This is a genomic window from Thiospirillum jenense (genome assembly GCF_014145225.1).
In the GTDB taxonomy this organism is placed as follows: domain Bacteria; phylum Pseudomonadota; class Gammaproteobacteria; order Chromatiales; family Chromatiaceae; genus Thiospirillum; species Thiospirillum jenense.
The window spans coordinates 1-57,671 of record NZ_JABVCQ010000013.1 but is presented as its reverse complement, the minus strand read 5'-3'; the positions used below and the strand labels follow the sequence as shown (position 1 = coordinate 57,671).

Here is a 57,671-nt window from a genome sequence, read left to right as displayed (position 1 = left end):
CATAAACGCATTGACCAACACCAAATCACCAATGCGCATCTGCCCTGACACCACGCCCTGTGCGGCAAAGAACATCATTGCCGTGACGCCAATGGCAATAATGCTGCCCTGTCCAATGTTTAATACCGACATGGAGGTCTGGCTGCGCACGGCGAATTCTTCCCATTGCGCGAGGGTCGCGTCATAGCGCGCCAATTCCCGCGTTTCATTGCCGAAGTATTTGACGGTTTCATAATTCAACAAACTATCAAAGGCTTGCGTATTCGCTTGCGAATCAAGCCGATTCATGGCATGACGGGCGTCCATGCGCCATTCGGTAATGGCAAAGGTAAAGATCATGTAAATCAAGACGGTGCTAAAGGTAATCAGGGTAAAAATCAGCGCATATTTGGTTAATAATACAATGGCGACTAATAATAATTCCACGACAATGGGAATGACGCTGAAGACCAGATAATTGAGAATGGTGGCAACAGAACGGGTGCCGCGTTCTAAATCACGGCTAATGGCGCCGCTTTGGCGTTCTAAATGATAACGTAATGATAAGCGGTGCAGATGTTCTAATACACGGGTGGATAAACGCCGCATGGCGCGAAAACGGACGCGGGCAAATACGACATCGCGCAATTCATTAAACAATGAACTGGATAGTTTGAGACTGCCATACACCAGTAATAAACTGAGCGGGAGAATTAAGAGCGGCTCGGTGTGGTTTTCAAACGCATCAATGATGTCTTTGAATACCAGTGGGACGCCAACATTGGCAAATTTGGCTAATAACAAGCAGCCTAATGCTAATAAAGCACGGCCGCGAAATTCCCATAGATACGGCAACATGGCGCGTAAATTGTGCCAATCATGGCGGTTGCTATGAACCCGCTCAGTGGCAATAATCCGCCCCGGGTTTAGCATGGCAGCAGTTTAATCATTAACTGAATTGAAACTCAATGAACAAGTGATAAGAATTGCATGAACGCGGCGAATGATTAACGCGATAATCGCGCAATACGCACCACTGACGGAATTTGGCGCAATCGCCGCATAATCCGCGCTAAATGCCCCCGATCGCGCACATTTAGGCGAAAATCGAGCGTTGAGGTCGTGCCGTCTTGGCTGTGGATGCGCACGTCTTCGATATTCGCGCCCTGACCGGCGATGGCGGCGGCGATGACGGCTAAAACACCGCGCCGGTCGCCAACTTCGATGCGCACGTCGGTGGCGAATTCGATTTCCGGCACCGCCGCCCATTCGACTTCGCACCAGCGCCCGTGTTGGGTTTGGTAGTCGCCTAAGTTGTGGCATTTGGCGCGGTGGACGACGATGCCGGTGCCTGGATGAAATAACCCAACAATTGGATCGCCCGGGATGGGGCGGCAGCAGCGGGCGAAATTGACCACGACGCCTTCGGTGCCGGTGATCGCCAAATGTGTGAGCGGGGGCGCAGTGGTGGCGGCGGGCGTGGTGGTCGTGACGGGGGTAAGTGTTTGATTAATCAAGCCGCGTGCCACCAATAATGCAACACGATTACCCAAGCCGACTTCCACAAACACCTGCGCCAACGTCGCCAGCCCGCTTTGCACAACGTAAGCCGCGACCAGTTCGCTATCTAATTGATCGAGCGACAGTTTTAGCGTGGCCAACTCAGCGGCCACCAAGCGCCGTCCGAGCGCCTCGGCCTCGTATTGTTGGAGATTTTTCAAGTAAGTGCGGATGTTGGCACGCGCTTTGCCTGTGACCACAAAATTCAACCACGCGGCATTGGGCGTGCCACTCGGCGCGGTAATAATTTCCACCGTTTGCCCGCTGTGCAATGGCGTGCGCAATGGTGCTAAATGCCGATCAATTCGCCCACCGACGCAGGTATTACCGACATCTGAATGAATCGCATAGGCAAAATCAACAATAGTTGCGCCCTTGGGTAAGACTAGAATCTCACCTTTAGGCGTGAAAACATAGACCTCATCTGGAAATAAATCTATTTTAACGTCGTCTAAAAAGTCTTGTGAATCAGGTGTTTGGTTTTGAAAATCAATCAGATTTTGCAACCAATCTTTAGCTAACGTATGAATATTATGATGATTGGTGTTATTTGATTTGTAAAGCCAGTGCGACACAATGCCGGCGTCGGCAATGCGGTGCATTTCAATACTGCGGATTTGCACTTCAATTGAAATACCTTGTGGCCCAATTAACACCGTGTGCAGCGATTGATAACCATTGGATTTGGGAATGGCAATATAATCTTTAAACCGCCCCGGTACCGGTTTGTATAGATTATGCACCTGACCCAGGACGCGATAACACGCATCAATTGAATGAACCACAATTCGCACCGCGCAAATTTCGGCTAAATCAGTAAAGGTTTTACCGTGTTGTGACATCTTATTATAAATACTGTAAAGATGCAGTTCACGGCTAATCACCTCGCCGTTAATTTCTTCTTGTTGCAAGCGGCGGCGAATTGCTATTTCTACTTGCCCCATCACTTCTTGATGTTTGCGATGTATGCGCTGCATGGCTTGATCTAATACCAACCACCGCCACGGCCAATAATGACTAAACCCGAGTTCTTCTAATTGCAACCGAATATGATTAATGCCCAAACGATTCGCAATTGGCGCGTAAATCTCTAAGGTTTCACGCGAAATGCGGCGCCGCTTTTCGGGTGGCATCACGCCCAATGTGCGCATGTTATGCAAGCGGTCGGCGAGTTTAATTAAAATCACGCGAATATCACGGGTCATCGCCAACATCATTTTACGAAAATTGGCTGCTTGCGCTTCAGCGCGGGTGCGAAAATCTATTTGCGTTAATTTGCTAACCCCGTCCACTAATTCAGCGATTTCTTCATCAAATAATTGTGCCAAATGATGTTTGCCAATGTCGGTATCTTCAATAACATCGTGTAATAACGCTGCCATTAAACATTTATAATCCATGTGCAAATCGGCCAAAATGCGCGTCACTGCTAATGGATGACAAATATAGGGTTCGCCGCTATGGCGTTGCTGCCCCTGGTGCATTTCGGCGCCGAATAGATAAGCGCGATACACTTCCCGAATCTCATCGCCAGGCAAATAGGTTTCTAATAAAACGCACAGGTCTGCCGCTTGAAAACGTGAGCGCTCTGACTCTTGCGCAGGCAGCGGCAGTGCTGGTAATGAAGGCGAGACGGCGGTCTCCGACGTGGTTGTTGAATCAGGGCTGGTATTCATAAGTGACTGCCAAAACAGCGACAGTGATGTTGATTAGATTTTGATTTTTACACTAATAACTCAGATTAGCAACTGGCAATTATCTTTGACTTGATGTCGGTGATAACCGGGGCGATCAGCAATTAAGCGAGGCAAATCAACACTGCCCAGTGAACGAAAATTGAACGTGAGATAATACCACCGCTCAGGCTAGACAAATAGGATAAGTGTTATCTAACAATGGTAAAGATTTTTCAATCGTGCTGTACCCTCAAAAAGTATTTGTGACATTTGAAAATCCACCAATAATTTGCGCAACTGTACTGCCACTATACTAATATACTACACACAGCAGTTGTCAATACAATTCAGTATTTATCAATCCAACAGTATTACTTTTAACACCACCTGCCAAACGAATTGAATTTCTCACTATTCCTACGCCTATTACTGCATAACTACCGGATTTATGTTCTAAGATAGCGACATCACACCAATTTCTCAGGTATACTCACCCTTAGTATCGTCATTTAATCATTAACTCAACTCATTGATATTGTGGATATTTCTCAAGTCACCCACCACCCACCGTCGCTCCCGCCCACGCCATTGGTACGCATTCGCAATCTGCATTTTCGACGCGGTGAGCGCGTTATTTTTGCGGGTGTTGACCTTGATATTCAACGTGGGCGTATTACCGCCATTATGGGGCCGAGTGGCACAGGTAAAACCACGCTATTACAATTAATCAGCGGTCAATTACGCCCCACCGCCGGTACGCTATTAGTTGATGGCCAACCCATTCATGGATTATCGCGTCAAGCACTCTATGCGTTGCGCACCCGCATTGGCATGTTATTTCAAAGTGGTGCGCTATTAACTGATTTAACCGTGTTTGAAAACGTCGCCTTTCCTATTCGGGAACACGGGCGTTTACCCGAATCAGTTTTGCGCAAATTAGTTTTAATGAAACTCGAAGCAGTTGGCTTGCGCGGCGCTGCTGATTTAATGCCCAACGCATTATCGGGGGGCATGGCACGGCGCGTCGCACTTGCCCGCGCCATTGCATTAGACCCAATGATGATTTTGTATGATGAACCCTTCACTGGTCAAGACCCAATTTCATTAGGCGTACTGGTGAGTTTAATTCGGCAATTAAATGATGCCAGCGGGTTAACCAGTATTGTCGTGTCGCACGATGTCAATGAAGTTTTTTCTATTGCTGACGACGTTTATTTATTAGCTGAAGGGCGGGTCATTAGTCATGGTACACCAGCGCAACTCACCGCTGACCCATCGCCCTGGGTACAACAATTTGTCGCCGGTTTGCCGGATGGCCCCGTGCATTTTCATTACCCCGCGCCGCCATTAGCAGCGGATTTTCTCGGCAAATAAGCACCATGATTAATCGGTTTATTCACTTAGGTCACGCTGGCTTATCCACTATTGCCAGTTTAGGTCGCGCCAGTTTGCTCTTATTCGCTATCATTGCCGGCGGTTTAACCCTGTTCATTCGCCCGCGCCTATTGATTGCACAACTCTTTAATATCGGTGTATTATCACTCCTCATTGTCGCCGTCTCGGGTTTATTTGTCGGAATGGTATTAGGTTTACAGGGCTTTACTATTCTCTCACAATTCGGTGCGGCACAAAGTCTTGGCGTGATGGTGGCCGCTTCATTAGTGCGCGAATTAGGCCCCGTCGTCACCGCATTATTAGTAGCCGGCCGCGCCGGTTCTGCTTTAACTGCCGAAATTGGGCTAATGAAAAGCACCGAACAATTAGCCGCACTAGAGTTAATGGCGGTTGATCCTATTCAACGCATTTTAACCCCACGCTTTTTTGCCGGCGTATTAGCCATGCCATTATTAGCGGCGCTCTTTAGCGCTGTGGGAATTATGGGCGGCTATTTAGTTGGCGTTGGGTTATTAGGCGTAGATGACGGCGCCTTTTGGAGCCAAATGCAAGACAAAATAGACTTTTATGACGACATCATTAACGGCGTCATTAAAAGTATTGTATTTGGCTGGGTTGTGACCTGGATTGCGTTATTTAATGGCTATGATGCAATTCCAACTGCCGCCGGCGTTAGTCGCGCCACGACTCGCGGCGTGGTCACTGCCGCATTAGCGGTGCTGGGATTAGATTTCATTCTCACTGCGTTAATGTTTGGCTAACCAGTTTATTAGACATGACAGCGCACCATTTGATTAAACGACTCACGACCACTGCAACTTATTTATTGTGGACACCGCATAACACCAATGAACAGCACCCGCACACTTGAATTGACCGTCGGTATTTTTATTGCAATTGGGATTGCAGCATTATTCTTTCTTGCCATGCACGTCAGCAATTTAAGTCAACTTAGCCAAACGACCGGTTATCAAGTGACCGCTCGGTTTGATAATATCGGCAGCTTAAAAGTGCGAGCGCCAGTGAGTATGGCTGGAGTGCGCGTCGGGCGAGTGGCAGCCATTAATTACGATCAAACCCATTACCAAGCAATTGTCACGTTGCAGATAGACACGGCATATAATCGTATTCCAACTGATACCTTTGCCAATATCTTTACGGCGGGATTATTAGGTGAACAATACATTGGACTGGACCCCGGCAGCAGTGAAGATTATCTCGCGGCCGGCAGTCAAATTGAACACACCCAATCGGCACTGGTATTAGAACAACTCATTGGACAATTTTTATTCAACAAAGCAGGAGAAGCAACCACACCATGACCGCAAAACCCACGACTTTTTTTATTGCTGCCGTGACGGCATTATTACTATTTGCGCAGACAATACAGCCGGTTCTGGCAAATGAAGCGGCAACCGATCTGATTAAACGTACCGCCACTAAAATGCTGTCAACATTAGAAATGCAGCGGGCGGATGTGGATCGGGATCCGCGTCTCATTTATCAATTAGTGAGCGAGATTTTATTGCCGCATTTTGATTTTGCTGCCATTACTCAATCAGCAGTTGGATCAAGTTGGCGCACCGCCACGCCGCAACAACGCACGGCGTTAATTGATGGGTTTCAACAAATGTTAGTGCGCACCTATGCACGCGCATTATTAAACTACACGGGGCAAGATATTATTTATCAATCGGCTAAACCCGGTACTCGACCGAATACGGTAATTGTGCCGACTTTAGTACGAGCGCCCGGCGCGGCAGCGGTGCCAATTGATTACCGCTTAAAGCAACAGGGTTCAGAATGGAAAGTCTATGACGTGGTGATTGAAAACGTCAGTCTGATTGCGAATTATCGCGGGCAGTTTCGCAGTATTATTAGTAGCGGCGGAATTGATGGGTTAATTCAAGAATTGACCACCAAAAATGCCTCGAAACTCTAAACCCATTGCTGAATTAATTCAACGTGACGCCGGGCAATTTCAATTATGCGGTGATTTAACACTCGCCAGCGTTGGGCTATTAGCGCGGGACACAAAACGCCTATTCACCGCGGCGTCTAACCTCACAATTGATTTGAGTGGTATTCAGCAAGTGCATAGCGCCGGGTTGGCATTATTATTAGATTGGCAACAACAAGCATCTCGCACGGGTTGCCAATTAAAATATGTTAATTGGCCGGTGGCATTGGTGCGGATTGCGGCGCTCTCCAATCTTGATACGCTGCTTGGATTGCATCTTGAAACTGCACCAATTGAAGCGGCGATTTCTCATTCACAATAACAACGGTCACTCATGGATCAATTTGTAATTAACGGTGGGCAGGCGCTTGCCGGCACTATTAGAGCAGCGGGTGCAAAAAATGCTGCTTTACCCATTCTCGCCGCGACCTTATTAGCCGAAGGACGCACATCATTATCGAATGTACCGCAATTGCGGGATATTAAAACCATGCTGCAATTGTTGACGCGCATGGGTGTACAGTTCACTCAGGATGCCCAGCAGCAATTTATAATTGATGCGAATGAAGTGACGCATTATGCCGCGCCCTACGAATTAGTGAAAACGATGCGGGCGTCTATTCTGGTATTGGGTCCGTTATTAGCACGTTTTGGTCAAGCGGAGGTGTCATTACCCGGCGGATGTGCTATTGGAGCGCGGCCAGTTAATTTGCATGTAGATGGCTTGCGCGCATTCGGTGCGGCAATTGAAGTGCGCAATGGGTATATTCAGGCGCAGGCAGAACGTTTGCGCGGCGCGACCTTTACAATGGAAACAGTGACGGTCACTGGCACTGAAAACTTGTTAATGGCGGCGGTATTAACGGATGGGCGCAGTGTATTACACAATGCAGCCTGTGAGCCAGAAGTCGTTGATTTAGCGAACTTTTTGAATGCAATGGGCGCCAAGATTCATGGCGCTGGCACCCCGACCATTACAATTGACGGTGTGGAACGCTTAATTGGTACGCAATATAGCGTATTGCCAGATCGAATAGAAACTGGCACTTATTTGGTTGCCGCTGCAATGACACGCGGTCACATCCGAATTGAAAATACCCGTGCTGATTTACTAACAGCGGTATTAGATAAGTTGCGTGAAGCGGGGGCGGTAATTACAAGCGGTGATGATTGGATTGAATTAGATATGCGGGGGCAGCGGCCGCGGGCGGTGGATATTCGCACTGCCCCATATCCGGCATTTCCAACTGATATGCAGGCGCAGTTTTGTGCATTAAACAGTATTGCCGACGGCGTGGGTCAAGTGATTGAAACGGTATTTGAAAACCGTTTTATGCACGCGGTCGAAATGCAGCGGATGGGGGCGAATATTCGATTAGAAAGTAATACAGCGATGTGTCGTGGCATTGAACGATTAACGGCCGCGCCGGTAATGGCGACGGATTTGCGGGCGTCGGCTAGTTTGGTATTAGCGGCATTAGTTGCAGATGGTGAGACGGTGATTGATCGGATTTATCATATTGATCGTGGGTATGAAAATATTGAAGCAAAGTTTGCAGAATTGGGAGCAAATATTCGGCGCGTATCTGGTGAATAATCGTGCCATATCTTGTGTCATCCTGAAAAGAAGTTGTCACTTCGGGAAGTGGGTAAACTATGAATGAGGCGATGAATACTATTCCGAGCGGTGATTTATTAGCAGTGCTGGATGAAGCGCTCACGAGTGTGATTATTACGACGGCAGAATTGAATGCTGATCACCCGAAAATTTTGTATGTGAATAAAGCATTTGAAAAGATGACGGGCTATTCGCGTATTGAATTGATTGGACAAACGCCGCGTATTTTGCAGGGGCCGGAGACGGATCGGGCGACTCTGGATCGTTTGCGGCGTAATTTAGAAAACGGTGAGAATTTTGAAGGGCGCGCAATTAACTACCGTAAAGATGGTGTGCCGTATTGGGTGTCGTGGAATATCGTGCCAATTCGGGATCATGCGGGCAACATTATTTATTGGTTTTCTAATCAAAAAGATGTCACAACCGAAGTGCAATTGCATGATGCGCTGGAACAGGAACAATTGTTTTTAACCCAAGCAATTGATCTGAATCCCACGATGATTGGCATTAGTGATGGACGGGAATTAAAACGAGCGAATGCGGCATTGCGGACGTTTTTTCAAATTGATGATTTGACGCATTTTCAACAGCAGGTTGGTTGTATTTGTCATTATTTTCGCACGGTGAATGGCCGCCCATTTGTGTCACATTCGGATTGGGTCGCAACGCTGGAAAACGAAGGGCCATTAAAGTTCACGGCTGAATTGCACGGGCGCTTGTATTATTTATTATTGGAGGGGCGGAAGTTACCGGCACAAAGCGACTGTTTTATTGTGTCGTTGCATGATATTACCGATGCGGAAATTGAACATTCGCGTATGTTGAATGAAGCCACCCATGATCCGTTGACTAGTTTATTAAATCGGCGCGGGTTAGATATGGATATGAAAACGCAGGGGATTTATCAACAGATGCGCGGGTTTTGCGTGTTGTTAATTGATGTGGATCATTTCAAACGTGTTAATGATACGCTCGGGCATGATTATGGCGATCAGGTGTTGTGTCATTTAGCCCAGCAATTATTACAGGTGACGCGCAAGAGTGATCTCGTTGCCCGTTGGGGTGGTGAAGAATTTGTCATTATTCTGCCGCGCACTATCGTTGAGGAGGGTATTCGCGTTGGTGAAAATTTGCGGCAAGCAATTGAAAAAAGCGTGATGATTTCCACCACTGTCAGTATTGGTGTGGCGCACTCTAGTCATTATGAAACGCTGGATGAGATTATTGTTCAAGCCGATAAGGCGATGTATCAAGCCAAACAGCAGGGGCGTAATCGCGTCATTGCGGCGTTTTAATTATCCACTTTAGCAAAAAAGTGACAGGCGGGCAGCGTTAACCCAGCTAGTGGCGAAATAAACCGTTGAATCATTGCCGCATTGTAATAATAATAAGGTGGAGATTTTTGTTGTGTTAAAAATAAAATACACTCAAGAGTTCTCAACCTGGTTGAATAACATTAAAGACGGTTTAATCAAACGCCGACTTGCACGTCGCCTTGAGAAAATGCAAAACGGCTACTTGGGTGATATAAAACCAGTAGGAAATGGTGTTTTTGAAATGCGCGAGCATTTTGGCCCGGGTTGGAGAATGTATTATGTCCAACGCGGTAGCATATTAATTATCATGCTCGGCGGTGGCGATAAATCTACGCAAGAAACGGATATTGCCAAAGCAATTAATCTGGCGATGAGAATTAAGGCAGATCATTATGAATGAGACAATTTATGCCGCAGACTTGCCTGAGTTTGATATGGCAGATTATTTAGAAGATGAACGGGCAATTGCAGAGTATTTAACGGTTGTTTTAGAGGAACATGATCCAGCGGCTTTAATACAGGCGCTGGGAACGATTGCGCGGGTGCGCGGCATGACAGAGATTGCAACAGTTGCTAATGCGGCTTTGGAAGCATTGCATCAAACGGCGTCATAGCAGCGTTTTAATGCTAATCAATTCAACCGCCGTACCGCGTTTTCATTCCGCCCAAATAAAAGTTAACCACTCAGACGCGGCGGGTAAATCACGCCGCGCAATTGCACAGAGCGTATTCGTATCGGGTTGCGCATGGGCGATGTCAATTGCCAAATCATCTGCTTTGCGATGCCCACTTAATCCCCGCCCGTCGCGTTTCACTCGCGCTTCTAATGCCGTCCAATGGCGATAAAATTCGCGCACTAATTCGCTGTTATTTGCCACTTGTAATGCGGTTAATTGCTGCACTGCCGCCGCATCAAACATGCGCTGGGCAATTGCGAATAAATCCCGCCGCGGCCGTAAGTATTCGCAATCAATGCCAATGGGTTCTGCCAATGACAGCGCGAGTAACGCCAAATCACCACTGGTGGTTAAATTAAATTCAATTGGCATTGCCGGCGCCGTCAATTGCGGTTTGCCGTGCGCGGTGTAATGAAAAGCCAGCCGCTCGGGTGGTTGGTTTAAATAACGCGCTAAAATAAAACGGCACTGCGCGTGCGTATAAATGTACCGCCGTTGATAATTGATTTGATAAAACCGCGCCGCCCGCTCGCGCTCTTTATTCGATAACACCGCCGCTGCGTCATCCTGCGCCAACGTGCTGGCAACGTCGGGGAAAATACGCCAAACATGCACGCTCGCGGCAGTCAACGGCGGCGGCGTCGTGGTCGGTTGCCAGCGCAGCAGTGGCGCAGTTGATCCAGTCGCATTCACGCGCACCACTCGCGTCCGCCGTGCAAATAACCCGCCATTCGCCGCCAATTCTGGAATAATGTCGTCATGTTTCGCATCGTTAATCAGGTTTTAAGCCCATGTTGTCGTTAATTGATTTGCTTGCCCAAGAACTCGCCGCGCAGCCGCATCAGGTTGAGGCGGCGGTCGCGTTACTCGACGCCGGTGCCACCGTGCCATTTATCGCCCGTTATCGTAAAGAAGTGACCGGCGGGTTGGATGATACGCAGTTGCGATTGCTCGAACAGCGCCTCGCTTATTTGCGGGATTTGGAAGAGCGCCGCGCCGTGATCGTCGCCAGTTTGACCGAGCAGGGCGTGACGGATGCGGCGCTGCACTCGGCGATTGCCACCGCGACCACCAAGCAGCGGCTGGAGGATTTGTATTTGCCGTACAAACCCAAGCGCCGCACCAAAGCGCAGTTGGCACGGGCGGCGGGATTGGCGCCGCTGGCGGAACAGTTGCTGGCAAATCCCGACCTCGTGCCGACCGTTCACGCCGCGCAGTTTGTTGATGCAAATCAAGGCGTTGCGGACGTGGCGGCGGCGCTGGAAGGGGCGCGGCAGATTTTGATGGAACAGTTCACCGAAGATGCCGAATTGACCGGGCGGTTGCGTGACCAGTTGTGGGAGCGCGGCATTTTGACGGCGCAGGTGGTGGCGGGCAAGGAGCAGGAAGGCGCTAAATTTGCTGATTATTTTGCCTACCGCGAGCTGATTCGCACCATTCCATCGCATCGCGCTTTGGCACTGTTTCGCGGCCGCAATCAGGGCGTGTTGACGCTCGATTTGCTGCCCGACGAGGGCGAGTTGCCCGACGCTAGTTATCAGCACCAAATCGCGCAGCATTTCGGCATTCACGCTCGCGGGCGGGCGGCGGATGACTGGTTAATTGAAACGGTGCGCAAGGCGTGGCGGGTTAAGTTATTCACGCGGCTGGAATTGGAATTAAAAGGGCGGCTGCTGGAGGCGGCGGATGCCGAGGCGATTAGAGTTTTTGCATTAAATCTCAAAGACTTACTGCTCGCCGCGCCAGCAGGGCGATTGGCGACGATGGGGCTGGATCCGGGCTTGCGCACCGGTGTCAAGGTCGCGGTGGTGGATAACACCGGCCGCGTGGTGGTGACGGGGACGATTTATCCGCATGTGCCGAAAAATCAATGGGATGCGTCGCTAAAAACATTGGCGACGTTGGTGCAACTCCACGGCGTGCAATTGGTCAGCATTGGCAACGGCACCGGCGGGCGGGAAACCGAGCGGCTGGTGCGCGATCTGATCCGTCAACATCCCGAGTTTGGCTTGCGGGCGTTGCTGGTCAGCGAAGCCGGGGCGTCGGTCTATTCCGCCTCCGAGTACGCCGCGCACGAATTGCCCGAGTTGGATGTGTCACTGCGCGGGGCGGTCTCGATTGCACGGCGGTTGCAAGACCCGCTGGCCGAGTTGGTGAAAATTGATCCCAAAGCAATTGGTGTGGGGCAGTATCAACACGACGTTAATCAAGCCGGGCTGGCGCGGAGTTTGGAGTTGGTGGTCGAGGATTGCGTCAACGCGGTCGGGGTGGAATTGAACACCGCCTCGGTGCCGCTGCTGGCGCGGGTGTCGGGTTTAAACAACACGTTGGCGGAAAATATCGTGCGGTTGCGCGAGGAGCGCGGGGCGTTCAAAACGCGGCGGCAGTTGCTGGACGTGCCACGTTTGGGCGCGAAAACCTTTGAACAGTGCGCGGGATTTTTGCGCATTCCAGATGGTGACGAGCCGCTCGATGCCTCCGCCGTGCATCCCGAAGCCTACCCGGTGGTGCGGCGGATTTTAGCGCGAGTTAACAAAGACATACGCGCATTAATTGGTGATCGGGCGACGTTGCGGCAGCTCAATCCGCGTGAGTTTGCCGATCCGCAATTTGGCGAGCCGACGGTGCGCGACATTTTGGCGGAGTTGGAAAAACCCGGCCGCGACCCGCGCCCCGAGTTCAAAGCGGCGGCGTTGCAGGAGGGCGTGGAAAGTATTGGCGATCTGACGCCGGGCATGATCTTGGAGGGAACGGTGACGAACGTCGCCAATTTCGGGGCATTTGTGGATATTGGCGTGCATCAGGACGGGTTGGTGCATGTGTCGATGTTGGCGGATCATTTTGTGAAAGACCCGCGTGAGGTGGTCAAGTCCGGGCAGGTGGTGCGCGTCAAAGTGCTGGAAATTGACCTCGAACGGCGGCGAATTGCGCTGAGTTTGCGGTTAGATGAGCCAGTGCCGACGGCGGGTGCGGCGGGATCAACTCGCGGCGCGGCGCGCTCGACTGGCTCGGTGACGCGCTCGGCGGCGGCGGCGGTGAAATCCACAGCACCGCCAGCGGGGGAGAATACGTTGGCGGCGGCGTTTGCGAATGCGAAAAACAAGCGGTCGTGATGCGCATGATTGATTCGCGCTCTGGAATGCACCGTGTTTATTCCGCCCGCGCTAGATTTAATTGCAATAGCTGCTGCAAAATCGCCGCTTCATTTAATTCAGTTGACCAACCATAGGCGGCCGCCACCGCTTGATCTAATTGCTGATGTGCATTCACTAACCACGCCGGTTGTTTATTATACAAGTTGGTCAGGGTGCGCTGTTTTAATTGCGCGGCGTATTCAGGTTTGGCAATGATGCGATCAGGATAACCGGCCACGACTTCGGGTACGCGATCAATCCACTCGGGCGGATTTAACCAATTGTCGCGCAGTTGATTTAATTGGTGCGCGGCTTCGGCAATGGCAATTGCATGAGCGCGGTATTCACTGGCGACGCTGGGAATGATGGCGCCGCTTGCTAATGTTTCAATTGCGTGGCTGGCGGTGTCGGCGGGGGTTAATCCAATTGGAAAGGGGAAAGTTTCAAAGGTGGTGGTGGGTGTGTAGCGCGGCGTTGCGCCTAAACTGGTGCCCAATTTTAATGACCATAATTGATGAAAACGCGAATGCAAAATACCGAATGTGGTGTCGTCGGCGCGGGCAATGACAATTAACATTTTATCCGGCAAAATAGAATAGTGCATCCAAATAAAAATACGATGTTTGGCAACGTGTGGAGTGGCAACGTAGCGCGGTAAATGATTAATTGCTTTACGCATTGCAGGTTGTGTATCGCCATGACGCCACCAGTATTTTGCTCGAACTGGTCGGGGATTTTTAATACGTTCTGGTTTAACATTTTCAACAACATAGCCAAACGGCATTTCATAAAATGCGGCGTCCATTTCTGACATCGTACAACCAAAATCAATTATCCAAACATCACGCGGGCGACGAGTGACATCCAATCCATTCCAACTGGGTTTTAATACATCGCTATTCGGGCGGCCGTGCGGATTAGGCAGTGCTAACCATTCCCGCGCCAAATCGCCTGAAATATCAAATGCGCCAATTTTTTGTGAACCTTGAAATGAAACGCCGCTGTTTTCATTTAATGGTTTCGCCGTTGTGACATCCATTTTTATTTCACTTGAACCCGCTGTTAAATCCGCATAAATCACCGCCACGCGCTCATCATTTAATACCGGCGGCGTTTTGATTTCGCCAAAACTAATTAAACTCACCCGCACTGCTGCGCCATCATTCACCCAGGGTTCATCTGACCAGGCATTAAAAATCCGCGTTGTTTGGCAAATCTGATCTAATACTTTGCGATTAGACCCGCCACGAATTGAATTAGTTGAAACCAATCCCGCCGCCCGCGCTTTGCCAGTTTCTATTTGCACTCGCGCTTTTTCAAACCAATAACAGACCAAATCCGCCCCCGCTGGTACTCGCCCGGCGTAAATGGTTTCTAATGCCGCAAAATAATCATCCCCTAATAAACCGCGCTTTTTACTGCCGCCTAAAAACGGCGGGTTGCCAATAATCACATCGGCGGTTGGCCATTCGGGTTCACTGCCATCTGCATTCACCACTGCATCGCGCTGTTCAATGATGTTAATTGGTTTTAAGATCGGATTTTTTGATAAAGAAAACCCGTGTTGCAACATCCACTGAATCTCACCAATCCACACCGTCACCCGCGCCAATTCCGCCGCGTAATGATTCTTTTCAATGCCCAACACATTATGCGGACTGACGGTTGGAAAGGCGCGCATTAACCCCAACTGTTCACCGGCTAAAATAATTTCATGCTCTAAATCTTTTAAACCTTTTAATGCTAAGAATAGAAAATTACCCGAACCGCAGGCCGGATCCAAGACGCGAAATTGATTTAACCGCTCCAGCGTTCCAGTAAAGAGCGCCCGCAATTTAGTCAACTGTTTATCACGCACGGCGGGCGATTTCGCCGCATCTGCTGCCGTTTTTAATTGCAGCATTTCTTTTTGTACGCTCTGCCATTCTTTACGCAATGGCATTAACACCACCGGCGCCACCAATCGCATAATTGAATTGGGATCGGTGTAATGCGCCCCCAATTGCGCCCGCTGTTTTGGATCAAGCCCGCGCTCGAATAATGTCCCGAAAATACTCGGTTCAATCGCAGACCAATTCAATTTAGTGAATGAATGCAGCGTTTTCAAATCTGCCGTTTCTAATGGCACCAGCACCGCGTCCGCAAATAACCCGCCATTAAACCAATCAATTGCTTCTGATCCGAATAACCCACCCGTCGCCATCGTATCTAATAAACTGGCCAACATCTGCTCAACTTGCGCGGGATATTTCAAGCCATTTTCTAATAACCGCGTGAACAATTGATTTGACAACAAACCAATATCTTGCGCAAATAAACAGAATAATAATTGCTGACTAAAATGCGCCACAGTGGCCGAATCATGGCCGCGCTGACATAATGCCTCGGCCCATTCACCGAATTGCCGCGCCGCTCTTTCAGTTAATGCCGCCGTCGTATCAATTGGCCGCAATTTTTCGGGATCAGAAAACGCCCATTTTAATAACTGCAACTTGGACGGATCGCGCAAATCATTTAATGTCAGCGTGTATTGATCCGGCACCGTACCAGTAAAGGCGGTGTGAATAATAATCCGCTCTAAATCCGACACAATTAAGAGCGGTGGGTATTCCAGCGACGGCGTGTATAATTGCAATTGCCGAAATGCCTGATCGAGATTTTTACCCGGGCTTTTATATTCCCAGCCGAAATGACCGCGTTTCCACACATCCGCCCAGCCATTTCCGCCGCCGGCTTTCATCGCGCCGCGTTCAAAACAAAACCAGTCACCAGTTTTATCGGCAGTAATCGGGTCGGGTTCATTGAGTAAATGGCATAAATCAATAAAATGCGCCTGCGCGGCAGCGCGTTCATTTAAGGTCATGCCTTGCCATTTATTAATAAAATCGTTAGGGGTCATGGGTATTAACATAGTCATAAGGTGATTAAAAGAGAGAATGATACCTGAATACAGTGGAACAGTCGTTACGCCGTATATTTGGTCGAGATTGTGTATTAATGGCAGCAACCATCATGTAAAAAAACCTCTCGACTCAATTCAAAGCATCATATAAATATTTGATTTTTAAGTTTTTATGTTAGCTTGATTCGGGCGGATCCTGCGCGATAGACATATCGGTCACAAAACGTACTATACTGGGCGTGTGAATATTATCTTTAGCTCAACAGAAGGGCAAACCATCGCACTATGAATACAAAGCGACACACATACTATTATTGGTGGAACGCATTCTTATTATGCGTGATCTGCCAATATCACAGCAGCGGCGTGTATGCAGAAACGCTGCGTTCTCCGGCTGACATTTTTATCATTACCCAATACGCGCATCAATTAGTAGATCGTATTCTTACGCAGCGTGGGGTGAATACAAGCAATATCGAAGTTTATTCACAAGAGCGTGATATAAAACCGATGCACGTCTATCAGTTGTATGCAACTGCACTGATGGAATTATACAACTATGAATTAACCAACCAGCGCCATCCACCGCCATTAGTGGTTGTGGCGCCAATCAATTACACCCCGACCGAAACTTATCAACTGGCACAGATTGTCATTGCGGCATTAGAAGAGTTGTATCAAGAAGAAGTTGGCCCGATTGATATTACACAATCGCCACAAGCGGCAAAGACGCCGTCAGAAGTGTATCAGTCGTTATTCGTGTTGTATGTCAAATTGACACGACTTAATGGGAAACAAGATTTTACGGCGGATGATGTGTATGCACAGCTCCATCGTGTTGCTGATGATTTGAGAAATATTCTAGTCACGTTATCGCAACGTTTGCCGGATAATAAAGAACGTGAGAAACGCTTGTTAATAACCGCCGCGTATGGAATCAATACTGACGGCTCGCAATTATCCGAGCCTGACTCTAATGCCACTCCAACTGATGTATTAGTAAAAGCATTGGCGGTCCGCGATAAACTCAATGTTTGGCGTAAAAAATATCGCCTGCCAGACATTCAGCGTCCTGACGTAAGTGCATTCAAACAGGTTGGCTTTGCTGACGTGTTTTTGCAAACACAAATCATCATTGCTGAATTAAACATTATTAAAATGTCACAAAAAATTGTGAGCGTGACTAATCTCGCCCAACCGGTGACGGGTAAAACGCCCACCGATGATTATCAAGCAATCAAGCATATAGACTATATGCTGGAACGTATTTTAAGTGTGCTGTAATTTGGAATATTGCCATTATGTTTACGTCTATTCGTTACCGCATCTTATTTAGCAACGGGATCATTATTGCGGCACTGTTATTTTCTTCAATTTTTATTGAAATTCAGCTGCGCACCAACCGAGATTTATTAGAACAACAAGCACAATTAGTATTGACTAAAAGTGCGACAGTTGATCAACAGCAACGGTTTCTTAATTTTCGTATCAGCGCCCTGAAGTACATCATGCTTATGCAGGACATTGATTTTGAACAGCATGAACGAATGTATGATGAACTCAATTCGTTATTGCTGACGGCAACGGATAATGAGGTGCGTGAACAAGCAACGGCAATTGAACAATTTCACCAGGTGTTCGATCAATCAGTCATGGCGTTCTTGGCGGATGACCGTTTACAAGGTAGCCGTTTATTACAACAAGCACTGACGTTATCGGTTGATATTGTGGCTTTTTTTGATCAACGATTGAAAACACAAGATACCGCAATTGCCAGCTTTGGCGATGAAGTGCAGCGGATTAACATTCGTTTAAGCACTGCACAATATGTATTAACAGCCCTTGTGATCGTATTGGGCATTGGTATTTCGGTGTTATTAGCGAATACGATTGGGAAGCACTTGCGCGAATTAGAAAAGACGGTCGAACATATTGAAGGTCAAGGTGATTTGCGCTTGCGGGCAACATTGGCAACTAAAGATGAAGTGGGGCGGTTGGCGCACACTTTTAATCGTTTAGTGGAAAAACAGGCAATGATTGTGCGGGCGGTGACGCAAAAAGCTGACGCATTGGCCGCGTCTGCTACTCAATTAAGTACAATTACGCAACAGTCTAGTCACGGAATGCAAAGTCAATCAGATGAAATCCGCCGCGTGGCAATTGCGATCAATCAAATGTCGGCGTCGGTGCGCGAGGTGGCGGGTAATACCGAACAGGCGTCGAGTTCGGCTGAGGATGGCAGTCGGCAGGCAGCAGATGGGCAGCAAATTGTGCGCGATACGGCGACGGCGATTGCGGCATTGGCACAGGAGGTGCAGCACGCGGCGAATGTGATTGACCAATTGCAGGGCGCGACTGAGAACATTGGCACGGTGTTGGATGTGATTAAAAATATCGCCGAGCAGACTAATTTGCTGGCGTTGAATGCGGCAATTGAGGCGGCGCGGGCGGGCGATCAGGGGCGCGGATTTGCGGTGGTGGCGTCGGAAGTGCGCACGTTGGCACAGCGGACGCAGGCTTCGACGACGGAAATTGAGACGTTGATTGCCAGTTTGCAGAATGGTGCGCGGCAGGCGGTGGTGGCGATGGGGCAGAGCCGTAGCAATGCTGAAAATACGGTGGCCTTGGCTACTCGTGCCGGCAATGCGCTGGAATCTATTCGCCATTCGGTGGAAAACATTTTGCAAATGAATCAGTTAATTGCCAGTGCCGCCGAGGAACAGAATATGACAATGGAAGAAATTCATCGCACGATTAATAACATTCAATCCATTGTTGAACAGTCCGCGAGCGGTGCGCAACAGACGGCGGAATCAAGTCATGCGTTGAGTGATCTGAGCGATGAATTGCGCGGGTTGGTGGGGCAGTTTAAGGTGTGAATTAGTGCCGTTGCTGATCTATGATTGATCGTTCCCACCCTGAGCATGAGAACGATCAACTTGCTTTAATACAAGTCTAAATAACCGCTATTGCATTGGCGTCACCCCGTTCATCACAAATCCTTGATTGGCTTCTTGCCACATCACCTGTGTTGTTAATCCCACGTTGGGAAAATCATTTAATGCAAAATTGCCAACCAAACCGGTCATAAACTCCTGCCCGAGCGTGTGAACGGAAAAGGTTGTATTCGCAACGGGAATGCCATCCGCTGTCAAATCTATTCTATGTTCACCATCACCCAATCCACTGTAGTTAATTAAAAACCCAAAGCCGTTATTCATATCACCGCAGTTCGTCAAGGTGTCCGCCCGTTCAGTGCCATAAGGAATGGTTAATGCCCGTCCGCCATCAATACTCACAGTCAAGTTTATTGCATCGCAATACCAACCGGCAATGATGCCAACACCGCTCTGTTGTGCATTAACCGCCGGCACTTCTAATGCGCCGGTAGTGACGAGTGGCGCGGGGTTAATTGCTGGTGCATCAGGTGGCGTAATGACAAAACGCTGACTCGCTTCTTGCCATTGCAATGCAGTTGTTTGACCAACGGTGGGGAAATCAGCTAATGAAAATTGCCCGCTTAAACCCGATTGAAACTCCGCACCTAACGTGCGCACCTGGAAATTAACCGTTGTCACTGGCTCCCCATCAGCTAATAACGCGATGTGATGCTCGCCATCCGCTAAACTATTATAGTTAATTGGAAAACTAAAGCCGTTATTGGCATCGCCACAATGCGCTTGCGTATCGGCACGTTCACTGCCATAGGCCACCGGAATTGCCCGCCCGCCATCAATACTCATTTCCAAACGTCCCGCCGCGCATTGCCAACCCGAGACCAAACCAATGCCCGTTTGATAGGAATTGGGCTGCGGAATTTCAATCATCCCCGCCGGTTCTATACCAGTCGCCGGTGCAGTGTGCCAATTCAAACAGGTATTGGGCGCATCATCATCAATATAACCATAATAGCGCCCCATCCAATACGCTAATAAATAATCCACGCCGCCATATAAACGATACGGCACACCCGGGTCTTCTCTTTTCCACGGCTGCCGTTCCCAAATAAAGGTCGCCGGCACTCGTTCACTCACATCAATTGCCGATAATGCCAAATCAGAACAAAACGGATTTTCCCAATATTCATCACTCACATCCACTGCCACAGCGCGATTGGGCGCGCTGGGAAAACCCGCTAATTGATTGACATGATTGGTCACGACATTATTATTTTCACTCACTTCGGGCGCTTGTGACGCATAAATAAACGCAAACCAAACGTTGTTATCTGATTGAACGGCCGGCCACAGGCGTTCAATTAACACCTTGTCCCTTAAGTAATGATGACGAGTGGCATCCGTTTCGGTGCGTAACCAAATAAACGCGGGCGTAAAACTAATGTTTAATCCATGATACGCATCACCGCAGGGGCTGGTATCTGACCACCGTTTGGCAATGTCTAACCAGGTATCAACATGCGCCGTGTAATAATTGTTAATTGCACTCCGGCGGGCGGCGTATTCAGGGACATCATTAGTCACATGCAATGCTAAACTAAAGGCCGCACCTAATTGAAGCGCCTGCGTCGCTAATAAAATATCTGGCATCCAACCTAAATCAGGGAGTTGGCGTAAATACTCCGATGGATTCGGCCAAAAGACCAGAATACCCGCGCCATTAACATCGCCATCACCACTGCGGGTATCAATCGTTAAAGTTGGAATACCGCTGGGCATAGCAATCGTGGAATAAACCACGTTTTCTAATTCCAAATTTATGACATGCGTTTCGCCATCAATCACTAAATTGACTTGGCGTGACTCGTGGCGCATCAATTGTTCTGCAAAGGTCACAATATCAGCGCGTATTAACTCGCGCACCGCCAAATCATTGGTCGCTTCATAGGCCAACGCCATGCCAAGTAATACACCCTGGTATTGATCGCGGCTGACATTTCCGCGCCAATCCCAAAAGATACCATCTTGCAATGTTTTATGAACAACTTCCGAATCATTATCGGATAAAGCGGCTTTTATTTCAGGTGGACTACTCGACGGCGCGGCGTATCGTGCTAAATACCCCGGGTCACCTGGTAATGTCCACCAGCGATGTAAAACCCGCGCTGTTTCATTCACTTGTATTAACGCATCCGGCGCGCCGGTAGCTAAATAGCGGAATGATTCAGCGGCTAAATATGCACCCGTCCAAATTGCCGCGTCACGCTCGCCACCGTAATAATTGATTTTAGTGTAATTATCATCAGTGAAGGTCGCACTCATTACCCCACCCGCCGGCATCATCCATTGCCGCAGCTAGGGTAAATATAAACGGGCGCGATTGTGTAATTGATTATCGCCGGTTTCAATTGTAGTCAACCATTGACCAGTGTGTTCATTCCATAATTCACAGCGCGCATTGCCGGAGAGTTCACCAAATAAACAGGTGTCGGCACAGGTATTCGTTTGCGCGAATACAGCGGGCGTGTTCAAAATGAACATCAATCCCGCAAACTTAAAAAGTAAGTGGCTACGCTGCATAAAAATTATTCCCCATTGATTAGCAACTTAATAATTAAAACAACCGTTGATTTATTCATTATGCTGCATGACAGTAAAGCCTTCACGATGACAGAGCGCATCGCGTTCTGCCGCTTTCAAATCCTCACGCATCATTTCAGTCACTAATTCAGCAAAAGAAATTTCTGGCTGCCAACCTAATTGCACTTTGGCTTTAGTTGGATCACCCAACAGCGTTTCTACTTCAGTCGGGCGGAAATAACGCGGATCAACAGCAATTAAACATACCCCCGTTTTTTCATTATAACCCTTTTCATTCACACCCTCGCCTTCCCAGCGCAGTTCAATTCCAATTTCTTGCGCGGCGATATTCACAAAATCACGCACTGAATACTGTTTGCCAGTGGCAATTACATAATCTTCGGGATGATCTTGTTGCAGCATTAACCATTGCATTCGCACATAATCGCGGGCATGTCCCCAATCGCGTTTTGCATCTAAATTGCCGAGATATAAACGATCTTGCAACCCTAATTTAATTCGCGCTAATGCACGAGTGATTTTGCGCGTGACAAAGGTCTCCCCTCGAATAGGGCTATTATGAATCACCAATCGCCCAACGCCCGCGAGAAACTTGCCTGACGCCGTTTCAAGATCAAATACCCACTCATCATCTTTAATAATGGCATCGCTAATCACTCGCACTTCTTCTGGCGGTTTACGCAAATGTTGCCCTTTATTACCTTGCGGTGTACCCGTTAATAGATTTAATGTGTAATAACACGCGCCATCGCGTTGTTCAAGATAAACCGAGGCGTGTCGTCCTTGCAGCGCATATAAATAAACCAACCCCTGTGCTAATACCGAACTATTCGTTTTGACACTATCGCCTTTGCCTGCTTTTAATCCATCACCGGCATAATGACCAGCAAGAAATGCCGCTTGTAATTCGGTGGCGGCATTGAGAATTAAACGCGGCACTCGTTTATATCCGGCTTTGGTATAAAGCTGTTCACGCAACCAATGACTCACTGCGGCTCCCGCGCCGGTCAAATAGGTTTGCGTCACCATATTTGATCCAAAACCGGATGGACTCTGCGTAATACGCGCCGCGCCTAAGAATAACTTAGACCATAATTCACAAACGCGCTGTTGTAAGATCGGATCATTATTCGTGAATTGAATAACCGTTCTTTCACTGGCTGGAATATAGCCATCCGCCGATAATAAACCTAAGAATTCGGCCAGCTCCGGTGTTAAAACCGTCCACGCCGGGGAGATTGGAAATTCAGCCGCCATCAATAGGGCATCATTCGGTTTAACCTGATCGGCGCGCACTGGCGTTTCATCTGGTTTTAATAATTGATGATGCGCGGTGCAATGTAAAACACCGCCGCGAGCTTGTATTGCCAGTAAATGATGATCGTCATGTTCTTTGCGTTTAGTTGCGGTCACATGTTGTAATGCAACCCAATCATATCCATCCCAAATTTCGACATTCACCAATGCCGTCGTTTGCGTATTTGGGCCTTTACGGCGGAGAGCAAACAATTCATCCGGTGTGACGACATCAATCATGCCATCCTGCCGCACTAATAATGGCGTATCAATGGTGACGCACTCGTGATTAAACAAAATCCCATTGCACGCATAAATCCCATACGCTTCACGATAATTCACCGTAATCCAATAGGCATATAATTTAGCGACGGCATAGGGTGAACGTGGATAAAAGGGCGTGGTTTCGCGTTGCGGTATTTCCTGCACTAATCCGTATAATTCAGATGTGGACGCTTGATAAAAGCGCGTTTTCTTTTCCAATCCTAAAATCCGAATCGCTTCTAATAACCGCAATGCACCCAGCCCATCTGAATCAGCGGTGTATTCGGGTTCTTCAAATGACACCGCAACATGACTTTGCGCTGCCAAATTATAAATCTCATCCGGCTGCACCTGTTGAATAATACGAATTAAACTCGACGTATCCGTCATGTCGCCATGATGCAGAATAAACCGCCGATTGAGTTCATGCGGATCCTGATATAAATGGTCAATGCGGTCGGTATTAAACAACGAGGTGCGGCGTTTAATGCCATGCACCTGATACCCCTTGTCTAATAATAATTCGGCTAAATAAGCGCCGTCTTGACCTGTAATACCCGTAATTAAAGCGATCTTGTCCGCCATAATAGATTTTAATCCTATGTGTAATGATAAGGGCGCAGTGATTGGTGAATTAACTGCATGAGATGTTTAATGGGAGAATTAACAATTAGCGGCGTAGCGTGGTTTGATTTGCTAAAAACCACGCATAGGTTTGGTGCAACCCGCTGGTTAATGAAGTGGTGGCCCACCAGCCCAATTGCGCTAAACAATTGACATCTAATAATTTGCGCGGAGTGCCGTCTGGTTTATCAGTATCGAAATGAAAACGGCCGGTGTAACCCGTCACGGTTTGCATTAACTCAGCCAGCGCGTGAATGGTAATTTCAATACCACTGCCGACGTTAATATGCCGCAGCTGCGGTTGGGTGTGTGAATGATACAGCGCCTGATCTATATTCATAACGAATACACAGGCGGCCGCTAAATCATCCACATATAAAAACTCGCGGTACGCATTGCCATTACCCCAGACGCTCACGCTCGGTTGATTGGTGACTTTTGCATCGTGAAATTTGCGCAATAACGCGGGAATAACGTGGCTATGTTCAGAATGAAAATTATCACACGGACCATATAGATTAGTCGGCATGACGCAGCGAAAATCCGTGCCATATTGGCGATTAAAAGACTCGCACAATTTAATGCCGGCGATTTTCGCAATCGCGTAGGGTTCATTGGTGGGTTCTAATACGCCAGTTAATAACGCTGATTCGGGAATGGGTTGCGGGGCTAAACGCGGGTAAATACAGGAGCTGCCAAGAAATAATAAGCGTTCAACGCCGAATTGCCAGGCGGCGTGAATGACATTGCCGGCAATCATTAAGTTATCGTAAATGAATTCGGCGGGATAGGTGTTATTTGCCCAAATGCCCCCGACGCGGGCAGCGGATAAATAGACTTGGGTGGGGCGTTCATTCGCAAAAAAGGCATGAACAGCGGCGCTGTCGGTTAACTCTAATTCAGCATGGGTGCGCGTGATGAGTTGATGAGTTGGCATGGTCATTTGTAATTGACGCATTAACGCTGCGCCCACCATGCCGCGATGTCCGGCAATATAAATTTTCGGTTGCTGTGACACGCGCTCATTCTCCGTTGTCATTGAGCGTTCCCACGCTGGCGCATTGAAAACCGCTCAATGTTAATAACAGTTGGCGTTTAAATTTCCGCCACGACTCGATCATAAAAAGTCAAAAAGTCATCGGGCGTTGCACCCGCTCGCCATTCAATCGCCGAGCGCGGATGTTGATTCAATTGCCCGGTGATGTTGTAAGGCACGAGCGGCCCCCATTCAATTTCTTGACGCAGCGCCATCATGTGATGTTGAATGACTTCAATAATGGGGCGCACGTCGAATTTGGGATTACGCAAAAAGCCGAGTAATAATTCAGTGTGACAATTACCCGCGCCGCGGCCGAGACCGAAAATGGTGGAATCAACCCGATTGCAACCCAAAATAATGGCTTCAATCGTATTGGCGAAAGCTAATTGCAAGTTATTATGCGCGTGAATCCCAATTTCTTTACCGCCACTGGCCAGCGCTGCTTTATATTTATGATACAGGCGATCAATTTGCTCGCGGTATAAATACCCAAAACTATCCACAATTACCATTGTCGTAGCGGGCGTGGGGGCAATGGCTTCTAATACCGTGTCAATTTCCGTTTCGGTGATACTCGACACGGCCATTAGATTAGCGGTGGTTTCATATCCCAATGAATGCGCATGATGAATCATATCCACTGCTTCGGAAACTTGATGCGCGTAAAAGGCCACGCGAACCATATCTAATACGCTGTCAGCGGCGGGTAATAATTCGGTTTTCCAATCGCTTTTACCCGCATCAGCCATGACCGCGAGTTTTAATCCCGTCGCCTCGGCGGTATGATCGCCCACCACGCGGCGCAAGTCTTCTTCATCGCAATGCCGCCATGCACCGTAATTGCTTTTTGGAAAGACTTTCTTTGAGTTTTTATAGCCAATTTCCATGTAATCAATGCCCGCTGCGACGCAAGCGCGATAGGCAGCGGTGACAAATTCATCACTGAATTGGTGCGCGTTAATTAAGCCACCATCGCGCACGGTGCAATCCAAAACCTTTAGTTCCGGCCGGTAAGTAATCCACGGGGCCCTTTCAGCCATAATCAAAATCTCCACTGGGATGCGCGATGAAATCACGCGGGTTATTTAAAGAGTGTTTAATTCAGTTGCAATCGGATTAAATGCACACGGCGAGCGGGTTTAATCAGCGTTGATTGATTACGCCCCACCCGATTGCCGTTTATTCATTTGACTGCGCAATAATTCACCAAAACTGCCGAGCGCCGGGTCAGGTGCAGCAGCGGGCGCGGGTTTATTCGCTTGACGCAGCGGGCGTTTATTTGCCGAGGCGGGCGCGGTTTCATTAGTCACGGCCGCATCCGTATCGCCAGTTTCATTCACGCGAGTTAATGCAATGCGCCGCCGTTGTGGATCAATATTTAATACCCGCGCCGTGACCGTTTCGCCAATGGTTAATACGGCATTAGGATGGTTAATTCGCTGCTTTGCACCCATTTCACTAATGTGCATCATGCCTTCAATGCCCGGCGCTAATTCAATAAAAGCGCCGAATGCCTCCATGCGCACCACCTGCCCGTTCGTGATCGTGCCGGTCGGGTAATTGACCTCGGCATCCTGCCAGGGATCGCGGGTCAGCGCCCGCAGTGACAGCGCGATTTTGTCGGCATGTTTAGCGTCGCTGCCCGCGTCAATGCGCAACACCACGACCTCAACTTCTTGATCTAACGTGAGAATTTCGCTCGGATGCCGCACCCGCCCGAACGCCAACTCGCTGACGTGTACCAGTCCCTCGATGCCGCCCAAATCCACGAACGCGCCGAAATCGCGTAACGCCGTGACTCGTCCGCTGAACACCGCGCCGACGGCCAGCCGTGTGCGTGTTTCCACCGCCCGCGCCGCCTGTTCACGTTCCAGCAAAGCGCGGCGCGAGACCACGACGTTGAGTTGCCGCCCCGTTTCCAGTTTGGTAATTAAAAAACTGAGGCGCTGGTTGAGCAGCGTGGTCAGATCGTCAACAAAGCGCACGTCCACTTGTGAGGCGGGACAAAAGCCGCGTTGCCCGGCGATCTGCACCTCCAACCCGCCCTTGACCGCCGCCGTGACCATGCCCTCGACCGGCAGTTGCTGCTGGTAGGCGTCTTGCAATTCGGCTTGCCCGTGCAGGTGGCGACTGTGGCGGCTGCCCAATGTCAAGCGCCCACCGCTGTCAATGCTGGTAATCACCGCTTCAATCGGATCACCAACGGCGACGGTCAACTGGCCATCCGCATCGGTCACATTCGCCCGCTCCATCACCGCCTCGGTTTTAGCGCCGACGTCAACAAATAATTGCTCATGGTCGAGCGCGACAATCTGCCCGCGCACCGTGGCACCGATGCGCCATTTTGCCCGCCGCCGCGTCGGTTGCGCGGGTTCACTCGCCGCGAGCAGGGCTTCAAAACTGGTTTCTACCGTCTCTTCAGTCATGGGAAATTCTCAATTGGTCAGGAGTCAAGGGGCGTTAGTTGACGCGGTCAATTAGGGGAGTTTACCAGCAACCAGTGCGTTGGGTTGAATTCACGCGCATTGCACCAAATTGAGTGAGCGGTGTGTCATTCACTTTGGATTTTTATTTACCCATGATGAACGATTGGTTAACAGCAACGGTGGTCGGGCGTCACCAGTGGACAGCGCAGTTGGTGAGTTTGCACCTTGACGCGCCGCTGGCGGAATTTCAAGCCGGGCAGTACGTCAAAATTGCATTGGACGACGGCCCCGAGCGCGTGGGTCGCCCGTACTCGCTGGTCAACTCGCCCGACGTCCGCCCGCTGGAGATTCATTTCACCACCGTGCCGGAGGGCGCACTCACCTCGCGGCTGGCGGCGCTCGAAGTCGGAGCGCGCCTGTGGATTTCCGCCCGTGCCAACGGCTTATTCACACTCGAACAGGTCGTCACCCGCCGCCATCTGTGGTTATTCGCCACCGGCACCGGCTTGGGCGTGTATCTATCCATGCTTGGCACGGCCGCGCCCTGGCAACGGTTCGAGCGCGTGATGTTAGTACACGGCGTCCGCTACACCGACGAGTTGGCTTACGCTGACCGCATCGCCGCGTTACGCACCAACTACGGCGACCGCTTCTGCTTTATTCCCACAATCAGTCGGGACGCGGCTGGCGCGGGGCAATTTGCCGGGCGGATCACGGAATTACTCGCCAACGGTGAATTGGAGCGCACCGCCGGGGCGGCAATCACCCCCGCCGACAGCCACTGCATGATGTGTGGCAATGCGGAGATGATTAAAGATGCGCGGGCGTTATTAGAAGAGCGCGGCTTGCAGCGGCACAAGCGCAGTGAACCGGGGCATTACACGCTGGAGCAGTATCACTGATGTGGTTGTTTAAACAGGCGTTTTTGGCTTAACCTGCTGCACTAGCCGCGCCCAACTTTTGTACAGCAAATGCCGCAGCGTCAACAGCGGCGGCATTCGCAACCAGTGCGCACGGATGTACAGCAACCACCGCGCCAGCGCCGCTCGGTGACGCGGGAAATCAGGATGCTCCGGCATCAGCGCCAGCGGCACCAAAATATCCATCACCCGCAGCACCGGATATGACGGCGCGAACTTAGCTACCGCTCGGCAAGTTGCGGCCGGGGCGCTGAGATACAGTAACCGCTGCGCGTAGCGTAAGCCGTAAAACAGCGGCCGTTCCAAATGCAGCGCCACCGCCCGCTGCGGCAATTGCGTCCAAAACTCAGCTTCATGCCCGAAATAGCGCATCAAATCCGCCGCATCCACCAGATCGCGCAGCCGCAAACCCTCATCTGGTTGGGCGTCAAACCACAGATGCGCCAGGCTGTGTAACACCATATCCGTTGGGGCAAGAATCCGCACCGGCAACGGCGGCGCCTCGGCTGACAAGTCCGCCACCGCGACGCTGTTGCTCAACAGTAACGCCGCCTCGGGTGGCTGGCGCGTGGTCAGCGGCACGATGTTGTGGTGCAAATCCACCTCGTTGTCACGCTCCCGATGCCGCAGCGGCGGGATTTCGTGCATCCAGGCGCGGTAGTAGTGGTCATCGTAACGCGACAGTTTGGGCTGTACCCAGCCGCGTTCCAACAGCCGCTGCTCCACTGGCGCAATCCACGCCGGCGGCACTAGCAAATCCACGTCAACAAAATTGCGCCCCCGCGCCGGCGGCAGTTGCGCGTGATGGTAGGCAATCCCTTTGAGCAAAATCAGCGGCGGGTTGAGATCAGCCAGCGCCCAGCGGAGGCGGTTTAATTCCCAACTCAGCACGGTTTGGCGGTGACTGACCAGCTGCTGCGCCGCTTGCAAGTGGTTGACCACGCTGGGCGGCAGTTGATCGAGCAGATTTTGTTGGGATAAATCAGCGGCGATCCGCCCGAGTAGGCGACTGCGCCGCGCCACGCGCAGTAATAAATCCCAATCCTCAAGCGACAGTTTGGGCAAACCATGCGGCTGGCGCAGTGCGTTGAGTAGCACACTCGCCGCTTGACGAGCGTGGCGTGTTTGGACGCTGAGTTGGTGGACTTGGTTCAGGTGAGCGTCTCTAGGGCAGCAACGGCGGCGGGCAGCGCCGAATAGGTGAGGGAGTAACAGTTGCACGAGCGTACCATTTCAGTTACGAGGGTAAAGGCGCTGCCGCCGAGGGTTTCATAATTGAACGCATTGGTGGCAACGCGCAGGAAGGCTTGAGTGGGTGATACGGGTTGCAAGTTTAACGCGGCGCCGGCTTGCCAGCGGGGAAAAATTAACCAGCGCGGGCGGGCGATCTGGTCGGACTGGGCGATGCTCTCACCCGGCGGACACAGGTGCGCCAAGTCACCTTTGCGGGTGGCGTAAAACGTGGGGCCAAATTCGGCGCTCGGGGCAAAGGTTTGTAACGCGGTAACGGCGGCATTTTTGATCGGGATTAAACGCGGGAGCGGTAACAACGCGCCGTCGGCGGGTCTGACCAATCCGAATTCGTCACTCAGCAACCGCCAGCCGCTGTGAATTAACGCGGCGCAGAGCGTGGATTTGCCGTGTCCCGGCCACGCGGGTAGCACGATGGCATGTTCACCGCGTGCCACGACGGCGGCGTGGAGCATGAGTAGATGATTGCAGCGCAGCGCGATGCACCAGTTCATGCCCCATTCGAGCGCCGGTAGGTGATGCGCGGCGGGCAGCGGTTCAAATGGGGCGCGGCCGTCAACTAATAATTGCACCTGCGGGCGTAACCAGCGGCGGTGCAGTGCGCTCCCGCTCAGGTGCAGATGAAAATCGCGGATGACCTGATCGGTGAGCGGGTAATGGCGGTAGAGTTGCTGCAACAGCGGGGTGATGGCGGCCACGTCGCTGGTGAGGCGCAGGTGGAACGGGCCAATGCCCAGCGCGAGTCCGGCGCGACTGGTGAGGCGCTCGGTCAGATCGGCGGTGGTGAGGTTGGCAAGAATCACGCGGTCGCTACGGCGGTGGCTAAACCCAGTTCGGCAAAGCGCGCCAGCAATCCAGTCAAGTACTGGCGCAAGTCGGCTGGGGCGATGGTGTCATCAGCGAGCGCGCTGGCGATGGTCTGCAACAGGTCATCGAGTGTGATGCCCGCAGGTGCCGCGGCGAGCGTGTCCAGTACCAGCGCCCCGAGTGGGTTGAGGTAGTGGGTTTCATTGGAGGCGGGGTGGTAAATCACCCGCTCGTCGTCTGCTTCCCACTTGGCAGTCAAGACGGCAATGTGACTAGAGCGCCAGTGAATTGGCATGATAATCAAATGGTTATATGAAACAGGTTGTTAGCACGGCCACCTGCCAGTTGGGCCGAGTGAGGCATACGCCCCGGCGCTGACCAGTGCGCCCGTTGGGCAAGTATGCGAACACAGATACTCCGATGCCGCGGTTGTCTCAGTTGCGGGCGTGGTGCAGTAAACGTCACCGCGTGTTCCCAGACAGTACGATGATGTTTCTGCGCTACACGAATGGCCTAAATCATTCACGCCCGAGGTGTCGCTTGGCACACAAATACTGGGCGCTGCCGCATCCGTAGTCGGATTTGCAATGGCATAACACCCGCTCTGCCGCGCCAGCGCCGCCCCGCTGCGCAAGGTCAAAATCGCCGGTGCGGCTAACAGCGCGTGTTTGAGTAACCGCCGCCGCGTGGCTACACTGGCAGCGGGTGGATGATCCACCGAACTGACCGCTGGGGTAGCGTTAGTGGTTGAGGACAGATGCGTCGGTTCTGGGTGATCCATCATTTTAACCTCGGTGCAAATCTAAAAACGTTCAATCTAATAATAGCCGATTTTTACGGGGCGCATCGTTACGGCAAAGTTGTTCACACACCCGCGCAATTTTATTTGCCATACTCAATCATACACATCAATTGCCCATCATTGATTGGGCGACGGCGACTGTATTATGAAAATTCTCTATCACCATCGCACCGCCTCGCGGGACGGACAATTCGTTCACATTGAAGAAATGATTCACGCGCTGCGGTCACTTGGGCATGAAGTCATCATTGTCGCCCCGCCCAGTGCCGAGCAAGCAGCCTTTGGTGATAGCACCAATTGGGTTGAACGTCTGCGGCAGTTATTGCCGAAAACGCTATACGAAATCGCCGAATTAAACTATTCAATCATCGCCTACCACCGCCTCGCCCGCGCCATTAAACAACACCGCCCCGATGTCATTTATGAACGCTACAATTTATTTTTACTCGCAGGCGTCTGGGCGCGCTGGCGTTTTCAATTACCACTTTTATTAGAAGTCAACGCGCCCATTGCCGAAGAACGCACCGCACACAGTGGATTAGCACACCCGGCGCTGGCGCGGTGGATTCAAGCAATCACTTGGCGCGCCGCCAATCAAATATTACCCGTCACCAATGTATTAGCGCAAAGGATTATTCAAGTTGGTGTGCCACCTGAACGCATTACCGTCATTCACAATGGCATTGACGAGCAGCGGTTTAACGCCGTATTGAACAATGAAACTGCAAAAGAAACATTGGGTTTAACCAGCCGCTTGGTATTAGGCTTTACCGGCTTCGTGCGCGCCTGGCATGGCATGGATCAGGTATTAAATTGGATGGCGATTCATCATAGCGCCTATCCCAATTTACATTTATTAATTGTTGGTGACGGCCCCGAGCGCCCTAAATTAGAAGCCCAAGCGCAGCAATTGGGTATTAGCCAACAAATTAGTTTTACTGGTGTTGTCGCCCGCGCTGATATTCCCGCCGTCGTCGCCGCATTTGACATCGCATTACAACCCGCCGTCGTCGCCTATGCGTCACCATTAAAGTTATTTGAATATCTCGCCCTCGGGCGCGCTATTATCGCGCCGCGCCAACCCAATTTAGCAGAGATATTACGCGATGGTGAAAACGCGCTGTTATTTGACGCAACTCAGGCGGGGGCATTTGAAATTGCATTAAATCAATTAGTCGCTGATGCGCAATTGCGCTCACACCTCGGTGAAGGCGCCCGACGCACCATTACTGCCGGCGGATTTACTTGGCAAAATAATGCGCAGCGGGTGATTGATTTAGCGACGCAATTGTTAAAACCACCGGCGGCGATTCATTCCACGCCGCGCATCTTAGTATTCTCCAGTTTATTCCCGTCACCCGCCGACCCCAGCGCCGGTATTTTCATTCGGGAGCGCATGTTTCGCATTGCTAAACTGCATCCGCTGATTGTCGTTTCACCCAAACCCTGGTCACCAATTGATTGGCTCATTCGCTTGCGTCATCCGCATTTCAGACCACCGGCACCGCGCTATGAACAGCAACAGGGTATAGATGTTTATGCGCCGCACTTCTTTTCGCTGCCCGGGATATTAAAACAATTTGACAGCGTGTTCATGGCAATTGGTAGCTACGCCACCGTGCGCCGCTTAAAACGTGATTTTCAATTCAATTTGATTGATGCCCATTTCGGTTATCCCGACGGCCACGCGGCCAGTTTATTAGCGCGGTGGTTCAAACGTCCATTGGTTGTGACCTTGCGGGGGAATGAACAGGTTTATGTTAAACACACAAAAATTAGATCAAAACTCATCACTGGATTGAATAAGGCTTCTAAAGTCGTGACCGTTGCTGATGCGTTAAAAAAATTAGCCATACAGCACGGGGTGAATAAAACCAAGTTATTGACCATTAGTAATGGTGTGGACAGCAACTGCTTTTATCCGATTGATACAACGGAAGCAAGAAAACATTTAAACTTACCACTTGATGCACAAATTCTTATTTCGGTTGGTCGAATTTGTGAGGGAAAAGGCTTTCATTTTGTTATAGCAGCGGTTGCCGCATTATGTATCACATATCCGCATCTGCATTATCTGATAATCGGTCAAGCAAATGGCATGGATAATAATGAAAAAGAATTGCGTCAACTGGTGAGTGAACTACAGCTTGAACAACAGATACACTTTTTAGGGTTGGTAGCGGCCGATCAATTAAAATGGGCGTTATCTGCTGCCGATCTATTTGTATTGGCGACGCGCCGCGAAGGCTGGGCAAATGTCTTTTTAGAAGCAATGGCGTGCGGCTTACCAGTGATTACCACTGACGTGGGAGGCAATGCAGAAGTGGTGAATAAACCCGAATTAGGCACCATCGTCCCATTCGGCGACCATGCGGCCTTATGCAAGGCAATTGAGGAAGGATTAAATAAAAACTGGGGTCGAAATGCAATCCGCGCTTATGCGGAAGAGAACAGTTGGGATAGCCGTATTCAATTATTATCTGACGTATTCCAACAAGTCATTAAACAGAACACTACTTGCAATTAATGCTGCGGTGTTTTTACGGTATCTGTATCGGTTTTCATTGGCGTAATGAATGATTTCGTGTCGGCACTAGGCAAAATACAATTGCCACTCAAACACGCATTCATTTGATCAATGACACAACCAACTGCCGGAACATTACCGTCTGCTGCCGGGTAACGTTTAAGCAATTTAGCGATATAAGTATCACTCGAAAACACCCCTTGATACAGCTTGCGCATTAATTGATAAAACACCTTGTCTTGAGTGAGTAATGCACCTAGCGAGTGTTGACCAACGCGATAATGCGCGCATTGTGAATACACCCGATTAAAAAATTGTGCCTCCAATGGTGGCGAAATGGCATCCCGCGCCTTATTAACCTGGCTGGTTAAGGAATGCTTGAATGGCTGTAAAGACTCCTGCACGGGGGATAATACGCCGCACCCTGCCACTAATGACAGGCTAATTAACAATACAACTGGCGGTAACCGGTTTAATTCATGCGTCATCATAATTTTTAATCGCAATCCGCTCCGCCATGTTCTATTAACAAGTTGAAAATGACGGAGCAAGTGAATCACAGGTTAAGCGCGGTGATAATTCTGTAACCGCTCGATTTCACTACGCGAACCCAGCATTACTGGCACCCGCTGGTGCAGATTAGATGGCTGCAAATCCATAATACGCTCTGGTCCAGTAATTGCGCCGCCACCGGCCTGTTCAACAATAAATGCCATTGGGTTGGCTTCATACAATAAGCGCAATTTACCGTCTAATCCTTTTGCCCGCATTTTGGCATCGGTCGGATATAAAAACACCCCGCCCCGCGTTAAAATACGATGCACTTCAGCAACCATTGATGCAATCCAACGCATATTAAAATCTTTACCGCGTGGACCCTCAGCGCCGGCTAAACACTCATCCACATAACGCTTCACTGGCGCATCCCAGAAACGCATATTGGATGCGTTAATAGCAAACTCCTGAGTTTCATTCGGGATCGTCATTTGCGGATGCGTCAATATGAATTCACCAATGTTTTGATCTAATGTAAATCCATTGACGCCATGCCCCATTGTCAATACCATCATGGTTGACGGGCCATACAGTGCATAACCAGCAGCAACCTGTTGGGCGCCGGCTTGCAGGAAATCACGCATGGTCGGTTTTTCATTTCCGCCCGGGCAGCGTAAGATTGAAAAAATGGTACCGACTGACACGTTGACGTCAATGTTAGACGAGCCATCTAATGGGTCAAATGTTAATAGATACTTGCCATGCGGATATTGCGCTGGAATATGATAAATGTCATCCATTTCCTCGGAAGCCATTGCCGCCAAATGCCCTGCCCATTCATTCGACTGAATAAATAATTCGTTGGAAAGAATGTCGAGTTTTTTCTGTGTTTCACCCTGAATATTTTCGCTACCAGCGCTACCTAATGCACCGATCAATGCACCATGATTGACCTGATTAGAAATCATTTTACATGCTGTGACAATATCGTGCAGTAGTGCTGTGAATTCACCGGTTGCACCGGGTGCATGACGTTGTTCTTCACTGATGAATTGCGTGATAGTGGTGCCGTGGTGCATGAATATTAAATCCTCGTGATTTTAATTGAATGAACGTAAACCGAAATCTGGAAAATCACAGATAGCGGTTAAAGGAAAGTATAGCGGTTTTTCAACCATAATTCGACTGGTAAATGATAGTGCGCCATGTAACAACAAAAATGCCTGATTTAGATGATACATTGATTGATTAAGACTAAAAGTTATGAAGTTGCGTAGTTGTTCGGCAGCATTCGCTGTTTCACGATTACGATGAAATGACGTGCTGCGCACTTTAATAAGAGATTAATCAATAGTCTGCAATATTAATCTACGGTTTTAATTACACTGGGTGAACACAGTTCATTCGAGTAATAATGCTCAACCTTTGCTACGATTCACTTCAAATCCGCCTTCTTCATCTGGTGTGCCAGGTGAAAAATCAACAGTTCTACCGCACCAGGGGCAGGTTGCTTCACCTGCTCCATTCACACACAATAATTTACCACATCCGCATAATGCAAATCCGGTCATATTACCGCAATGTGGGCAACCGGGCGCGCCAATGAGGCTGGATGAATTGACCTTTAAATCCGTATCACGCAAATCTGACCAAGCAAAGTATTCTTCATCTAATGGATAGCAGCCGGCTAATTGATAAAGCGCAACTTGAAACGCGAATTCCGTGCCGGCTAAATCGCGTATTTCACGCTCATATTTCATTAAATAAGGTCGCCGTGTTTTTTGACAACGCCCTACTAATGTTACACAAGATTCATCTGCAAGTGGCATGGGCGTATCTTTAATAATTTGCATTACCCGTTCATCAAATAACGGCAGACTCTTTAGGTCAATATCTTCTCCCAAACTGCGACTTTGTGCAACCAATGAAGTACTCACCCAGCGGATGAGTGTAGTGAAATCATCTGGGCGAGAATCTTCAAATAAAAACACATTATTAGTTAAACATTTCAATACCGAAAAATCCGCATCTTTTCCGATACCAATGGCGCTGAATGTTGCCCGTTGCGCATAGTCTTGTTTCCAGCGCGTAATCATGGGTTCTGGATCATCCGTTGGATGGCCATCAGTGAATAGATAGATAATAGGTTTCCAATCGCCTTTACGTTCGGCTGCGGTTTTAATCACTGTATTATCAATGGCATCCATTAACGTATTCAGCGCCGCACCGAGACTGGTGCCGCCGCCGAGTGGCAAGCGCGGTGGATAAAATGCAACTAATTCAACCAGTGGTACAATCGTTTTGGCAATACCGGCAAAAGCAATAATTGATAGATAAACCGTTTCTAATGCGTGAGGGTCGCTGCGTAAATTGCGTACAATTGCTTGGAGCCCGTCTTCCATTTTTTTAAGTTTGTCTCCCACCATTGATTCTGAACAATCTAAAACGAAAAAAACTGGTAAGCGCCGCATGTGATTAACACTCCTCCAGAATACAAAAAAAGGATAATTTATGACAACAATTGTATTTCGGGCGGCGGCGGGGGTAGGGTCGCAGAATCAAATATGCCAACAGTATTAGCACCAATAGTCACGCTGGCGGATACCCATTTGAAAAAGCCAGAAAAACTCGCCGCATCTAATGTTTCAAGAATATAAACTTGATCGGTTAATTCGAGTAAAACATCTCGTTTTGCTTTCGGTCCAGCGGCACACGCAATAATTGTAGCAAAGTGGCGTTGTTTAATGCCGGGAATGGCTTGGCGATAAAAATGCAAATCAGAGGGACTGCCGTCGGTCATTACAAATAATAATGGCCGCCAATCACCGCGTGTATCTGGTGTGGTTTTTTTGACATCACGATCTACGCATTCAATGAGTAATTCTAAAGCAGCGCCGAGAAAAGTAGCGCCCGAGTCTGGTGCTTGAATCGTATCAAGTTTGACATCTGTTAATGGCGTCAATGGCAAATATTCACGCGCTTGGACATCAAAGGTAATGATCGAAAGAAAAACACTTTCTAATGCGTAAGGGTCTTGTCGCAGTGCGGAAAACATTGCCTGCAATCCGACATTGACCGAATGAATTGGCTCACCTCGCATTGAGCCGGACGTGTCAAGGACAATATACACTGGTAGCCGTCTGATAGTTGCGGTCATATTCAGTCAACCCAGTTGTGGAATAAAAATAGCGTGTTTTTTCAACTAACAATCGTTTGATTTAATTATATCAATGTCAAACCATTTGATCCACCCATTTCAAGACTGCCATTTAAAACGAATTAAGTATAGTGGTTTAACCTCTCGACGAAAGAATCAGCGGGTGACGGTTTACCAATAGCATTAAATAGCCAGCCTTCAGTGGTGCGCACACTAATTCAACAAATAATAGTGAGCGACAATGGCCGCCCGACAGATCAAAGCGCACCATCTCGTGTTGCTAACCATCTACAGCGTGAATAAACGCACTTTTAATCCGGCCATAATTTTGATTATTTTTTAATCCCTGATAAATGTGTACCACGAAAATGACTTTGCTGTATTCTGCCGACAAGCCGTTCAATTTAATAATGACTTGTTTGTCATCACCATCGCCTGCACCTGTGGGATTATCCCCAGTCAACCAAATACACGTTGAATAGTGGCGCATGTTGTTAAAAATGTTGTTTTCTTCATTACTATCCCAACCTAATCGTGACAATGGAAAGTTCATAGTCGGCTTTTTCCAGACTAATGCTCTGCACTTTTTCTCAGTTACACAGCCAAGTTGACAATTCTTATTTAATAAAACAGTACTGGTGTTGAAATAAGACATGTGGAATTTGACGTTAATTTTAATGAGTCTTAAAACATCTCGGTGCTAACACGACGGGTTTACGCACAACTTGAATGAAGCGTAACATATCAGTGTGGTATGCTGCTTTGCAGGTAGCGCCTGTCAGGTGCGTAACGATGTAAGAGGTCAACTCATGGGTCTTTCTGGATTGAGTCTTGGTCATATCCTCATGGTGTTACTGGTGGTGATTTTGGTGTTTGGCACCAAAAAACTGAGCGGTTTTGGCAGTGATCTTGGCGAGGCAATTAAAGGATTTCGCAAAGCGATGTCGAATGACGACGCGCAAAGCAACCCGCCAGCGCCCGGCGCCGACCCAAATCCTGCGCCAGCGGCCGAGGCAGTGCGTACCGCCCAACATGCGGATGTTACTCCTAAACCGGCGGCGGATGATCGGCATTCTAATCAACGGGTGACTTGAGTAGATTAAACGGGCATTTGCGCGTAATTTATTGAAATGTCGGAGTTTATTATCATCGGGTGATCCTATCAAACCCGCCGCATTTCCATTTATGTAGTCGCATTGACTGAATGATCAACGGGAGATTCATTATGTCTGTTGCATGGAAAATATCGATACTGCCATGCGCATCTGACTGTTGCTATCCCGTAATATGATCATTAGAACCAATTCTTTATTTTTGTCTAGGTGAAAAATTATGGCTTGGAATGAGCCGGGTGGCGGTAACAAAGACCCCTGGGGGAATCATCAGGGCAATCAAGTGCCGCCTGATTTCGATGAAATTATCCGCAATTTAAACCAGCGTATAACGCAGTTATTTGGGGGCGGTGGTCACACTGGACGTGGGGATGATGAACATGTTAATTGGCGCATCATCATATTGTTGATTGCGGTTTTAATTACCGGTTGGCTATTATCTGGCATCTACATTGTTGATCCTGCCGAGCGCGGTGTTGTATTACGGTTTGGCGCCTATACCACTGTTACTGAACCCGGTCCTCATTGGCGCATTCCCTGGCCGATTGAATCAGTTCAAGTAGTCAACGTGGATGAGATTTCCTCCTTTAGTCATAAAGCTTCAATGCTGACTCAAGATGAAAACATCGTGGATGTTGAATTGACCGTTCAATCACGCATTCAAGACGCGGCCTATTATCTGTTCCAAGATCAAAATCCAGAAAAGACTTTGCGTGATGCGACCGAAACGGTTGTGCGTAAAACCATTGGTGGTAGCAAGCTCGATTTTATTTTGACTGAAGGGCGTGGTGCCATTGCAGTGATTATTCAAGAGCGCGTCCAAGACCTTATGGATCAATATCGCACTGGTTTATTAGTCACGTCGGTGAACATGCAGCCGGCCAAGCCACCAGATGAAGTCAAAGAAGCCTTTGATGATGCGATTAAAGCGCGTGAAGACAAAGAGCGTTTGGAAAATAAAGCGGAAGCCTATTCTAATGAAATCCTGCCTCAGGCGCGTGGTGAAGCAGCGCGGGCATCGGCTAATGCTAAAGCCTATCGTGACCGGGTGATTGCAGAAGCACAAGGTGAAGCATCGCGTTTTCTTGCCGTATTAGCCGAATATAAAAAAGCGCCTGAGGTGACTCGTGAACGCTTGTATTTGGAGACCATAGAAGGCGTTTTTGCTCATAATCACAAAGTGTTAGTTGATGTGCCTGGCGGGAATAACGTGTTTTATTTACCGCTTGAGCAATTAACTAAACAATCATCCTCCTCTTCTATTATCACTGCACCAACAACGGAGATGATTCCAACTGATGAAGGCCGTATTGCACCGCCATTGCGCGACGTGATGCGTGACCGTGAACGGAGATTGCGTTAATGGACAATAAAAAATCACTACTCGTTTCGGGTGTGACAATCATCTCTTTTGTTGTGCTGTATTTTTCAATGTTTGTCGTAAATCAATGGGAAACAGCAATTAAACTGCGTTTGGGTGAAATTGTCGGGAGTGATTACACCCCCGGGCTACATTTCAAAGTGCCGTTGTTGCACAGCGTTAAGTCTTTTGACGCCCGTATTCAAACACTTGACTCGCGGCCAGAACGATTTTTAACGATTGAAAAGAAAGATGTTATTGTTGATTCCTATGCGAAATGGCGAATCAAAAATGCCGCGATTTTTTTCCGTTCAACGGGCGGGGATGTGATGCGCACGTCACGGTTATTATCCGAACGCATCAATACCAGTTTGCGGAATGAATTTGGACGGCGCACCATTCAAGAAGTGGTGTCTGAAGATCGTTTAGAATTGATGTCGGCATTAACCCAACAAATTGGTCAACAGGCGGCCGAATTGGGCGTTGAGATTATTGACGTGCGCGTGAAAAAAATTGATTTACCGCCCGAGGTGAGCGAATCAGTTTATAACCGAATGCGCGCTGAACGCGAACGGGTGGCGCGGGATTTGCGCGCTAAAGGCTCGGAAGCGGCGGAACGGATTCGCGCTGATGCTGATCGGCAGCGCACCGTGACGCTTGCCGATGCGTATCGGGAGGCGGAGGAAAATCGCGGGTTGGGCGATGCGAAAGCGTCGGAGATTTACGCGACGGCATTTCAACAAGACGCTGATTTTTATGCGTTTTACCGCAGTCTGAACGCCTATCGCACGGCATTCCAAACCAGCGGGCGCACCAGTACTATTGTGTTGTCGCCGGATTCGGCATTTTTCCGATTTTTCAAGCAGCAACAAGGCGTTACGCAAGGTAAACCGGCGCCTAAATGATGATTACGCAAGCGCCTTTTCATTCAATCAATAATGACCGCATCTCATTCGTTTAACCCGCTGGATTTAATTCCTAAGTAATCCTCATGTGGCATGAATTGTTCATTGCATTAGCGTTGGTGTTTGTCATTGAGGGTATTTTGCCATTCATTGCCCCGGCGACCCTGCGACGTTTATTGTTGGAAGTGACGCGGCAAGATGATCGGCAATTGCGTTTTGCGGGCTTGACCAGTATGGTGAGCGGCGTTGTTCTGTTGTATCTCATCAATTAGTGTTCAGTAATTCGGTGATGACACCCAATGAATGATGCACAGTGGTTATTGCCGGTTGGCATTGAAGAAGCCTTGCCCGAGCAGGCGCAGCGTTTAGAACAACTGCGCCGCGCTCTGCTGGATTTATATGCCAGTTGGGGCTATGAATTGGTGGTGACGCCATTCATTGATTATTTGGATAGTCTATTAACTGGCACCGGCCATGATTTGGATTTGCAGACGTTCAAATTAACTGACCAATTAAGCGGGCGGTTATTAGGCATTCGTGCGGATATGACGCCGCAGGTGGCGCGTATGGATGCGCATCAATTAAAACGCAATGCACCAACGCGCTTGTGTTATCTCGGCACGGTATTGCACACGCGCTCGGATGGATTTGCCGGGACGCGCAGTCCAATGCAAATTGGGGCGGAGTTATTTGGTCATGCCGGCGCGGAAAGTGATGTTGAAATTCTGCGGTTATTATTATTAACGCTGGCGGCGGCGGGAATTGAATCGCCGTATCTTGATTTAGGTCATGTTGGAATTTACCGCGCATTGGCGCAGCAAGCCAAATTGACTCGTGCGCAAGAGATGACGTTGTTTGATGTGTTGCAGCGCAAGGCCGCGGCCGAATTAACCGCATTGATTCTGGATGAATGGCAATTAACATCGCCGATTGCAGACATGTTGCTTGGGTTAATTGAATTAAATGGCGATGATGCGCTGGAACGAGCGGAATTGCTATTCGCGCCAGCACAGGACGCGGTGCAGGTGGCATTAGATAATCTGCGTCAAGTGGCGAATCAATTACACGCCTGGTTGCCGCAGGTGCCAGTGCATTTTGATTTAGCCGAATTGCGCGGGTACACCTATAAAACGGGCGTGGTCTTTGCCGCATTTGTACCCGGCTGGGGATTAGAAATTGCACGCGGCGGGCGCTATGATGATATTGGTAAAGTCTTTGGTCACGCCCGTCCAGCGGTCGGTTTTAGTAGTGATCTCAAGGGTTTAATGGCGCTGGCTAATCAACCGCCGCCCCCGCCGCGCACTGGTATTTTAGCGCCGTGGCGACCAGATGCCGCATTACAAATCGTGATTGACCAATTGCGTGCGGCTGGTCAACGGGTGATACATTGGCTGCCCGGTCAGGTCAATGAAGTCGCCGCACTCGGCTGTCATCAACAATTGATTTATCGCAATGGCGCGTGGCAATTGGCTGAATTAACTTGTGACCAAGCATTGCATTTTTTTATTGAATGAATGGACGGAATCATGGGCAAAAATGTCGTAATTATCGGGACGCAGTGGGGCGATGAAGGGAAGGGCAAAATTGTTGATTTGCTGACCGAACGCGCTAATGCGGTGGTGCGCTTTCAGGGCGGACATAACGCCGGCCACACGCTGGTGATTAACGGTGAGCAAACCATTTTGCACCTGATTCCGTCGGGGATTCTCCACCCCGGGGTGCAATGTTTGATCGGCAACGGCGTCGTGTTGTCACCCGAGGCGCTGTTGCAGGAAATTAACACGTTAGAACAGCGCGGGGTGCAGGTGCGCGGGCGGCTGTGGATTAGCCCGTCGTGCGCGGTGATTTTGCCGCATCACATCGCGCTGGATCGGGCGCGGGAGGCCGCGCGGGGCAGTAAAGCGATTGGCACGACCGGTCGCGGCATCGGGCCGGCGTATGAGGATAAAATTGCGCGGCGCGGCATTCGGTTAGATGAGTTGTTTGACGCCGATCATTTTGCCGAGCGCCTGCGCGAGGTGTTGGAATATCACAACTTTGTGTTGACGCAATATTTCCACGCCGAGGCGGTGGATTTGCAACAGTGTTTGGATGCCGCCCTCGCGCAAGCCGAGCAGATCGCGCCGCTGGTGATGGATGTCACGGGGTTATTGCACCACTTGCGCAGTAAAAATGCGTGCTTGTTATTTGAAGGGGCGCAGGGCGCGTTGTTGGATATTGACCACGGCACCTACCCATTTGTGACCTCATCTACCACAACCGCCGGCGGGGCGGCGAGTGGCAGCGGCGTCGGGCCGCTCGATCTGGATTACGTTTTGGGCATCGTCAAAGCCTACACCACCCGTGTCGGCGGCGGGCCGTTCCCGACCGAATTGTTTGATGCTGACGGCGATTATTTGGGCAAACGCGGTCACGAATTCGGCGCGACCACTGGACGCAAGCGCCGCTGCGGCTGGCTGGACATGGTCGCGCTACGGCGGTCATTTGCGGTCAACAGCGTTTCCGGTTTGTGCATCACCAAACTCGACGTGTTGGACGGACTCGACACGTTGCGCATTTGCATCGGTTATGAACTGGACGGTGAAGAATTACACGCACCGCCGGGGCTGGCGGATGAATTGGCACGGGTCACGCCGCGTTATTTGGAGATGCCCGGCTGGTCGGATTCGACCGTCGGCGCGACCTCGTTGGCCGAATTACCACAGGCAGCGCGGGATTATTTAGCCAAAATTGAAGAGTTGGGCGGGCGGCCGATTGACCTGATTTCCACCGGCCCCGACCGTTACCAAACGCTGATCGTGCGCCATCCGTTCGCGGTCAATTGACAACTGCGCCCCATTTCCTTGAAAATTGCCCACTTATGGTCGTGATCTTGCCCGATTTGCTTGATCCCTGGCGAGCGGCGGCGCGGCGGGAACAGTACGCCGGGGCGCTGGCGCTGGCGATTTTTCCCCGCCTGCAACCGTTGCTGGTCAGCACCGATGCCGACGCTGCTGTGACCTACCAAATCCAGTTTGGCATTGACCGCGACGGGCGGGCGGTGGTGACGGGAACGCTGGAGACCACGTTGCAAGTGGTGTGCCAACGGTGTTTAGGAACGCTGGCACTGCCCGTCAATGCAACGCTCAACTTGGCGCTGCTGCGCGATCTTGACGCGCTTGAGCAGTTGCCTGAGTGCTACGAACCGCTGTTGGTCGAGGAGCGCCTGATCCCGCCGCACCAGTTTATTGAAGATGAATTGCTGTTGGCGGTGCCGGCAATTCCACGCCACGCGGCCGCGGAACACTGCGAACGGTGGCTGGCGGCGCAGGTGACGGCGACTGAGGTTGCGCCACCGAGCGATCAGAATGCGCGTGTTAATCCGTTTGCGGCGGCATTGGCGAATTGGAAAGCGCCGCCTGAGCGGTTGTGAGTGTGAATGAACCCGTGAATACAGTCAGCGTAGTGCCGTATTCACAGTGATTAAAAAACCCGAGTGATTTTAATAGAGATTATTTGACATGGCCGTTCAACAAAATCGTAAAACTCCATCAAAACGTGGAATGCGGCGCTCCCATGACGCGCTGTCCAAACCGACCTTATCTGAAGATAAACAAACCGGTGAAATTCATCGCCGCCATCATTTAACGCCTGATGGGTTTTATCGTGGACGGCGGGTGATTGATCGCACTGATGACGGCGTTGAATAACAGTGTTGATGAGCCGATGTTAATTAACCTATTATTGAACTCATCATTGGGACACCGCCGTTGAGCGCACTGCAAACGATTGCACTTGACGTGATGGGTGGCGATCACGGCCCCGCCGTCACTATTCCTGCTGCCCTTAATTTTTTGCGCACATCACCTGAGACGCGATTGATTCTAGTCGGTCAACAGGAGGTATTACAACCGTATTTCAAAACGGGTTTACCGACGCAAGTGCGTATTCAACACGCCTCACAAACGGTCGGCATGGATGAATTGCCGTCTAAAGCCCTGCGAAATAAAAAAGATTCCTCGATGCGCATTGCATTGGAATTAGTCAAGCGCGGTGAGGCGAATGCGTGTGTCAGCGCGGGTAATACCGGCGCGTTAATGGCGACAGCGCGATTTGTCTTAAAAACGCTGCCCAATGTGGATCGCCCGGCAATTATGACGGCGGTGCCATCGGTGCGTGGTCAGACATACATGCTTGATTTGGGTGCGAATATTGATTGCACCGCCGAGCAGTTATTTCAATTCGCCGTCATGGGTAATGAATTCGTCCGCGCTGTCACGTCAATTGACGCGCCCCGCGTTGGCTTATTAAACATCGGTGAAGAAGAAATTAAAGGCAATGAACACGTCAAGCGGGCGCATGAACTGATCAGCGCCAGCCATTTGAATTATATTGGCTATGTTGAAGGCGATGCCATTTATATTGGGAATACCGACGTGGTGGTTTGCGATGGATTTGTCGGCAATGTCGCATTAAAAACCAGCGAAGGCGTGGCCAAGTTATTAGCGCATTTATTAAAGCAGCAATTCCGCCGGAATGTATTCACCAAGTTGGCCGGGATTATTGCTTTACCCGTGATTAGACGCTTCCGTCGTGAAGTGGATCCGCGCCGTTACAATGGCGCTAGTTTATTAGGATTGCGTGGTATTGTGATTAAAAGTCACGGCGGGGCGGATGTCCTCGCGTTTGAAAATGCACTTCATAGTGCGAAAAAAGAAATTCACGCGAATATCCCCGACCGCATCGCCCATCAAGTGGCGGCGCATTTTATTACGCATGAGCAGAGAGCAGCGGTCTGATGACGTTTTCACGCATTCTCGGTACTGGCGGCTTTTTACCTGAAAAAGTCTTGACTAACAGTGATTTAGAGCAGATGGTGGACACCACCGATGCGTGGATTCGGGAGCGCACCGGTATTCGCCAACGCCACATCGCCCGCGATGGTGAAACCTGCGTGGATTTGGCGGAAGCGGCGGCGCGGCGGGCGCTCGATGCGGCGGGATTAACCGCGAATGACATTGATTTAATTATTGTTGCCACCACCACGCCCGAACAAACCTTTCCCAGTAGCGCCTGTTTATTACAACACCGATTAGATATTCACGGCTGCCCAGCATTTGATATTCAAGCAGTGTGTACCGGTTTTATTTATGCGTTATCCGTCGCTGATAAGTTTATTCGCACCGGCAGCGCCCAGCGCGTATTAGTCGTCGGTGCAGAAACGCTGTCACGCATTATTGATTGGACGGATCGCGTGACCTGCGTGTTATTTGGCGATGGCGCGGGTGCCGTGGTATTAGGTGCGGCGGATGAACCGGGGATTATTTCTTCGCATTTACACGCCGACGGGGCGTATCGTTCATTATTGCAAGTGCCGGCCGGTATTGGAAATGGCTATACTGGTTCGCCGTATATGGAAATGAAAGGCAATGAAGTGTTTCGCGTGGCGGTGACGACACTCGGGCGGATTGTGGATGAAACCTTAGAAGCGAATGGCATGGAACGCTCGGATATTGATTGGTTGGTGCCGCATCAAGCCAATATGCGCATTATTCAAGCGACGGCGCGCAAATTAGATTTGGATATGGAGCAGGTGGTTGTGACCGTTGAAGATCACGGGAATACCTCGGCCGCATCCATTCCATTAGCCTTTGATCGAGCGGTGCGCGATGGGCGGATTCAACGCGGGCAAACGGTGTTAATGGAAGCCTTTGGTGGCGGGTTCACTTGGGGTTCGGTGTTGCTGCGCTATTAAATGCTAATGGTACAACAGTTTTATTTATTTTTATTAAAACACGCATTGCAAAGTTAAATGAACGTCAATTACGCAGTCGTTTTTCCCGGACAAGGGTCGCAATCAATCGGCATGTTGGCTGATTTGGCGGCGCACTACCCGCAAGTCATTGATACCTTTGCCGAAGTGTCCGCCGTCGTCGGGCGGGATTTGTGGCAACTGGTCTGCGACGGACCGGCGACGGAATTGGATCAAACCGAAAATACGCAGCCGGTGATGTTGGCTGCCGATGTCGCGGTGTGGCGCTGTTGGCAAGCGGCGGGCGGCGGCACTCCCGCGCCGCAGGCGTTGGCGGGACACAGTTTGGGCGAGTACAGTGCGCTGGTGTGTGCCGAGGCGCTGACCTTGCCCGTCGCGGCGCAGCTGGTGGCGGAACGTGCGCGCTTGATGCAAGCGGCCGTGCCAGTCGGGGCAGGGGCGATGGCGGCAATGATTGGTTTGGATGATGCGCAGGTGACGACGCTGTGTGCCGAGCAGCAGGCATTGACGGGTGCAATTGTCGCGGCCGTCAATTTTAATGCGCCGGGGCAGGTGGTGATTGCCGGTGAACGTGCCGCCGTCGAGCAGGTATTATTAACAGCAAAAGCGGCGGGTGCAAAACGGGCGTTATTATTGCCAGTGAGTGTGCCATCGCATTGTGCGTTAATGCAGCCGGCGGCGGAAGCATTGCGCGCTGCATTAATGAACAGTCCAATGCAGTTGCCGCGTCTGCCAGTGATTCATAATGTGAGCGTCACGGCGGCGGCAACGGTTGATGAATTGCGCGAATTATTAGCACAGCAGATTTATTGTCCGGTGCGCTGGGTGGAAACGATTCAATATTTTGCCCAAACAGGTATTCAAACGGTATTAGAAGCGGGACCGGGGAAGACATTAGTTGGGTTAATTAAGCGAATTGATAAGCAATTAACACTCGGTGCGCTGGGTGAATTAGACGGATTGAACGCAGCGGTGGGACAATAAAACATGATGCAGTTGGATGGTGAATTAGCACTGGTGACGGGCGCGAGTCGCGGGATTGGTCAAGCGATTGCAGTTGAATTAGGCAAGCGCGGCGCTACGGTTATTGGCACGGCGACAACTCAGAATGGCGCGGATGGCATTAGCGCGCATTTGAATGAACAACAGATCACCGGCGGCGGTTTATGTTTGAATGTGACCGATGCCGAACAGGTTGACGCGGTGCTGGCGCAGATTGAACAGCAATGGGGACGGATGCCGAGTATTTTAATTAACAACGCCGGCATCACCCGTGATAATTTGTTAATGCGCATGAAAGATGCCGAATGGGATGCGGTGATTGCGACTAATTTAACAGCCGTGTTTCGTTTAAGCCGTTTATGCGTAGCGAGTATGCTCAAGGCGCGCAAAGGTCGAATTGTTACTATTACGTCGGTGGTTGGTTTTAGCGGTAATCCGGGGCAAGCGAATTATGCGGCGACCAAAGCGGGCGTGGTTGGGTTTAGCAAATCATTAGCGCGGGAAGTGGGTGCGCGGGGTGTGACGATCAATTGCGTCGCGCCGGGGTTTATTGATACCGACATGACGCGGGTGTTGTCTGATACGCAAAAAACCGCGATGCTGGCGAATATTCCGCTCAAACGGCTCGGTCAAGCGGCGGAAGTGGCAGCGGCGGTGGCGTTTTTAGTGTCACCAGAGGCGAGTTACATTACGGGTGAAACGCTGCATGTCAATGGCGGGATGTACATGGTTTAATTGCGATCCCATACAATCAGGATTATAAAAAGAAACATACGGTCTGGACCTGCTCAAACCAGACCTTGAATTGCTATTAACGCCGGTGCCTATGACCATGAATGCGTGGGTATTAGGGGTTGATTGCGATAGAAAGCAATACAAAAATTGTTCTGTGCAGTGCGATTTTGTATGGCTTTGTTGAGCAACACTGACTAGAGTTTTTAGTCCGCACTTTCTTAATCACAGGTTTAAATTATTATGAGTAGTGTCGAAGAACGTGTTCAAAAAATTGTTGTTGAACAATTAGGTGTTCCTGAAGAAGATGTCACACTTGAGGCGTCATTTGTTGATGACCTCGGTGCTGATTCACTCGATACAGTTGAATTAGTCATGGCACTAGAAGAGGAATTCGATACCGAAATTCCTGATGAAGATGCCGAAAAAATCACGACGGTTAAACAAGCAGTTGATTATATTAACGCGCATCTGAGTTAATGACCGTGCCACGCGGTATCGTGGCGCATCCAGCAATGGTTGCGCTGCGTATTGCCGTATTAAAAACAGCACACTGCTTGAACAACTCAACAGCAATGTTTTATTGCGCATAACTCGTTTAGGAATAGGTGATTCATGGCAGGTAGAAGGGTCGTCGTGACCGGTCTGGGTATAGTGGCGCCAGTCGGATTCGATGTGAAAACGGCTTGGGAGAGCATCATCAATGGGCGTAGTGGAATTCAAACCATTACACATTTTGACGTTGAACCGTTTAGTACTCGCTTCGGCGGGCCCATCTATGGCTTTGATGCGACGCAATATGTGTCGAAAAAAGACCTGCGCAAGATGGATGCCTTTATTCACTATGGCATTGCCGCCGGCACCCAAGCAATTGAAGATTCCGGTTTAACCATTACTGATGCCAATCGCCACCGTATTGGCGTTGCTATTGGCTCGGGTATTGGTGGCATTACCGGTATTGAAAACAATTATGCCGCGTATCGTGATGGCGGCCCGCGCAAGATTTCGCCATTCTTTGTCCCCGCTAATATTGTTAATATGGTGGCGGGTGATTTATCTATTAAATTTGGCTTGCAGGGGCCGAATTACTCCATTGTTTCCGCCTGTAGCAGCGGTACGCATAACATTGGTAATGCAGCGTTTATGATTCGGCACGGGATGGTGGACGCGATGATTGCCGGCGGTGCGGAAATGGCGACCTCACCGGTCGGGTTGGGTGGTTTTGCCGCCGCCCGCGCCCTGTCCACGCGCAATGATGATCCGCAACACGCCAGTCGCCCATTTGACCGTGACCGTGACGGGTTTGTATTAAGCGATGGTGCCGGCGTTGTATTATTAGAAGAATACGAAGCTGCCAAAGCGCGTGGGGCGCGTATTTATGCTGAGTTAATTGGATTTGCAATGAACTCGGATGCGTATCACATGACCGCGCCGTCGGAAAATGGGCAGGGCGCCTGTAATTGCATGAAATTAGCGATGGCGGATGCTGGCATCAATCCCGACGAAGTGGATTATGTCAATGCGCACGGCACGTCAACGCCGGCGGGTGACATTGCTGAAGTTAAGGGTGTGAAATTGGCGTTCGGGCATCACATGAGCCGTCTGCCGGTCAGTTCGACTAAGTCTATGACTGGCCACATGTTAGGCGCGGCGGGTGGTGCGGAGGCGATTTTCAGCATCTTGGCATTGCGCGATCAAGTTGCGCCGCCGACCATTAATTATGAAACGCCCGATCCCGAGTGCGATATTGATGTGGTGCCGAATATCGCCCGCCCAATGAAATTAAATTGTGTATTAAGCAATTCATTTGGTTTCGGCGGCACCAATGGTACGTTGATTTTTCGGCGTCTTTAATCCTCCCGCAGCAATTAACTATCCAATTATGCCGCTGGTTTTAATTCCCCAGTTCAGTCCACGCACACTGGGGAATTGATCCAATGACTGCAACACGTCGCGGTGTCTCTCCTCCTCCTCCTCGTTTAAAACCTCGCCACCTCATTACTGGCAACTGCATTGTTTTGTCAATTATTTTAATTGCCATTGCCGTCGGCGGTTGGTCAGTTTGGCGCGATTATCAACAGTTTTTAATCACGCCGTTCATTGCCGCCGATCAACCAGCACGGGTGTTGAATGTTCCCAAAGGGATGAATGTGCGCACGTTGGCGCAGCAATTGGTGAGTGACCAATTGATGAGTCATCCGCATTATTTTATTGCGCTGGCCTATGAACATGGCAAAGCACGTTCAATTAAAGCGGGTGAATATGCGATTGCGCCAGGCATGGTGCCGCGGCAATTGCTCGACCGTATTGTGGCGGGTCAATCTATTCAATATAGTGTGACGTTTATTGAAGGCTGGCGCTATCGTGATGCACTGGCGGCTATTGCGCGTCAACCCGTGTTTCATTCCGAATTATCTAATCAACCAGCGGCGATCATTGCTGAAAAACTTGGGATTGATGGCGATCATCCCGAAGGTTGGTTATTTCCCGATACTTATTATTTCCAGCGCGGCATGACTGATACGGTGATTGTGCGGCGGGCACATCAAAAAATGCAGCGCGTATTAGCGGCTGAGTGGGCATTGCGCCAGCCAGATTTGCCATTAAAAACGCCCTATGAAGCATTGATCTTGGCGTCAATTATTGAAAAAGAAACGGGATTAGCGCGTGAACGGCCGGCTATTGCGGGGGTGTTTATTCGCCGTTTGCGGTTGGGAATGAAATTGCAAACGGATCCAACGGTGATTTACGGGTTGGGGGATGAATACACGGGTAATCTGCGCCGCGCTGATTTGGAACGTGACACGCCATATAATACTTATACGCGGCGCGGGTTGCCGCCAACGCCAATTGCATTGCCGGGGCGGGCGTCATTAAAAGCTGCATTGAAACCGCAGGATGATGGCAGTGTGTATTTCGTGGCGCGGGGTGATGGTAGTCATTATTTTTCTAAAACATTACCGGAGCATCAATGCGCGGTGCGGCGCTATCAACTTGGAATGGAGTGTGATCCGCGGCGGTATCGGTGAGCGAGTGGTTTATATTTGCTTGATTCAATTCAGTCCAGCGCCGGGCAAGTGCGCGACATCTGCTTTGACAGCTTTGCGGTGTTGCACTCGGGAGAAACAAAAACCCCAGTCTATGTGGTCGAGCGTCTAAACCGCGCTCGCTTGCAAGATGCCCAAGATGAACAACGCACAGATAAGTTCTACGAAGAAGCTCGCTTGCCGAGTCTGGATCGGGCGCTATTGAGTGATTACAAGGGGTCGGGCTTTGATCGCGGCCACATGGCACCGGCGGCCGACATGCCGAATCCCAATGCAATGGCGCAGTCGTTCTCACTGGCCAACATGATCCCGCAAGCGCCCGACCTGAACCGGGGCATTTGGGCAAAGTCAGTGGAGGCGGCTACCCGTAAATATGTCATGCGCGCCAGTGGCGATGTGTTTGTGTTCACGGGCGCTGTGGTTAACCAACCCGTCTCAATCATTGGTGCAAGTCAAGTTTGGGTACCCAGCCATGTTTACAAATTGGTGTATGACGCTGATAAAAACCAAGCGTGGGCGTTCTGGGTCGAGAACACAGATGATGCGCGGATGAGTAAGCCGATCAGCTATGCCGAACTGGTCAAGCGAGTCGGGATCGAATTCCTGCCGGGTGTGACGCCGCTGGCGCGGTCAGTTGAGGCAGTGGTGGAGTCCGTGCCAATCCCGAGTCAGGGTGCATCACCGGTTCAATTCAGTGCGGGCTGTGGTGATAAAACCACTTGTAAGCAGATGAGCGATTGTGCCGAAGCGCGGCACTATTTGACCGAGTGCGGACTCAGCCGATTAGATCGGGATGGTGACGGGGTGCCGTGTGAGAGTTTGTGTCTGTATTGATTATTAAAGATTCAAAAAAATAGGTGAATGTTTATGGCACGGCAAACCTTTTCAGTTTCAGATACAAAAGAGACAACTGGCGAGCGGGCATTGTTCGTAATAGCTGGGTTACAAAAGATAGAGGGGCTTCTGGATTTTTTGATTCAGCAGAATGGGAAGAGGTAAAAAGAAAGACTGATTCTGCAATTCAAGCATGGATTGATAAGCAACTTCAGGGAACATCTGTCACTGTTGTATTAATCGGAGCTGATACTGCGGGGAAAAGGTGGATTGAATACGAGATCAAAAGTAGCCACAGAAGGGGGAACGGTGTGCTCGGAATTTATGTACATAAGATAAAAGATAAAGATGGTAATACCACAACAAAGGGTAAAAATCCATTTGGTGCAATTAACTATCCAATTTACGATTGGATTGATGACGACGGGTACAACAATATGGGATTCTGGATAGAAAAGGCTGCAAAAATTGCCGGAAAATAAAACGGTTTAGTTGTCATGTTTTAACCATAAAAAGCAGTACGACTATGATAATCAATGGTAAGTAAAACAGCTTGAGTGTCTGTGAAAAAACAGCATCATGCCAGCTACAATCTTTAACATTGATTTTCATACTAAAGTCAATTGCGACTTCATCCAAGATGCGCACTCTATCATAGAGTGCCCGATAACGCCTTTCAGTCATCAGGAAAAACCCATCTAGTTCCCAGAAGGTCGGCAACAAGATAAGCATAGACCAAAACAGATTTAAATGTGGTTTGTGAGCGTGTAACGCCAGCAAACCAATGAGCAACGTAATACACCATCCTTTAATTAGAAAAGAGTTTTGTCCCATACGAGTAATGACGTTTTGGATAAACTCGAGATGTTTAATTTTGTTGCTCATGGGTTTTTAGTACCGATTAGCGTGGTTGAAAATGGTCATAGAGCAGGTCAAGCGGACATGCCTGCGGATTTCTTCTGGCTGATTCAACCCAGCCATTAAACCTGCTTTCATTAAGTGGAATGAGGTGTTCAAGTGGTGCAGGGTGTTTTACTTGTAGAGCCTTTGCTAATAGCGCACGCTGTATTGATTCTATAGCTATTCCCTGTTCGACCTGCATTCTAAGTGGTCTATTTCTTTCAACCAATTTACTGAAATGCAGTTCTGAGTGAATCCAAGCTGAGTAGGTTTTGTCCTTGTCATTAATGACGCTGTACGTTGAATCTTTCACAAGAGATTTATCAGTATTGACAAACATAAAAGCCTCTGACTTATCAATCATCTGATGCAGTGCAGAATTAAGGATCATGTAAATATGTGATGCAGATGCCTGACACTTTTTGTAGTCATAAGTTTGTTGGTCTTGATTTAGGCAATGTTTATTATCAATCGCTTCTAATAGTTCGTAGACTGAATCCCAAACAAGCGAATCAATAAACACTTTTAAGTTAATGCTCTCTAACCTAGCTTTAATTTCAAGCGCCAACTTGATATCTCTACTAGAATGCGATAGAAATGCATCACAATCTTGTGTAGGAAAAATTACGTTAGCGACTTCTTCAGCGTCAATAGCCGAGTTACTTGAAAACAAGTCAACTAACTGTTTTTTGATACCTGATTTTTGTATATCAAACTGCGATCTGTTGTGATTTCCACAGCAGTTAAATTCTGTTAAATTAAATCCGTAAAACATTGCTTTTTTCCTATTGACTAAAGTTAGAACTACACTTTCCCCTTCTTCTCAAACACCTGCACCGCAGGACTCTCCAGCATCACAATCGCCCCATCGGGTGACATGACCTGAGCACCCAATTTCCCAGTGACCGCCGCCACCCACGACGGCCACTCGGCTTGCGCCTTCGCTAGTTTCTGCCACGCCTTATTGGGCAGCGTCATCACCACCAGCGCACTGTCCGTCTGCACACCAATTTTCATGCCGGCCTTCACTGGCATGGCTTGCGGTAATGCCGAAAACTTAATTGTCAGTTCGAGCCGTCCAGTCACGATGTTCTCCGCTGTCAAAGGTGCATTATCCGGTAGCACGGCTTGCGCCGCTGCCGCACTTGGGCGGGATGGCGCTGGCTGGGGCTTGTCCTGTTGCTGATTGGTGGATTGCAACAATTGCGCTTGCGCAAGCGCCGCCGCTTCGGCAGTCACCAACGCCACCACCTGCCCGGTTAAATCAATTCGTTCCGCCCCGGCCACTAATGCCCGCAGATAGTGTGGGCGGGTGCAGTAGTGACTGAGTGCTAATTTCACAAGCCGCTCCATTTGCATTTGCGCCTCCTTGCCTGACAGGCCGTGTTGTTCAGCCTCAGCTTCAGCCACAGGACGCAATAGCTGCATGACATCTTTCCGAATCCCGACCTTGAGTGGGCGAGGGTTGGAAAGATCAAAACACGCTGGGAATTGCTTTAACACCGCAGCGGGGGGTTGGGTGAGTACGCTAGTCATGGCACAAGATATAGGGGGGGTTGCGTTGCAATTAACCCAAGATATTGGTCAGTTGGTTGTAGGAAATCCTGCTACTATTGTAGCAAATTGCAAGACAATCAAAGGGCATGTTCAATGGCACAGAAAACCCAGAGTCTGACGGTTAGGCTGACACCGGAACTCAAGGATGCGTTACGGCAAATTGCCCTGCGCGAGCGGCGCAGCATGGCCAATATGTTGGAAGTGATGATTGCGGAGTGGTTGCAAAGTCAAGCACCGCGAGCCATGCGGGCTAGAGTCACCAAATAGCCGACTCGGTTACGTTCATGGATATAAACAGCCTCAAGCCCGGCGCCATCATTCGTGGCCCGATCATTCCTGAGTCAATTCAGGTCGTCGTGGTCACTGACATTGGCGCATCAATCCAAATCCAAGGCAAGGGATTAGAGACTGGTCAATTCCACGATTTGTTTGTCACTCGTGAGCAGATCAAGCAAATAACAGTTACGCCAGACAAGCGCCCTTTTGACGGTGATGCGCACCGCTTTCAACTGGGCATTGAAGCAATGCGCTTAGACACGATCTGTCAGGGTCAGACTCTCAGCGGCATTGTGCCTAGCCAAACTGTTCGGGTAATGGCGGCGATCCTGATTGGACAGGCGGCACTCCAGCTGATCTATCGCATTGCTGACGGCAGCATAAAAGACTGTCTGCTCGATCAAACAACCGCCGCTGCAATTCATGCCGTTGAAGAGTGCATTGCTTTTAATGGTGATGCAGCAATTTTTCAATTAGCCTGCGAAGCCAAACGGATTAGTTTGGCATTTCTATTTGATCCAATGATGGCGGTTCATATTTCTAATAGAGTTGTTCTAACGTAAAGAATGAATGATAGTGCAATAAAATTTCTCCAAATACCACGAGAAAAATAAATGAAAATTACAACATCAGACCTAAAGCAAGATCGGCAAAAGACTTAATTTTTGATGCTACTGAACAGCGCATACAACGTCCCAGCGATGACCAACAGCAAAAGAAACCTACTCGGGTAAAAAAGCTCATGCATTAAAAACTATGCTGATTTCGACTAAAAATAGATTTATTAAATATTTAAGTCGTCCTTATGGCGGTAGAAGACACGACTTTCATCTATTAAAACAAGAATTTCCACCAGAGCTACCCTGGTTTGAAAATTGTACAATTAGAGTTGATTCAGGATACACCGGAATTGTTAATAATTATCGGTGTAAAAGCATTTCGATTCCACACAAAAAATCTAAAAATAAACCATTAACAAGTGAACAAAAAACTATCAATAAACAGTTTGCTTCAGAGCGTATTTTTGTTGAGCATAGTATTGCTGGATTAAAGCGATTTCGTATTCTTTCAGATCGGCTCCGTATTCATAACTTTGATTTGTATGACAAAATTCTCGGTGTTTGTGCTGGATTGTGGAATTTTAACCTAGCTAACTAGCTGATTTTGCTAGTTAAAACAACTCTAATCAAGTCACAATCGCGTCGGTTGGGTGGCAGCCGCGAGGCGTGACCCGAAAATCCCCCTACCCCCTTTTTGCAAAGGGGGAAATCAACCCCCCTTTAACAAAGGGGGTCACGAGCGCAGCGAGTGGGGGATTTAATCAAAACAAGTGAATGGCGGGCGGGTTTTTGTTTTTGGGGCAAATAATGTAACCCTAAATCAACTTCGCCATAAACGCTTCCGCCGTCAAAATCGGGCAGGGAAATGTCTCCGCCAACACCAGTAAATCTTTGTCACCGGTCACCAAGGCATCTGCTTTGCCAATAAGCGCCAGTTGCAGGAAAGGGGCATCGGCTGGATCACGGCATTCCGGCATCTGCGGCGGCGGGTCGGGCAGCACGACTGTCGAGCAGTAGGGCAGGTAATCCGCCAACAATTCCTCTTGTTCGGTTGCCGCGAGCTTGAACTTGGCATAGCCCAAGGCGCGAATCAACTCGGCAGTGGTTGTTTTAGAAACCAACGGCGTCATCATTCCTTCTTGCCAGAACGTCCGCAGTGGTGTGAGACGACCGCTGTGAAAGACCAACGCAGATAACACCAGATTGGTATCCAATACCACCCGTGGAACCGCCAGATTCATTCGCTTGGCATCCCTTTGGCTGACCGCGCCCACGCCACGGCATCGTCGATATCCCGCTCATCTAACCCGAATTCTGCTAATTTTGCGCGGATCGCATCAGCCCGTTGGATACGCACCGGGGTCAGCACAATCTGCCCATTGCGCACTTGTATATCAAAATAGTCTCCGGCGCCGACCGCTGTCGTCACGCTCTTGGGCAAAGTGAGTTGATTTTTCGTTGTCATCTTTGCAAGCATTGTAGATTTACTCCAAAGTAAGGAAATCTTACCATAGCGAGTAAGATGGGTCGAACGCAAGCGAAACCGTCAGGCGGATTCGCCGCTACGATTTCCCCACCAACCCAATTCAATTAACCGTTGCTTGAATTGGAATTGGAATCAACCAACCGCCGCCGGGCAAACAGGGCGGTTTTTTTATTGCGGGCGGGGAATGTTGGGTTGCCCGATTGGACATGGTGAATTGGCGGGACGCGGTGCGCGGGCAACTCAACCTACGCGGCTTGCGTTTCATACTGGTTTTTCCTGATGTGTTGCCCCGGATAACGCCTAACGAACAGGTTAAGCGGCCCGCGGGCACGACGTTGTAGAATGGGCAACCCAATCTACGCTGCTAATCGAATTGCCAAGCCCCGCAAAGTGTCCAATTGCTGGTCGGTATGCTTAGTAGATAATGACAGACTCGGCATCGAATTGCGCGAGTATGACGCGACCCGATTTGCGTCAACGTGCATTTTGCGTGGCGTATGGTTCTATGGAGTGGCTGTACGTTTGAGGTGAACGCGACAATTAAGCGGAGCCGCTAGGGAAATGTTGGGTTGCGTGCCATTCAGATTTGGTTTTTATTCAACACACCGCGCATGGTATGCAATCCAAGCTAGGCGGCTAAATCATTCGAGCATGGAACCTTGCTAATAGTAGTAATCAAACTCTCCAAAAACAGAGCTAGTCGCAACAATTTCGATTGAATCATATTCTGATTCGTGCATAGATTCTGCCATTGCCAAGCCATATTGAGATACCTATACAGTATAGGTACCGGTGGCATTATCTCCGCTTTCCCCAGCGGCAATG

Annotated in this window: 58 protein-coding genes and 2 pseudogenes (1 of these 60 running past the window's edge); 35 read left to right on the top strand and 25 right to left on the bottom strand. The window is 49.6% G+C overall.

All coding sequences use genetic code 11. The features are described from left to right. Both HUK38_RS07605 and HUK38_RS07600 read right to left on the bottom strand, forming a co-directional pair. A protein-coding gene (locus tag HUK38_RS07605) for an ABCB family ABC transporter ATP-binding protein/permease (protein WP_182583721.1) crosses the window boundary here: on the bottom strand, positions 1 to 912 show its 5' portion. The gene continues 900 nt to the left of window position 1, outside the view; the window shows 912 of its 1,812 coding nt (coding positions 1-912); its start codon is at positions 910 to 912; its stop codon lies beyond the left edge, outside the window. A 74-nt stretch (positions 913 to 986) separates the two neighbouring features. After that, the gene (locus HUK38_RS07600) at positions 987 to 3,215 is read right to left on the bottom strand and encodes a RelA/SpoT family protein (protein ID WP_182583720.1); all 2,229 of its coding nucleotides are present in this window, start codon (positions 3,213 to 3,215) and stop codon (positions 987 to 989) included. A gap of 537 nt (positions 3,216 to 3,752) precedes the next feature. On the opposite strand from HUK38_RS07600, the gene HUK38_RS07595 reads away from it, so the two are divergent. The 9 genes from HUK38_RS07595 to HUK38_RS07555 all read left to right on the top strand — a co-directional run bounded on the left by HUK38_RS07595 (position 3,753) and on the right by HUK38_RS07555 (position 10,118). Continuing rightward, positions 3,753 to 4,589, top strand: coding sequence for an ABC transporter ATP-binding protein (locus tag HUK38_RS07595; protein ID WP_338065381.1), 837 nt, complete (start codon positions 3,753 to 3,755; stop codon positions 4,587 to 4,589). Positions 4,590 to 4,594: 5 nt separating this feature from the next. After that, positions 4,595 to 5,371 (top strand): lipid asymmetry maintenance ABC transporter permease subunit MlaE, encoded by a 777-nt coding sequence (mlaE, locus tag HUK38_RS07590; RefSeq protein ID WP_182583719.1) that lies wholly within the window; start codon positions 4,595 to 4,597, stop codon positions 5,369 to 5,371. An 87-nt stretch (positions 5,372 to 5,458) separates the two neighbouring features. Then, positions 5,459 to 5,932, top strand: a complete 474-nt coding sequence (gene mlaD / locus HUK38_RS07585) for an outer membrane lipid asymmetry maintenance protein MlaD (protein ID WP_182583718.1) — start codon at positions 5,459 to 5,461, stop codon at positions 5,930 to 5,932. Continuing rightward, entirely contained in the window at positions 5,929 to 6,552 is a 624-nt protein-coding gene (locus HUK38_RS07580; protein WP_182583717.1) for an MlaC/ttg2D family ABC transporter substrate-binding protein, read from the top strand. The genes mlaD and HUK38_RS07580 overlap by 4 nt, the downstream gene beginning before the upstream one ends. Next, positions 6,536 to 6,892, top strand: a complete 357-nt coding sequence (locus tag HUK38_RS07575; protein WP_182583716.1) for an STAS domain-containing protein — start codon at positions 6,536 to 6,538, stop codon at positions 6,890 to 6,892. Before HUK38_RS07580 ends, HUK38_RS07575 begins: the two co-directional genes overlap by 17 nt. 12 nt (positions 6,893 to 6,904) lie before the next feature. After that, positions 6,905 to 8,167 carry a UDP-N-acetylglucosamine 1-carboxyvinyltransferase gene (gene murA, locus HUK38_RS07570; RefSeq protein WP_182583715.1) on the top strand — a complete coding sequence of 421 codons (1,263 nt, stop codon included), beginning with the start codon at positions 6,905 to 6,907 and terminating at the stop codon, positions 8,165 to 8,167. A 71-nt stretch (positions 8,168 to 8,238) separates the two neighbouring features. Then, positions 8,239 to 9,483 carry a sensor domain-containing diguanylate cyclase gene (locus tag HUK38_RS07565; protein ID WP_182583714.1) on the top strand — a complete coding sequence of 415 codons (1,245 nt, stop codon included), beginning with the start codon at positions 8,239 to 8,241 and terminating at the stop codon, positions 9,481 to 9,483. Between the two features lie 112 nt (positions 9,484 to 9,595). After that, the gene (locus HUK38_RS07560; protein ID WP_182583713.1) at positions 9,596 to 9,904 is read left to right on the top strand and encodes a type II toxin-antitoxin system RelE/ParE family toxin; all 309 of its coding nucleotides are present in this window, start codon (positions 9,596 to 9,598) and stop codon (positions 9,902 to 9,904) included. After that, positions 9,897 to 10,118, top strand: a complete 222-nt coding sequence (locus HUK38_RS07555; RefSeq protein WP_182583712.1) for an addiction module antidote protein — start codon at positions 9,897 to 9,899, stop codon at positions 10,116 to 10,118. Before HUK38_RS07560 ends, HUK38_RS07555 begins: the two co-directional genes overlap by 8 nt. A gap of 42 nt (positions 10,119 to 10,160) precedes the next feature. On the opposite strand, the gene HUK38_RS07550 is transcribed toward HUK38_RS07555, so the two are convergent. Continuing rightward, a complete protein-coding gene (locus tag HUK38_RS07550) occupies positions 10,161 to 10,922 on the bottom strand; it encodes a 4'-phosphopantetheinyl transferase family protein (RefSeq protein ID WP_182583711.1) in 762 nt (253 codons plus the stop codon). A 50-nt stretch (positions 10,923 to 10,972) separates the two neighbouring features. Between HUK38_RS07550 and HUK38_RS07545 the strand changes: the two genes are divergently transcribed. After that, positions 10,973 to 13,294, top strand: coding sequence for a Tex family protein (locus HUK38_RS07545; RefSeq protein WP_182583710.1), 2,322 nt, complete (start codon positions 10,973 to 10,975; stop codon positions 13,292 to 13,294). 37 nt (positions 13,295 to 13,331) lie between these two features. Here the strand turns inward: HUK38_RS07545 and HUK38_RS07540 are convergent, their stop codons facing one another. Then, a complete protein-coding gene (locus tag HUK38_RS07540; protein ID WP_182583709.1) occupies positions 13,332 to 16,214 on the bottom strand; it encodes a class I SAM-dependent DNA methyltransferase in 2,883 nt (960 codons plus the stop codon). 342 nt (positions 16,215 to 16,556) lie between these two features. On the opposite strand from HUK38_RS07540, the gene HUK38_RS07535 reads away from it, so the two are divergent. After that, positions 16,557 to 17,501 (top strand): hypothetical protein, encoded by a 945-nt coding sequence (locus HUK38_RS07535; protein ID WP_238787520.1) that lies wholly within the window; start codon positions 16,557 to 16,559, stop codon positions 17,499 to 17,501. Between the two features lie 17 nt (positions 17,502 to 17,518). After that, on the top strand, positions 17,519 to 19,096 hold the full coding sequence (locus HUK38_RS07530) for a methyl-accepting chemotaxis protein (protein ID WP_182583707.1): 1,578 nt from the start codon (positions 17,519 to 17,521) through the stop codon (positions 19,094 to 19,096). Positions 19,097 to 19,183: 87 nt separating this feature from the next. On the opposite strand, the gene HUK38_RS07525 is transcribed toward HUK38_RS07530, so the two are convergent. From HUK38_RS07525 to HUK38_RS07495, 7 genes and pseudogenes are all read right to left on the bottom strand, one after another. Then, positions 19,184 to 21,436, bottom strand: a complete 2,253-nt coding sequence (locus HUK38_RS07525; protein WP_182583706.1) for a hypothetical protein — start codon at positions 21,434 to 21,436, stop codon at positions 19,184 to 19,186. A 33-nt stretch (positions 21,437 to 21,469) separates the two neighbouring features. Then, positions 21,470 to 21,694 (bottom strand): hypothetical protein, encoded by a 225-nt coding sequence (locus HUK38_RS07520; protein WP_182583705.1) that lies wholly within the window; start codon positions 21,692 to 21,694, stop codon positions 21,470 to 21,472. 51 nt (positions 21,695 to 21,745) lie between these two features. Continuing rightward, complete coding sequence (locus HUK38_RS15365) at positions 21,746 to 22,744, bottom strand: GDP-mannose 4,6-dehydratase (RefSeq protein ID WP_275285007.1); 999 nt, start codon at positions 22,742 to 22,744, stop codon at positions 21,746 to 21,748. Positions 22,745 to 23,293: 549 nt separating this feature from the next. After that, a pseudogene (locus tag HUK38_RS07510) lies at positions 23,294 to 23,860 on the bottom strand (GDP-mannose 4,6-dehydratase); the annotation flags it as partial. An 85-nt stretch (positions 23,861 to 23,945) separates the two neighbouring features. After that, positions 23,946 to 24,917 (bottom strand): NAD-dependent epimerase/dehydratase family protein, encoded by a 972-nt coding sequence (locus HUK38_RS07505; protein WP_182583749.1) that lies wholly within the window; start codon positions 24,915 to 24,917, stop codon positions 23,946 to 23,948. A gap of 77 nt (positions 24,918 to 24,994) precedes the next feature. Continuing rightward, on the bottom strand, positions 24,995 to 25,978 hold the full coding sequence (locus tag HUK38_RS07500) for an aldolase catalytic domain-containing protein (RefSeq protein ID WP_182583704.1): 984 nt from the start codon (positions 25,976 to 25,978) through the stop codon (positions 24,995 to 24,997). Positions 25,979 to 26,095: 117 nt separating this feature from the next. Continuing rightward, positions 26,096 to 27,364, bottom strand: coding sequence for a 30S ribosomal protein S1 (locus HUK38_RS07495; protein WP_182583703.1), 1,269 nt, complete (start codon positions 27,362 to 27,364; stop codon positions 26,096 to 26,098). Positions 27,365 to 27,516: 152 nt separating this feature from the next. On the opposite strand from HUK38_RS07495, the gene HUK38_RS07490 reads away from it, so the two are divergent. Next, positions 27,517 to 28,266: a ferredoxin--NADP reductase gene (locus HUK38_RS07490; RefSeq protein ID WP_338065380.1), complete on the top strand. Its 750-nt coding sequence runs from the start codon at positions 27,517 to 27,519 to the stop codon at positions 28,264 to 28,266. 9 nt (positions 28,267 to 28,275) lie between these two features. On the opposite strand, the gene HUK38_RS07485 is transcribed toward HUK38_RS07490, so the two are convergent. From HUK38_RS07485 to HUK38_RS07470, 4 genes are read right to left on the bottom strand one after another with little or no spacing between them, the layout of a single operon-like run. Then, positions 28,276 to 29,505: a nucleotidyltransferase domain-containing protein gene (locus tag HUK38_RS07485; RefSeq protein ID WP_338065379.1), complete on the bottom strand. Its 1,230-nt coding sequence runs from the start codon at positions 29,503 to 29,505 to the stop codon at positions 28,276 to 28,278. Beyond that, positions 29,436 to 30,338 (bottom strand): HprK-related kinase A, encoded by a 903-nt coding sequence (locus HUK38_RS07480; protein ID WP_182583702.1) that lies wholly within the window; start codon positions 30,336 to 30,338, stop codon positions 29,436 to 29,438. The genes HUK38_RS07485 and HUK38_RS07480 overlap by 70 nt, the downstream gene beginning before the upstream one ends. Then, positions 30,335 to 30,637: an HPr-rel-A system PqqD family peptide chaperone gene (locus HUK38_RS07475; RefSeq protein WP_182583701.1), complete on the bottom strand. Its 303-nt coding sequence runs from the start codon at positions 30,635 to 30,637 to the stop codon at positions 30,335 to 30,337. The genes HUK38_RS07480 and HUK38_RS07475 overlap by 4 nt, the downstream gene beginning before the upstream one ends. 30 nt (positions 30,638 to 30,667) lie before the next feature. Beyond that, positions 30,668 to 31,126, bottom strand: coding sequence for a hypothetical protein (locus tag HUK38_RS07470; protein ID WP_238787519.1), 459 nt, complete (start codon positions 31,124 to 31,126; stop codon positions 30,668 to 30,670). A 163-nt stretch (positions 31,127 to 31,289) separates the two neighbouring features. Here HUK38_RS07470 and HUK38_RS14910 point away from each other — a divergent pair, with 163 nt between their 5' ends. Next, positions 31,290 to 33,671 (top strand): glycosyltransferase, encoded by a 2,382-nt coding sequence (locus tag HUK38_RS14910; protein WP_202985524.1) that lies wholly within the window; start codon positions 31,290 to 31,292, stop codon positions 33,669 to 33,671. Here HUK38_RS14910 and HUK38_RS07455 read toward each other — a convergent pair. From HUK38_RS07455 to HUK38_RS15110, 5 genes are all read right to left on the bottom strand, one after another. Then, complete coding sequence (locus HUK38_RS07455) at positions 33,668 to 34,162, bottom strand: hypothetical protein (RefSeq protein ID WP_238787518.1); 495 nt, start codon at positions 34,160 to 34,162, stop codon at positions 33,668 to 33,670. The two genes, HUK38_RS14910 and HUK38_RS07455, sit on opposite strands and share 4 nt — an antisense overlap. A gap of 72 nt (positions 34,163 to 34,234) precedes the next feature. Next, positions 34,235 to 35,245, bottom strand: a complete 1,011-nt coding sequence (locus HUK38_RS07450) for a class 1 fructose-bisphosphatase (RefSeq protein ID WP_182583698.1) — start codon at positions 35,243 to 35,245, stop codon at positions 34,235 to 34,237. Positions 35,246 to 35,584: 339 nt separating this feature from the next. After that, positions 35,585 to 36,637 carry a TerY-C metal binding domain-containing protein gene (locus HUK38_RS07445; protein ID WP_182583697.1) on the bottom strand — a complete coding sequence of 351 codons (1,053 nt, stop codon included), beginning with the start codon at positions 36,635 to 36,637 and terminating at the stop codon, positions 35,585 to 35,587. Between the two features lie 38 nt (positions 36,638 to 36,675). Next, positions 36,676 to 37,323: a vWA domain-containing protein gene (locus HUK38_RS07440; RefSeq protein ID WP_194366019.1), complete on the bottom strand. Its 648-nt coding sequence runs from the start codon at positions 37,321 to 37,323 to the stop codon at positions 36,676 to 36,678. 280 nt (positions 37,324 to 37,603) lie between these two features. Then, the gene (locus tag HUK38_RS15110) at positions 37,604 to 37,978 is read right to left on the bottom strand and encodes a TerD family protein (protein WP_238787517.1); all 375 of its coding nucleotides are present in this window, start codon (positions 37,976 to 37,978) and stop codon (positions 37,604 to 37,606) included. A gap of 154 nt (positions 37,979 to 38,132) precedes the next feature. Here HUK38_RS15110 and tatA point away from each other — a divergent pair, with 154 nt between their 5' ends. From tatA to HUK38_RS07350, 17 genes are all read left to right on the top strand, one after another. Continuing rightward, positions 38,133 to 38,417, top strand: a complete 285-nt coding sequence (gene tatA, locus HUK38_RS07430; protein WP_182583696.1) for a twin-arginine translocase TatA/TatE family subunit — start codon at positions 38,133 to 38,135, stop codon at positions 38,415 to 38,417. A 238-nt stretch (positions 38,418 to 38,655) separates the two neighbouring features. Then, positions 38,656 to 39,798: an FtsH protease activity modulator HflK gene (hflK, locus tag HUK38_RS07425; RefSeq protein WP_182583695.1), complete on the top strand. Its 1,143-nt coding sequence runs from the start codon at positions 38,656 to 38,658 to the stop codon at positions 39,796 to 39,798. Continuing rightward, the gene (hflC, locus tag HUK38_RS07420) at positions 39,798 to 40,700 is read left to right on the top strand and encodes a protease modulator HflC (RefSeq protein WP_182583694.1); all 903 of its coding nucleotides are present in this window, start codon (positions 39,798 to 39,800) and stop codon (positions 40,698 to 40,700) included. The genes hflK and hflC overlap by 1 nt, the downstream gene beginning before the upstream one ends. An 86-nt stretch (positions 40,701 to 40,786) precedes the next feature. Beyond that, positions 40,787 to 40,972: a DUF2065 domain-containing protein gene (locus HUK38_RS07415; RefSeq protein ID WP_182583693.1), complete on the top strand. Its 186-nt coding sequence runs from the start codon at positions 40,787 to 40,789 to the stop codon at positions 40,970 to 40,972. 27 nt (positions 40,973 to 40,999) lie between these two features. Then, a complete protein-coding gene (locus tag HUK38_RS07410) occupies positions 41,000 to 42,214 on the top strand; it encodes an ATP phosphoribosyltransferase regulatory subunit (RefSeq protein WP_182583692.1) in 1,215 nt (404 codons plus the stop codon). A gap of 12 nt (positions 42,215 to 42,226) precedes the next feature. After that, the gene (locus HUK38_RS07405) at positions 42,227 to 43,525 is read left to right on the top strand and encodes an adenylosuccinate synthase (protein WP_182583691.1); all 1,299 of its coding nucleotides are present in this window, start codon (positions 42,227 to 42,229) and stop codon (positions 43,523 to 43,525) included. Positions 43,526 to 43,560: 35 nt separating this feature from the next. Further along, positions 43,561 to 44,112, top strand: coding sequence for a YceD family protein (locus HUK38_RS07400; protein ID WP_182583690.1), 552 nt, complete (start codon positions 43,561 to 43,563; stop codon positions 44,110 to 44,112). Between the two features lie 88 nt (positions 44,113 to 44,200). Then, the gene (gene rpmF, locus HUK38_RS07395; protein WP_182583689.1) at positions 44,201 to 44,389 is read left to right on the top strand and encodes a 50S ribosomal protein L32; all 189 of its coding nucleotides are present in this window, start codon (positions 44,201 to 44,203) and stop codon (positions 44,387 to 44,389) included. A 60-nt stretch (positions 44,390 to 44,449) separates the two neighbouring features. Further along, positions 44,450 to 45,478 (top strand): phosphate acyltransferase PlsX, encoded by a 1,029-nt coding sequence (gene plsX / locus HUK38_RS07390; protein WP_182583688.1) that lies wholly within the window; start codon positions 44,450 to 44,452, stop codon positions 45,476 to 45,478. After that, positions 45,478 to 46,434 (top strand): beta-ketoacyl-ACP synthase III, encoded by a 957-nt coding sequence (locus tag HUK38_RS07385; protein ID WP_182583687.1) that lies wholly within the window; start codon positions 45,478 to 45,480, stop codon positions 46,432 to 46,434. Before plsX ends, HUK38_RS07385 begins: the two co-directional genes overlap by 1 nt. Before the next feature lie 57 nt (positions 46,435 to 46,491). Then, positions 46,492 to 47,436, top strand: a complete 945-nt coding sequence (gene fabD / locus HUK38_RS07380) for an ACP S-malonyltransferase (RefSeq protein WP_182583686.1) — start codon at positions 46,492 to 46,494, stop codon at positions 47,434 to 47,436. A gap of 6 nt (positions 47,437 to 47,442) precedes the next feature. Further along, complete coding sequence (fabG, locus tag HUK38_RS07375; RefSeq protein WP_182583744.1) at positions 47,443 to 48,189, top strand: 3-oxoacyl-ACP reductase FabG; 747 nt, start codon at positions 47,443 to 47,445, stop codon at positions 48,187 to 48,189. Positions 48,190 to 48,429: 240 nt separating this feature from the next. Continuing rightward, positions 48,430 to 48,666: an acyl carrier protein gene (gene acpP / locus HUK38_RS07370; protein WP_182583685.1), complete on the top strand. Its 237-nt coding sequence runs from the start codon at positions 48,430 to 48,432 to the stop codon at positions 48,664 to 48,666. Between the two features lie 135 nt (positions 48,667 to 48,801). Continuing rightward, complete coding sequence (gene fabF, locus HUK38_RS07365) at positions 48,802 to 50,040, top strand: beta-ketoacyl-ACP synthase II (RefSeq protein ID WP_182583684.1); 1,239 nt, start codon at positions 48,802 to 48,804, stop codon at positions 50,038 to 50,040. Between the two features lie 83 nt (positions 50,041 to 50,123). Continuing rightward, positions 50,124 to 51,215 (top strand): endolytic transglycosylase MltG, encoded by a 1,092-nt coding sequence (gene mltG / locus HUK38_RS07360; RefSeq protein ID WP_182583683.1) that lies wholly within the window; start codon positions 50,124 to 50,126, stop codon positions 51,213 to 51,215. A 15-nt stretch (positions 51,216 to 51,230) separates the two neighbouring features. After that, positions 51,231 to 52,067 (top strand): DNA/RNA non-specific endonuclease, encoded by an 837-nt coding sequence (locus HUK38_RS07355; RefSeq protein WP_182583682.1) that lies wholly within the window; start codon positions 51,231 to 51,233, stop codon positions 52,065 to 52,067. Positions 52,068 to 52,090: 23 nt separating this feature from the next. Beyond that, positions 52,091 to 52,549 carry a TIR domain-containing protein gene (locus HUK38_RS07350; RefSeq protein WP_182583681.1) on the top strand — a complete coding sequence of 153 codons (459 nt, stop codon included), beginning with the start codon at positions 52,091 to 52,093 and terminating at the stop codon, positions 52,547 to 52,549. A 13-nt stretch (positions 52,550 to 52,562) separates the two neighbouring features. On the opposite strand, the gene HUK38_RS07345 is transcribed toward HUK38_RS07350, so the two are convergent. The 3 genes from HUK38_RS07345 to HUK38_RS07335 are packed head-to-tail and all read right to left on the bottom strand — an operon-like array spanning position 52,563 to position 54,503. Beyond that, positions 52,563 to 52,952 (bottom strand): hypothetical protein, encoded by a 390-nt coding sequence (locus HUK38_RS07345; protein ID WP_182583680.1) that lies wholly within the window; start codon positions 52,950 to 52,952, stop codon positions 52,563 to 52,565. Between the two features lie 16 nt (positions 52,953 to 52,968). Next, on the bottom strand, positions 52,969 to 53,742 hold the full coding sequence (locus HUK38_RS07340) for a toll/interleukin-1 receptor domain-containing protein (RefSeq protein WP_182583679.1): 774 nt from the start codon (positions 53,740 to 53,742) through the stop codon (positions 52,969 to 52,971). Between the two features lie 29 nt (positions 53,743 to 53,771). Further along, positions 53,772 to 54,503 (bottom strand): ProQ/FINO family protein, encoded by a 732-nt coding sequence (locus tag HUK38_RS07335; RefSeq protein ID WP_182583678.1) that lies wholly within the window; start codon positions 54,501 to 54,503, stop codon positions 53,772 to 53,774. Between the two features lie 114 nt (positions 54,504 to 54,617). On the opposite strand from HUK38_RS07335, the gene HUK38_RS07330 reads away from it, so the two are divergent. The 3 genes and pseudogenes from HUK38_RS07330 to HUK38_RS07320 all read left to right on the top strand — a co-directional run. Next, complete coding sequence (locus tag HUK38_RS07330; RefSeq protein ID WP_182583677.1) at positions 54,618 to 54,791, top strand: ribbon-helix-helix protein, CopG family; 174 nt, start codon at positions 54,618 to 54,620, stop codon at positions 54,789 to 54,791. Between the two features lie 17 nt (positions 54,792 to 54,808). Beyond that, the gene (locus tag HUK38_RS07325; protein ID WP_182583676.1) at positions 54,809 to 55,363 is read left to right on the top strand and encodes a hypothetical protein; all 555 of its coding nucleotides are present in this window, start codon (positions 54,809 to 54,811) and stop codon (positions 55,361 to 55,363) included. 163 nt (positions 55,364 to 55,526) lie between these two features. Next, positions 55,527 to 55,958: pseudogene (locus tag HUK38_RS07320) on the top strand (transposase family protein); the annotation flags it as partial. A 217-nt stretch (positions 55,959 to 56,175) separates the two neighbouring features. Here the strand turns inward: HUK38_RS07320 and HUK38_RS07315 are convergent. Both HUK38_RS07315 and HUK38_RS07310 read right to left on the bottom strand, forming a co-directional pair. Further along, complete coding sequence (locus HUK38_RS07315; protein WP_182583675.1) at positions 56,176 to 56,601, bottom strand: putative toxin-antitoxin system toxin component, PIN family; 426 nt, start codon at positions 56,599 to 56,601, stop codon at positions 56,176 to 56,178. Beyond that, the gene (locus HUK38_RS07310; protein WP_182583674.1) at positions 56,598 to 56,837 is read right to left on the bottom strand and encodes an AbrB/MazE/SpoVT family DNA-binding domain-containing protein; all 240 of its coding nucleotides are present in this window, start codon (positions 56,835 to 56,837) and stop codon (positions 56,598 to 56,600) included. Before HUK38_RS07310 ends, HUK38_RS07315 begins: the two co-directional genes overlap by 4 nt. A 124-nt stretch (positions 56,838 to 56,961) precedes the next feature. Here HUK38_RS07310 and HUK38_RS15105 point away from each other — a divergent pair, with 124 nt between their 5' ends. After that, positions 56,962 to 57,126, top strand: a complete 165-nt coding sequence (locus HUK38_RS15105) for a hypothetical protein (RefSeq protein WP_238787516.1) — start codon at positions 56,962 to 56,964, stop codon at positions 57,124 to 57,126. Positions 57,127 to 57,671 lie beyond the last annotated feature (545 nt).

Bases quoted from the DNA above. Each gene is read 5' to 3' on its own strand.
- HUK38_RS07600 (WP_182583720.1), bottom strand. From the start codon at position 3,215: ATGAATACCAGCCCTGATTCAACAACCACGTCGGAGACCGCCGTCTCG.
- mlaE (WP_182583719.1), top strand. From the start codon at position 4,595: ATGATTAATCGGTTTATTCACTTAGGTCACGCTGGCTTATCCACTATT.
- mlaD (WP_182583718.1), top strand. From the start codon at position 5,459: ATGAACAGCACCCGCACACTTGAATTGACCGTCGGTATTTTTATTGCA.
- HUK38_RS07580 (WP_182583717.1), top strand. From the start codon at position 5,929: ATGACCGCAAAACCCACGACTTTTTTTATTGCTGCCGTGACGGCATTA.
- HUK38_RS07575 (WP_182583716.1), top strand. From the start codon at position 6,536: ATGCCTCGAAACTCTAAACCCATTGCTGAATTAATTCAACGTGACGCC.
- murA (WP_182583715.1), top strand. From the start codon at position 6,905: ATGGATCAATTTGTAATTAACGGTGGGCAGGCGCTTGCCGGCACTATT.
- HUK38_RS07565 (WP_182583714.1), top strand. From the start codon at position 8,239: ATGAATACTATTCCGAGCGGTGATTTATTAGCAGTGCTGGATGAAGCG.
- HUK38_RS07555 (WP_182583712.1), top strand. From the start codon at position 9,897: ATGAATGAGACAATTTATGCCGCAGACTTGCCTGAGTTTGATATGGCA.
- HUK38_RS07545 (WP_182583710.1), top strand. From the start codon at position 10,973: ATGTTGTCGTTAATTGATTTGCTTGCCCAAGAACTCGCCGCGCAGCCG.
- HUK38_RS07540 (WP_182583709.1), bottom strand. From the start codon at position 16,214: ATGACCCCTAACGATTTTATTAATAAATGGCAAGGCATGACCTTAAAT.
- HUK38_RS07530 (WP_182583707.1), top strand. From the start codon at position 17,519: ATGTTTACGTCTATTCGTTACCGCATCTTATTTAGCAACGGGATCATT.
- HUK38_RS07525 (WP_182583706.1), bottom strand. From the start codon at position 21,436: ATGAGTGCGACCTTCACTGATGATAATTACACTAAAATCAATTATTAC.
- HUK38_RS07520 (WP_182583705.1), bottom strand. From the start codon at position 21,694: ATGCAGCGTAGCCACTTACTTTTTAAGTTTGCGGGATTGATGTTCATT.
- HUK38_RS15365 (WP_275285007.1), bottom strand. From the start codon at position 22,744: ATGGTGACGCAAACCTATTTGACCGGCGCGGGAGCCGCAGTGAGTCAT.
- HUK38_RS07500 (WP_182583704.1), bottom strand. From the start codon at position 25,978: ATGGCTGAAAGGGCCCCGTGGATTACTTACCGGCCGGAACTAAAGGTT.
- HUK38_RS07495 (WP_182583703.1), bottom strand. From the start codon at position 27,364: ATGACTGAAGAGACGGTAGAAACCAGTTTTGAAGCCCTGCTCGCGGCG.
- HUK38_RS07490 (WP_338065380.1), top strand. From the start codon at position 27,517: ATGATGAACGATTGGTTAACAGCAACGGTGGTCGGGCGTCACCAGTGG.
- HUK38_RS07475 (WP_182583701.1), bottom strand. From the start codon at position 30,637: ATGCCAATTCACTGGCGCTCTAGTCACATTGCCGTCTTGACTGCCAAG.
- HUK38_RS07470 (WP_238787519.1), bottom strand. From the start codon at position 31,126: ATGATGGATCACCCAGAACCGACGCATCTGTCCTCAACCACTAACGCT.
- HUK38_RS14910 (WP_202985524.1), top strand. From the start codon at position 31,290: ATGAAAATTCTCTATCACCATCGCACCGCCTCGCGGGACGGACAATTC.
- HUK38_RS07455 (WP_238787518.1), bottom strand. From the start codon at position 34,162: ATGATGACGCATGAATTAAACCGGTTACCGCCAGTTGTATTGTTAATT.
- HUK38_RS07450 (WP_182583698.1), bottom strand. From the start codon at position 35,245: ATGCACCACGGCACCACTATCACGCAATTCATCAGTGAAGAACAACGT.
- HUK38_RS07445 (WP_182583697.1), bottom strand. From the start codon at position 36,637: ATGCGGCGCTTACCAGTTTTTTTCGTTTTAGATTGTTCAGAATCAATG.
- HUK38_RS07440 (WP_194366019.1), bottom strand. From the start codon at position 37,323: ATGACCGCAACTATCAGACGGCTACCAGTGTATATTGTCCTTGACACG.
- HUK38_RS15110 (WP_238787517.1), bottom strand. From the start codon at position 37,978: ATGTCTTATTTCAACACCAGTACTGTTTTATTAAATAAGAATTGTCAA.
- tatA (WP_182583696.1), top strand. From the start codon at position 38,133: ATGGGTCTTTCTGGATTGAGTCTTGGTCATATCCTCATGGTGTTACTG.
- hflK (WP_182583695.1), top strand. From the start codon at position 38,656: ATGGCTTGGAATGAGCCGGGTGGCGGTAACAAAGACCCCTGGGGGAAT.
- hflC (WP_182583694.1), top strand. From the start codon at position 39,798: ATGGACAATAAAAAATCACTACTCGTTTCGGGTGTGACAATCATCTCT.
- HUK38_RS07415 (WP_182583693.1), top strand. From the start codon at position 40,787: ATGTGGCATGAATTGTTCATTGCATTAGCGTTGGTGTTTGTCATTGAG.
- HUK38_RS07410 (WP_182583692.1), top strand. From the start codon at position 41,000: ATGAATGATGCACAGTGGTTATTGCCGGTTGGCATTGAAGAAGCCTTG.
- HUK38_RS07405 (WP_182583691.1), top strand. From the start codon at position 42,227: ATGGGCAAAAATGTCGTAATTATCGGGACGCAGTGGGGCGATGAAGGG.
- HUK38_RS07400 (WP_182583690.1), top strand. From the start codon at position 43,561: ATGGTCGTGATCTTGCCCGATTTGCTTGATCCCTGGCGAGCGGCGGCG.
- rpmF (WP_182583689.1), top strand. From the start codon at position 44,201: ATGGCCGTTCAACAAAATCGTAAAACTCCATCAAAACGTGGAATGCGG.
- HUK38_RS07385 (WP_182583687.1), top strand. From the start codon at position 45,478: ATGACGTTTTCACGCATTCTCGGTACTGGCGGCTTTTTACCTGAAAAA.
- fabD (WP_182583686.1), top strand. From the start codon at position 46,492: ATGAACGTCAATTACGCAGTCGTTTTTCCCGGACAAGGGTCGCAATCA.
- fabG (WP_182583744.1), top strand. From the start codon at position 47,443: ATGCAGTTGGATGGTGAATTAGCACTGGTGACGGGCGCGAGTCGCGGG.
- acpP (WP_182583685.1), top strand. From the start codon at position 48,430: ATGAGTAGTGTCGAAGAACGTGTTCAAAAAATTGTTGTTGAACAATTA.
- fabF (WP_182583684.1), top strand. From the start codon at position 48,802: ATGGCAGGTAGAAGGGTCGTCGTGACCGGTCTGGGTATAGTGGCGCCA.
- mltG (WP_182583683.1), top strand. From the start codon at position 50,124: ATGACTGCAACACGTCGCGGTGTCTCTCCTCCTCCTCCTCGTTTAAAA.
- HUK38_RS07345 (WP_182583680.1), bottom strand. From the start codon at position 52,952: ATGAGCAACAAAATTAAACATCTCGAGTTTATCCAAAACGTCATTACT.
- HUK38_RS07340 (WP_182583679.1), bottom strand. From the start codon at position 53,742: ATGTTTTACGGATTTAATTTAACAGAATTTAACTGCTGTGGAAATCAC.
- HUK38_RS07335 (WP_182583678.1), bottom strand. From the start codon at position 54,503: ATGACTAGCGTACTCACCCAACCCCCCGCTGCGGTGTTAAAGCAATTC.
- HUK38_RS07330 (WP_182583677.1), top strand. From the start codon at position 54,618: ATGGCACAGAAAACCCAGAGTCTGACGGTTAGGCTGACACCGGAACTC.
- HUK38_RS07325 (WP_182583676.1), top strand. From the start codon at position 54,809: ATGGATATAAACAGCCTCAAGCCCGGCGCCATCATTCGTGGCCCGATC.
- HUK38_RS07315 (WP_182583675.1), bottom strand. From the start codon at position 56,601: ATGAATCTGGCGGTTCCACGGGTGGTATTGGATACCAATCTGGTGTTA.
- HUK38_RS07310 (WP_182583674.1), bottom strand. From the start codon at position 56,837: ATGCTTGCAAAGATGACAACGAAAAATCAACTCACTTTGCCCAAGAGC.